The following is a 57,671-nucleotide window of genomic DNA, read 5'->3' on the forward strand; positions in this document are numbered from 1 at the left end:
GAGTTTGAAACGTTCTACACTAAGAACATTCTGCTTAACGAAGGCATTCGTGCTTGGATGGCTCCTACGGACCAACCTCACGAAAACTACATCTTCCCTGAAGAAGTTCTGCCTCGCGGTAACGCACTTTAAAAAAATCTGGATTTGGATTTCAGATTAATTTAATTTTTTTAAACTAATCTGAAATCCAAATCCCTATTCCCTGGCGCAGGTGCGGTACTCCCGTGCCCTACTAGGGGAACAAAAAAACCCAAAATCCAAAATCTAAAATCGTTGGAGGTTCTACCGGGTGGTAACGCTCTCTAATTCCTACGCAAGCGGTCGCGACCAAGAATCCTCCGGGTTCGCTTGGTGGTCTGGCAACGCTCGTTTAATCAATCTCTCAGGCAAACTGCTGGGCGCACACGTCGCTCACTCTGGTTTGATCGTGTTCTGGGCCGGTGCAATGACTTTGTTTGAAGTCGCTCACTTTATCCCAGAAAAGCCCATGTACGAACAGGGCTTAATCTTGATGCCCCACATCGCTACTTTGGGTTGGGGCGTCGGCCCCGGCGGTGAAGTTACGGATATCTTCCCGTTCTTCGTAGTCGGCGTTCTTCACTTGATTTCATCTGCTGTTCTCGGTTTGGGCGGCATTTATCACGCCGTTCGCGGCCCGGAAGTTCTCGAAGAATACTCTTCGTTCTTCGGCTACGACTGGAAAGATAAGAACCAGATGACCAATATCATCGGCTACCACCTGATTCTGTTGGGATGCGGCGCTCTGCTGCTGGTAGCTAAGGCCATGTTCTTCGGCGGTGTCTATGACACTTGGGCTCCCGGCGGCGGTGACGTGCGTATTATCACGAACCCCACTCTGAACCCGGCTGTGATTTTTGGTTACTTGGTTCGGTCTCCTTTTGGTGGCGAAGGCTGGATTGTCAGCGTCAACAACATGGAAGACATCATTGGCGGTCACATCTGGCTTGGCCTGATTTGTATCGCTGGCGGTGTTTGGCACATTTTGACCAAGCCTTTCGGCTGGGCTCGCCGCGCCTTAATCTGGTCTGGCGAAGCTTACCTGTCTTACAGCTTGGGCGCTTTGTCCCTGATGGGCTTCATCGCTTGCTGCTTTGTCTGGTTCAACAACACTGCTTACCCCAGCGAATTCTACGGCCCGACGGGCCCGGAAGCTTCTCAAGCGCAAGCTTTGACCTTCCTGATCCGCGACCAACGCTTGGGTGCTAACGTCGGTTCTGCACAAGGCCCCACCGGTCTGGGTAAATACCTGATGCGCTCTCCTACTGGCGAAATCATTTTCGGTGGTGAAACGATGCGTTTCTGGGATTTCCAAGGCCCTTGGTTGGAACCCTTGCGTGGTACTAATGGTTTGGACTTGAACAAAATCAAGAATGACATTCAGCCTTGGCAAGCTCGCCGCGCGGCTGAGTACATGACTCACGCTCCTTTGGGTTCTTTGAACTCTGTGGGCGGTGTGGCGACTGAAGTTAACTCGTTTAACTTCACTTCTCCTCGTTCTTGGCTGTCCTGTTTCCACTTTGTGATGGGTTTCTTCTTCTTGGTCGGCCACTTGTGGCACGCTGGTCGCGCTCGCGCGGCTGTCGCTGGCTTTGAGAAGGGTATCGATCGCGAAAATGAACCAGTGCTGTCTATGCCTAATTTGGACTAATCGAGCGAATTTATTTCTGATTTGATTGTCTAATCGAAAAAAGCTCCTGCTTAACGGCGGGAGCTTTTTTTTGCTCCAATATCTGGAAAAAGCTGCGGATTGTCGATCGACTGTTCTCCGATCCCGCTAGCAGCAGATACAATCCTAGACGTACAAACCCGGTTTCTGAGTCAACATTTTGAATTACAATACTGTTTCTTTCAGTAAGCTCGTTCCTGAGCGAGCTTTTGCATCCTGGACTGAGATATTTCGGTGCGACCTTCATCGGTGGCGGTGAATGACTCTGCAAGTCTTGAAACTTGACAATTTTAATCCGTTGGGGTAAAGAGCTTGCAAGGCAGGCTCTACAAAGTTTATATTTAAAGTACCAAAGTTTTAATCCCACACAATGGAAAGTTGCAATGGAAAGTTGCAATTTTAAGGCAGATCGCTACAGGTGCAAAACTAATCGACGATCGCCATCAGGATATTTATATTTTATTAAATGGCTGTGCTTGCCGAATTTTTTAACAAGCACAAAACTTTTGGGCCACTTATGGTTATTGCTAGGAAAGCAAAAGATTAATAATGGACTCATTAAATATCGAAAATGTCAAGGTGAGGTTTGATCGAGCAAATTTGCTCGATCGCATCGTCCACCGCATTCGCCGCTCTCTAGAACTGCCCGAAATTCTGAGCGCAACAGCAGCGGAAGTTCAATCCTTCTTGGGAACAGACAGAGTAAAAATATACAAGTTTCATAGCGACGGCAGCGGTGAAGTGATTGCCGAATCAATTAACGACAACCGCTTGCCATCCCTATTGGGACTGCATTTTCCAGCAGAGGATATTCCCCCTCACGCCCGCGAACTGTTCGCGCAAGTACAGGTGCGATCGATCGTCGATATAGATTCCGGGCAGCTAGGTCAAAGCCCGCGCCTCGACGCGGTTTCCGGCCAACTGCTGCCCGACGAAATGCGCTTTCGTGCGATCGACCCCTGCCACGCTGAATACTTGACTGCACTCGGCGTCAAGGCTTGCTTGGTAGTACCAATTTTTCACGGCGAAGAATTCTGGGGGTTGTTGGTATCTCACCACTCCGAGTCCCGGAGTGTGGCAGAAAACGAACTCCAAGGCGTTCAGATGGTGGCAGATCAGCTCGGCGTCGCCATAGCCCAATCAACCCTCCTCGCCCGAGCGAGGGCGAAAGCTCAACGGGAAGCGGCAGTCAACCGCGTCGCCGCAGCCCTTCACTTCCAGCCGGCGATGGAACTCCAAACAGCTTTGGCAGAATCTGTAGCTGCACTAGACGCAGCCGGCGGCAGGCTGTGCATTTTCGCCACGCCATTCATTTCCGACAGCAGCAAGGTTACGAATCTACTTCCCTATTCGGATAACTCGAATCGGGAACTCACAGTCTACACTTGCGGCTCAGGGCCGAAGATGGGAATTTCCGCAAAATACGCGCAGGTTGAGCAATACAGCGTGTGGCACGAATATTTTAAATCCGGCGATCAACAGGTTTGGGCAATTCCCGACTTGTACCAAATTAGCAGTTTGAGAAGCCTGCAACCTGCATTTCGATCGACCAAAATTCGCAGCATTTTAATCGTACCGCTCAGAACCCGCCAGCAAATATTCGGTTACTTGACCATTTTTCGAGAAGAATTTGACACCGAAACTCTCTGGGCTAGACAGTTTGATAGCGACGGGCGGCTCGCCCAATCTCGGATATCTTTTGAAGCGTGGAAACAGTCAAAAACTGCCCAAATTCGCGAATGGAAAACAGAAGAAATTGAATTGCTCCAAATTTTTGGCAGCCACTTTTCTAATGCTATTAACCACTACCAACTCGATCAACAAATAGAGGAACTTAACACAAATTTAGAAAATCAAGTTCAAAAGCGCACCGCTCAACTACAGCAGTTGACCCAACAGCAGCGAGTGCTGTTTGAAGTGGTGGCAAAAATGCGGCAATCCCTCGACTTGAACAAGATTTTTAGCACGATGTCCCAGGAAGTGCGGCGGGCTTTAAATGCCGATCGAGTGGCGGTTTACCGCTTCGATCCCGCATCGGAATTTAACGACGGCGAATTCGTTGCCGAAGATGTTTTGCCAGATTTTGTGTCAACAATGGCAGTCAAAGTGTACGATCGCTGCTTTGGAGAAAACTACGCCAGCCTCTACTCTCAGGGACGAGTTCATGCAATGTCGGACATTAGACAGGCCGGACTGCAAGATTGCTATGAGCAACTATTAGAGCAATTTCAGGTCAAAGCTACTTTAGTTGCACCGGTGATGAAAGGCAAAGACCTTTGGGGGTTGCTGTGCGTACACCAGTGTTCGGCTCCCCGCAACTGGGAATCTTCCGAAATTAAATTTGCTACCCAAATTTCCGCTCAGCTCAGCATCGCCTTAGAACAAGCAGATCTGCTCGCTCAAACTCAGCAGCAAGCAGTTGAGTTGCAGCGGGCAGCAGAGCAGGAGCGAATACTGTTTGAGGTAGTTGCTAAGATTCGACAATCTCTCGATTTAGATACAATTTTTCGCACGACAACTACAGAACTGCGGCGGATTTTAAAGGCAGATAGAGTTGGCATTTATCGCTTCGATACGGACTCAAAGTTTAATGAAGGCTACTTTATTACCGAAGATGTTTTGCCAGGTTTTTGTTCGGCAATGGATGTGAAAATTAGCGATCATTGTTTTGGCGAAAACTATGCAAATAAATACAGCCAGGGACGCATTCAAGTGTTGCCCGATATCGAAAGTGCGGGACTCTCAGACTGCCACGCTGCTATTTTAGCTCAATTTCAAATTAGATCTCAGGTGATTATGCCGCTGATGAATGGCAGCGAGCTTTGGGGCTTGCTGTGCGTGCACCAGTGCGACGGTTCGCGCAATTGGAAAACTTCGGAAATCCAGTTTGCTACGCAAGTCGGAGCTCAGTTGAGCGTAGCATTAGAACAAGCAGATTTGCTCGCTAAAACGCGGCAGCAAACGATCGATTTGCAGGAAGTCGCCGAGCAACAGCGGATAATGTTTGAAGTGGTGGCAAAGATTCGAGAATCTCTCGATATCCACGCAATTTTTAAGACTGCAACCCAAGAAGTTTGTCAGTTTATGCAAGTCGATAGAATTGCTGTCTATCGCTTTAATCCTGATTGGGGTGGCCAATATGTGGCAGAGTTTGTGAAAGATGGCTGGATAAAATTGGTAGGGGAAGGTATCAGTACGGTTTGGCAAGATACTTATTTGCAGGAAAACCGAGGCGGCAGGTATGTCAATAATGAAACTCTAGCCGTTGACGATATCTATAAAGCTTGCCACTCGCAGTGTGTGGTCGGTATTTTAGAGCAATTTCAGGTAAAGGCTTATGCGATCGCGCCGATTTTTGTAGGACAAGAACTTTGGGGTTTGCTGACAGCGTATCAACATTCTGGAGTCCGCAGTTGGGAAAGTTCAGAAGTTAACTTTTTAGCTCAGATTGCCAATCAATTAGGCGTAGCTATCCAACAAGCCGATTTGCTGGCTCAAACCAGACGCCAAGCAGAACAAATCGCTCAAAGTTTAAAGGATTTGCAGCACACTCAAGCTCAATTGATTCAAACTGAAAAAATGTCTGGTTTGGGGCAACTGGTAGCCGGGATTGCTCACGAAATTAACAATCCGGTTAATTTTATTTATGGCAATCTCGATCACGCTACTGAATATACTGCTAGCTTACTGAGTTTGCTGGAACTTTACCAGCAGCAATATCCCGATTCTAGTCCTGAAATAGACAAATTGAGTGAAGATATTGACTTGGAGTTTCTGCTAGAAGATTTGCCAAAATTGCTATTGTCAATGAAGGTGGGAGCCGATCGCATCCGGCAAATAGTTTTGTCTTTGAGGAATTTCTCTCGTCTTGACGAAAGTCAAATGAAGGCCGTTGACATTCACGAAGGGATTGACAGCACGCTGTTAATTTTACAGCACCGACTGAAATCTAATGCTGACAGTGCCAACATTGTGCTAGTGAAAGAATACGGCATTTTGCCTCTGGTTGAGTGTTATGCTGGACAGTTGAATCAGGTGTTTATGAATGTCATCGGGAATGCGATCGATGCTTTGGAATCGCACAAGTTGCTCGCTGACCCATCTGTGGCTCCTCAAATTAAAATCTCTACTTCTGTCGGTCAACTTAATGGCAATCTTCCTAGCGCGGTGATTCGGATTTCTGACAACGGCACGGGAATTTCGGAATCTATGAGAAAACGCATATTTGACCCTTTTTTCACCACTAAGTCGGTGGGGAAAGGTACAGGATTGGGACTGTCAATTAGTTACCAAATTGTGGTAGAAAAACACGGCGGCGTTTTAAAATGCAATTCGGAATTGGGGAAGGGTACTGAGTTTGTGATCGAGATTCCGCTTCGGCAGCAGTCATTAGTCATGAGTCATTAGTCATTCTTGTAAAATTTAGCCAACAGTCAACAGTCAACAATCACGGACGCTGCAACCATAATTGATATAATTAATCTGCGTTAATCTGTGTTAGTCTGCCCTCATCTGCGGTTAAAAAAAGAGAATGTATTAACCGCAGATGACAAGGGATTGACGCTGATTCACCCAGATGCAGAGAAGAGATATATGAATAATTCCGATGCTAAAAGATTTGGAATCAGGCTTGATCGTGCGTATGCGATCGCATAGCCACCTTGTGGCATCGCCTGTGACAGTTGCCTAAGTCCTGATGCAAAAAAATGCCTATTTAATAGACTTTCATAAATTAGTTTCGCTCTTTTGTAGTTCTTGTTGGAGAGTATTCTTGACACGATCGTACTCACCCTCGATTTGAGCCAATAGGGTTGAGGCTCGATCGAGTTCACCAGAGGTACTCATGACTTCTAACCTGCCACAAAGCTGGGCCAGAGGAGCCGCGCTTAGGTTCGCACTACTGCCTTTGAGGGTATGAGCCGCTCGGTTTAGGGTTTGAGTATCCGCTTGGGCGATCGCAAATTTCATAGCTTGTAGCAACTTTAGAGCTTCCTCCAAGTAGCAGTTCGCCAGCAAGCTCAAAATCTTGGTTGAATCTTGATCGATGCTGCTACAGAAGGCTTGCAGTTCTGTGAGGTTAACCGCTGGTACATCAATTTCTGGCTGGTTGCTATCTGATTCATCTTTTTGGGCCTGCTGCTGTTCCTGGTTGGGTGGACACTGACTCAGCGCTTGGATGAGAGCCTCTACTCGAATTGGTTTACTGATATAGTCATTCATGCCAGCATCCAGACAAAGCTCGCGATCGCCCTCCATGGCATTCGCCGTCATGGCAATAATTCGGGGACGAGCATGAGCCGGCCACTCCTCACCAATACGACGGGTGGCTTCTAGCCCATCCATCTCTGGCATTTGTACATCCATCAGCACTACATCATAAGGCTGGCGATGCAGGGCTTCCAAGACTTCTAATCCATTGGCAGCAACATCGGCCCGGTATCCCAAACGCTCTAACAGCAGCAGTGCCACCTTCTGATTCACCAGATGATCCTCTGCTAACAGAATTCGCAGCGGAAGTCTCTGAGCCAATTTAATATCATCCTGAACAGAGCTAGGGGGCCGCTGTTGAACTTTTGTCGGTTGAGCTTGTAGTGCCTGAGTCAGCACTTCATAAAGCTGGGATTGTTTAATGGGTTTGCTTAAACAAGCCACAAAGTGGGTCGAGAGTGCTGAAGAACTCCCTTCTGGTTTGCCCATTGAAGTCAGCATCACCAGTGGTAAACGGTGGCACTTAGGAAGCTGATGGATTTCTGAGGCGAGTGTCAAGCCGTCCATCTTGGGCATTTGCATATCTAAAATAGCGACATCAAACGTTTCTCCACTCTGAAGCCAGTTGAGCGCTTCCACAGCCGATTGGGCTGCGCGAATCTCCATCCCCCAAGTCTGGGCTTGCAACGTCAGAATTTGTCGGTTAGTGGGCTGGTCATCCACGATTAATAAACGCTTGCTAGATAGTTCTGGTAGCATTTCAATCGGTTCCGCTAACTCAGTAGCAACAGCGGGTGCGACTATCGTGAAGTAGAAGGTAGAACCCATTGTGATTCGAGGAGCCTGAGCGGCTTGCCATTTGGGTGAAGGGGTTCCTCCGACGTGGCCTCGGCTCTCAACCCACATCATGCCGTTCATCGTTTCACTAAGTCGCTTACTAATCGCCAGACCTAAACCACTCCCTCCATACTGCCGAGTCGTCGAAGCATCTACTTGACTAAAAGACTTGAACAGTCGATCGAGGCGGTTGGCTGGAATGCCAATCCCTGTGTCTTGAATGGCAAACTCGATTTCATACAAGCTTTCTGACAAGTTCTCAGGCTCAGAAATCGTTTTGTCAGAATCAACTAGAGAGGCTTGCACCGAAATGGTAACTTCCCCAGTTTCGGTAAACTTAATCGCATTGTTGAGCAAGTTAACTAGAATCTGACGGAGACGGGTGACATCACCCAAAATGAACTTAGGAGTTTGAGGGTAAATAAGGTAGCCCAACTCAATCTCTTTCTCATCTGCTTTAACTGCAAGTTGGTCGATCGCACCTTCTATGCAATCTCTCAAGCTCAAGGGATACATTTCTAGCTCTAGCTTGCCCGACTCAATTTTGGAGAAGTCAAGGATGTCGTTGATGATGCTCAGGAGGGTATCGCCACTATTGCGAATCATCTCGATAAAGTCTCGCTGTTGAGCCTTGAGTTCTGTATCGAGCAGTAGTCCCGTCATACCAATAACCGCATTCATGGGAGTGCGAATTTCATGGCTCATCATCGCCAGAAACTCACTTTTGGCTCGGTTCGCAGCTTCTGCTTCTCGTCTAGTTTGCTCCAGGGCAAAGTTTTTCAGAGTTAATTCTTCTCGTTGTCGAGTTTCTTGCTCTAGTAATTTGGCTTGAGCTAGGGCAATTCCTACTTGAGCCGCGACGGATTCTAGCAACTCGATTTGATCGGCAGTCCAATGACGGTAGCGATCGCACTGGTACAGACAAATGGCACCATTCGGTTCTCCTTGGTAAGAGGTTCGCACTGCTAATGTCGATCTCAATTTGAGGCGGGTAAAAATTGAATCTGCACAGGTGAGCAATGAATCGCAATAGACATCCGGGGAGGCGATAGCTTCATCTTGAGCCATCAACTGTTTTGCATAAGCAGGACTCGCCACCAGAATGTCATACTCGCCACTAGGGGCCGATCCCACTGCTAGATACTCTGTAACTACAGGAAACTGAGGCTGCGGATTGTCCTGGTATGTGCTAATTAAGCAGCGACTGACCCCAAAAGTTTGCCCAATCTCAATAGCAGCCGTTTCAAATATCTGCTGAGCATTGAGGCTTTGACGAATTTCTTGGGTAATTTGCTTCAGCAGTAGGGCTTTTTGCAACTGTCGTTGTAGTGCTTCTTCTGCCTGCTTGCGATCGGTAATATCCTTCATGAAGCAGTGATACCCTACAAAAACATTTTGCTCGTTATAAGCAGAAACCATCACCACTTGTTTATAGAAGCTAGAGCCATTTTTTCTCATCCCCCTAGCTTCTACTTCGACTCTGCCGTCTCTCAACATCTGCTGATAAGCAGTTACCATCTTCTCAACATCTTCAGGATGAACAGTTCTTTGCCATTCCATCCCTAGCATTTCGTCAGGCTGATATCCGGTGATGGCAGCATAAGTAACATTGACAGAGATATAGCGTCCTTGAGTATCCAGCCGAGAAATGCCTGCCACGGCATTTTCTAGCGCCGCACTCATTTGTTGTAGTTCTGCTTCGGCTCGTTTGCGATCGGTAATTTCAATGAGGATGCAACCCACTGCTATAGGCTGGTCTGCATCCTTGAAAATGGGAAAGTGAGAAGCGAGCCAGTAGCGGTTGGCACCGGTTTGACTGGGTACTTCTGGGCTCCTTTCCAAGTTGATTGAAGGTTGTCCAGTGGCTAACACCTGTTGTAACAGGACATTCACATCAGGAGCAAATTCCCCCAAAATATCCTCGGTTGTCTTGCCTAAGTGAGCCTCCACAGAGTGGCCATAAATTTCAGCTAATGCCTCATTGATTTGTAAAAATCGAAACTGCCGATCGTGGATACACAGCCCCACCCCTGCTAGGGAAGCTCCTTTAAAGAAAGCATTCAATAATTGCTCTCTGGCTTGAATTTCCTGCTCTAACTGTTTGCGGTTGGTAATATCGCTGTGAGAACCAGTCATACGCACAACTCTACCCGCTGCATCCGAAAGTGCTTGCCCTCGAGCCAAAATCCATTTGTAGCTCCCATCCTTGCAAAGCACTTGATGTTCTGTAATATAAAAGGGAGTTTTGCGCTGAAAGTGATCTTGAATGGCTTGCATCACCCATTCGATATCGTCGGGATGAACTCGCTTACTCCATTCATCAAAGTGATTCGGGATTTCATGCTCCTGGTAGCCCAACATCTCTTTCCAGCGAGCCGAGAAGAATACTTCATTGGTGTTGACGTTCCAATCCCATACCCCATCATTACTACCACGTAGGGCGAGTTGCCACCGCTCTTCACTGGCTTGCAGAGCGACTTCTGACTGATGCCGTTCAATTTCACTACCAATCCACTGAGCCATCAGCTTCAGCAATTCCACATGGGCAGATTTAAAGCTGTCTGCACGCGGAGATTTACTAGAAAAGCTGAGGGTACTGTAGACTTTGCCTGCAACTAAAACTCGTGTTCCCATATAAGCTTCTATGCCAAGGGCAAGATAGGCAGGATGGTAACGCCATTTGGACGTGCCTATATGTTCGATGGTTAGGGGTTCATTTGTGTCTAAAGCTTCACAGCACAAAGTTTGGTTAATATCAAAGACATCACCTGGTTTCAGGACTTGATCGGGCGATCGCACAGCCATCACCTCATAACGGTTATCTTGCACACGAGCCAAGATGCCACATTCAAGCCGAAATATCTGACATCCCATCTCAATCAACGCTTGGGTGCGCTGCTCAAAATTGAGATTTTGGGTAGCAGTGACTTCATATAAAGCTCGTATTGCCGCCTCTCTTGTTCTTAGTTCAGCTTCGGCTTGTTTACGTCTCTTAATTTCAGCTTTCAGAGAGCGATTGATTTTGGATAATCTTTGCGTTCGTTCTTGAACCCGCTGTTCTAAAGTAGCGTTGACGTGTTTAATCTCGCTAAATTTTTGATTGAGTGCGATCGCCATCAATTGAAAATTGCTAGCAAGCTCATTGATTTCCGTAACAGAGGTATGTTTCCATTCAAATGTTTCTTCTGAAAGCTTGTTGGGTAAGTCAGTAGTCGCCAGAGCTAAAAAGGATAACGGCTTGACCAGTCGTTCGCTAACCACCGTTGCAAACAAAAATGCCAACATTGTGATGACGAGAAGAATAATCAGATCTATCTTGTAGCGATTTTGTAAATTTTCTATATAGGGAGCTGCTGGAATTTCTAAGCGTAATCTCCATGTAAGGTCTGGGGTAATCGTAAATTCCTGTATATATAAAGAGTTTTTCCAACGGATCATCGGATAGTTGCCCTTGCTAGGAACCCACTGCTGCAAGGTTCCCTCTAAGGTGCGAGTGCTGCCGTGCTTTGACTCTTGAACACTGGTCAACAGCTTTTGGTCGGATTGATTACTCGCAATAACTTGGTTGTTTTGATCGAGCAATGTAATGCGTAGTTGCTGATTGTTTTGCTGAAAAATGTATAGAGCTTGGATCTGGCTCAATGCTAATGAAGCGTGGATCAGGCCAAGGAAATGACCTTGAATTTGCAGGGGAACATTCAACCCTACATGAGGTTCGTCAATTAATAAATCGTTGTGGATAGGAGTCATCCAAGGTCTCAACCGCTCTTGAGCCAGGGTAATTAGAGATTTATGTTCGGTGCTTTGTTCAATCAACTGCCGACGTGTTTGATTTAAAGGAGGAGAAGCCGCTAAAACTGTTCCAGATGAATCGCTCACATAAATTTTGTCGAAATCGGGAAACCACTGCTCGAGCAGGCTAATGTCTTGTTGCAGTTGATCGGATGATTGAATCGCTTGATTAGCAGGAGTGGCGGCTTCAGTAATGACCGATTTTTCCGCTAATGTGTTCAACGCTAAAAGATGTCGCTGATGCCATCTAGATAGACCGCTACTGAGATTTCTCCCCTTTGTTTGTAACTCAGTTTGCACAGTCGTCTGAATTTGAGCGACCAAGTATCTACCATCAATAACTAATAGGATAAGTCCTGGAATAAAGACAAAAGCAACCAACAAATGAAAAATAGTTTGTTTTAATGAGAGGGTCTGGAAATGCTTTGAATGCCTAACCCACAGATGACTCGGCGCATAAGAAATGATTAAGCTGGCCACTAAGGCATTAAAAATGCCGTTGACTGCTTGTTTGCACATCACTAGCAGGACTTGAGCCGCCTCCATGTGCAGCATTTGACCGTAGAAAAGCCAAACGAGAGGCATTCCAATTAAGAACCAGTAAATCCCATCCAATAAAAGGAGGTTCGGATGTTTACGCTTGCAAAGAAACCCTACAAATAGAGCCTCAATTACCAAGATAATTATGGCGTATGGATGATTCCAAAGGACATAAGTATAGCTGCCTGCTATTAGACTGGCCAAACTTCCCCAGCCCCAGCCGAAGTAGTAAGTAATAATCAGTATTGCAATACTGCCAAAGAGGAAATCAACCCCAAAGAAAAGAGATAAACTGAAATAGTTGCCCAGAAAAGCCGCACCAGTGAGAAGGGCGATCGCACCGAACCATCTTTGATCACGCACTGAGCTAGCTCCTCCCATAAACTTCTAGAATCGCTACTTGCTGAATATAAACTGATTTTGATAAAAAATCGTTGTAGAGACACTCTCGTGCTATTTCTGACAGTTTCAATGAAGGTCGCACAACCGATTATTTAGGCTTTAATACTCAAATCAAGGCTTACTCATGCAGGACTTGATATTTCGCTAAACTTTTAATAAATAATTATTCCCAATTACGAGAGGCATAGTTTTTACCTTATGATTTAACGGGTGAATTTATTAACTGTATGAATCTTGGTACAAAAAGTATTACGACCTTGGTCTTTAGCTTCATAAAGTGCTGCATCGGCAGCAGTAATTAAATTTTCTGGTCGGCTGTCTTGGGTAGGAAGCACACTGGTAATACCGAAGCTGAGCGTAATGTAATGATGTGGAGAACTCTTATGGACTATTGCTAAAGCTTGGATGCCAGCCTGCATTTGCTTAACGATTTGGACAGCTCCCTCAAGCTCTGTGTCGGATAAAATCACTACAAATTCTTCACCTCCATAACGTGCTACTAAATCTCCCGCTCGATTAATACTGCGATTGAGAGTTGTGGCAACTTTCTGTAAACATACATCCCCTGCTTGGTGTCCATAAGTATCGTTGTAAGGCTTGAAGAAATCGATATCACACAAAATTAGTGACAAAGGAGTTTGCTGCCGGGTCATGCGTCGCCACTCCTCCTCTAGCTGTTGGTCAAACTGACGGCGATTGGCAATCTGAGTCAAACCGTCAATTGACGCTAAATATTTTAATTGTCGATTGGCGGCTTCTAGCTGCTTGTAAAGTATGGTTTGTTGCTGTTGCAAGTGGAATTGCTGAATCAACCGTCGCACTCTCTGTCGCAGAACAGCCCAGTGAATCGGCTTAGTGATATAGTCAGCCGCTCCCGCTGCAAACGCTCGATCGACAGATTCTTTGTCTTCCAAGCTAGTAATCATCAAAATAGGTGGGCGATCGCTCTCAGACACTTCAGATAATTTTTGACAACAAGCAAAACCATCCATAGTAGGCATCACTGCATCTAGCAGGATGAGGTCGGGATGTAGTTCCTCATAAGCTGCTAGCCCTGTCAACCCATCACTAGCTTCCGCCACTCGGTATTGTTCCTTCTGTAAATACAGTCGAAGTTGCAAACGCATCAAGGCATCGTCATCCACAATCAGAATTAGAGAGGACGATTCCGTAGATGGGGTAGTCAAAATGGTTGACTCTTCTAATGATTGATACATACGTCATGGTGTATCTTAAGCTCTGGAAACATTCTAGCCTAGCATATTTTGAGCTGGGAATGGAAAATGAAAACTTTGTAAATATCTCAGAAATGATACACAAGCTGAGCTTCCGCAGCAAAATCCGACGCAGCGTCAGGTTTCTTTAACTAACGACCACAGTCTGCTTAAAATTTATCCCTTTTTTTCGGAGATATAAAGTCTGGTAACTCGCGCTAATTTTTGTAGGTATCTAATTATTTTTGGGTACGTTAAACAGTTTTTACAACGCCGAGCGAGCTTTGACGAATGAGCACCTGTTACGCCTCGCACGATCGCTCGTTCTCCCGCGCTCGCCCCTGGGATACTCTGCTATATTTATTGATAACATTTGGTATATAGCAATCCTCCCATCATTTGTGAATTTCTTACTCCCTCCCCTTACTAAGGGGAGGGTTGGGGTGGGGTAAAAAAAATACGATTCCTGCAAGAATTGCTATATTAGGAATAATATTTAGGGAAATATTAAACTCAAAGTTCCTCAACTTTATTATAGCTTGAGCAATGGGAGTTAGTAGGACTTCAAGCCAGTCAAGAACGAGTTATGGTGGGTTGATGAGCGACTCACGGATTATCCGAGGATTGACCAGTGCTAAGAAACTGTTTAGAAGGGTTAAGGGTTATCTATTAGTAAGTGCTGACGCTCAATCGGCTCATTTTTTTGCAGATGAGTCGACTCAGTTTCAAACGAATAAAGTAAATAACCAATCGCGGTTAATTGCAACAGATAAATATCAACCGCTTCCTGAGTGGGAGAAGGTTCGGAATTGACAAAGTACGCTCAATTACTTTTTAATAGTGATTATTTGAGAGGAGATTTATTATGGTTTAATTAAACTTTGGTTAGAAGGGTCTGATATTTTTGAGAGGCGAGGAGGAGGGGGCAATTTAATCTATTATATGAATAATTTTCGGATTTTTTTTAAGTAAGAGAGTCGTTATAGATTTGGTTGCTGCCTAGCTTTATACTGTCGCCCCAGTGACAAAAGATGGTTCATACCAAGTCCGGCTTTAATACCCGCTTTTATTCTAGAGTCGGTGAAGACGGACAAAAGTGTGTGTAGGAGCGGTTTCAACCGCCGAGTCTCATTAAGGGGGTTTCTAACGCGGACTTGATATCAGTAATGATTTGGCTCACTAGGGTGCTAGGATGCACACGGAGCAACTCCTAGCTGCAAATCGGCTTTGCTGAGGGCTGCTGCAAACGGGAACTCGATCGCACCGAGCGCTCCTGAACATGATAGATTCAATAATCAGACAGACTTTTGTCAAAGTAAAGAACTGAGCGCTTACAGTCGATCGACCGATACGCCATGCCAGATTCCGAATTCTCAGATGATTTAAAATGGACGCCTGAAGCCAAGGCTAAGCTAAAAAATATTCCCTATTTTGTTCGGGGACAAGCTCGTGCCCGCATCGAGCAGTTGGCCCGCGAAGCCGAAACCGAAGTCGTCACCGTTGACTTAGTTGAGCAAGCTCGCATCGAGTTTGGACAATGAAGGATCGAAATGTACGCTAAAGCTTTAGACTATTAATTGCGTTGTAAGGACAAGGACTTAAAGAAATAGTGCGCAAAATAGTTATAGCTGGCAACTGGAAAATGTACAAAACTAGGGCAGAATCCCTAGAGTTTCTTCAAGGATTCATGTCCTGTCTGACGGAAACCCCAGAGGAACGGGAAGTCGTGCTTTGCGTTCCCTTCACTTCCTTGGCTGTCCTCTCGAAAAATTTGCATGGCAGCCGGATTAGACTCGGTGCTCAGAATGTTCACTGGCAAGAGTCGGGAGCTTTTACTGGGGAAATTTCCGGGCCAATGCTGAGTGAACTTGGTGTCCGTTATGTCATCATCGGCCACAGCGAGCGACGCCAATATTTTGGGGAAACTGACGAAACGGTGAATTTGCGGCTGAAAGCTGCTCAGAAATACGATTTAATTCCGATTCTGTGCGTTGGGGAAACCAAGCAGCAGCGAGATGCAGGCGAAACAGAAGCTCACATTTTTTCTCAGTTGGCAAAAGATTTGGTTGATGTTGACCAAAATAAGTTGGTAATTGCTTACGAGCCGATTTGGGCGATCGGCACTGGCGATACTTGCGAAACGAAGGAAGCTAACCGAGTTATTGGTTTGATTCGCAGTAAATTGACTAATCCTGGCGCGCCAATTCAGTACGGCGGCTCTGTTAAACCGGAGAATATTGATGAAGTTATGGCGATGCCTGAGATTGACGGGGTTTTGGTAGGCGGGGCTAGTTTGGAAGCTGCGAGTTTCTCGCGCATTGTCAATTATCAGTAATAGGTAATTGCTAATAGGTAATTGCTAAGTGGTAAGTGGAACAAGGGCAGCGGGAATTAAACAGCTATCGCCTACAATTGTGATGTGCCGTTGAGTGTTTCTCCGATCGGGAGAATTGACCTATGATTGCGAGCGTTAAACCAAAACCCACCTTAGAGGAGTTCCTAAAACTTCCTGAAACTGAACCAGCCTCAGAATTTCTTGACGGAGAAATCATTCAGAAACCCATGCCACAAGGTGAGCACAGCGTCCTTCAAGGTGAACTCTGCAAGACGATCGATCAAGTAACAAAAACTCAGAAAATTGCCCGTGCTTTTCCAGAGTTATACTGCACATTTGGTGGCGCATCAATCGTGCCAGATGTAGCAGTATTCCGATGGGAAAGAATTCCTTTTTTGCCCTCTGGTAGAATTGCTAACCGCTTTGAAATTAATCCAGACTGGTCGATTAAAATTCTCTTCCCAAGTCAAAATCAAACAAAAGTGCTGAGTAAATTACTTCACTGTTCGCGACACGGAACTGAGTTGGGGTGGTTATTATACCCAGAAGAAGAGAGTATTTTGGCAGTATTTCCAGGACAAAAAGTAGAACTGTATAAAGGTGCAGCTCTGTTGCCAATCATTGATAAAATTGAATTAGAATTGACAGTTGATACTGTTTTTAGCTGGTTAAGTTTTGGTTGAATTAACAATGGCGCTTCTGCTTGATTCTTTAGTCTCTTAGAGAGAGACTCCGTTTAACAAGAATCAATTTCAATCGCCGAGTGATGAGGTGATATGATAAATAACAAAAAAATTACAATTAGAAATAAAGTTTTCGAGTGGGGAAAACGCACTTATTTAATGGGCGTTTTAAATGTTACCCCTGACAGTTTTAGCGACGGCGGAGATTTCTTTACCCTAGAATCTGCTTTAGTGCAAGCGGAAAATATGGTAAAATCGGGGGTAGATATTATTGATATTGGTGGTCAATCTACTCGGCCCGGTGCAGCGGAAATATCCTCTTCAGAGGAGATCGATCGCGTTATACCTCTCGTACAGATACTGCGGCAAAAAGCGGAGAGTTTTGGCTCAGTTCCTATTTCGGTCGATACTACCAGAGCGCAGGTTGCGAAAGCTGCGGTTGAGGCGGGAGCTGATATCATCAATGATATTTCGGGAGCAACTTTTGACTCAGAAATGCTGTCAACCGTTGCTAAGTTAAAAGTGCCAATAATTTTGATGCACATTCGGGGAACTCCCCAGACGATGCAACAACTGACAGATTATCGGGATTTAATTGGGGAAATTCGGGACTTTTTCGAGAGTCGAATTGCGGCGACAGTTGCTGCGGGGATTGACAAATCTCAAATTATTCTAGACCCCGGTATTGGCTTTGCTAAGAATTACAGTCAAAACTTAGAAATTCTGCGCGAGTTGCCCAAATTCCGTGTTTTAAACTGTCCAATTTTAGTCGGAGTATCGCGAAAAAGCTTCATCGGTCACATTTTGAATCAGCCAGAAGCGAAACAAAGAGTTTGGGGGACAGCGGCGGCTTGTACAGGTGCGATCGCAAATTCGGCAGATATATTGCGCGTTCACGATGTCAGAGAAATGCGTGATGTCTCTCAGGTAGCCGACGCCATCTTCCGATATCAGTCTTGAGAAGTTTGAGTATCGATAACTTTCATTTCCCCGCCGCCATCTCCCGGAGAGATATCAGGGATAGACTCCATCAAATTGTTGAGGGCCTCTGACATATTTCTCGGATCCATAAACAGAATTTTGGCATTGTCGCTTTCGCCCAATTTTTGTTGAGCGTCTAAGTATTTTTCGGTTACTAAGTAATTCAAAACTTGCGTGCTATTGGGATGGGAGTCTAAAGCTTCAACTAAGAGCCTCATGTACTCCTTAGTGCCGATCGCCTTATTGACCATTGCTTGCCACTCGCTCTTCGTGGCGCGCTCCAATTCCATAGCTTCTTGCACCCTTTTAGGAGGTGTAATGCTTTGAATTTCTACGCGAATTACTTTGACGCCCCAAGTTTCTGTAGCTTCGTCCAACTTTTTGAGTAACTTTTTATTCATGTCATCTCGGGAACCCAAGATGTCTTGCATGGGCAATCGACCAATTTCAGCGCGAAACGTCGTTAAAACTAAGTTGGCGATCGCATTTTCAATTTGATCGATTCCATAATAAGCTTTCTGTAAATTCACAACCCGCCAATACACAACGGCATCGACTTCGAGAGCCACATTATCTCCCGTGATTGCTGACTGAGGTTTAATGTCTAAAACTCTTTCACGGCTTGTGTCCACGCAGACGACTTTTTCAACCAGGGGACTGATAAAGTGGAATCCTGGCTTGAGGGTGCGCTTGTATTGACCCAAACGTTCCACTAAAGCTTCGTCGCCACCGCTGACTATTTTGACGCTTGAGTTAACCGCGTAGCCGAGGATGAGCGCAAAGAGCATGGTAAGAATAGACTGCCCCATTTCTATTTTCCTGCTAAGGTTGACTGAGAATCGATCGGAATTCTACTCTAATTTAACTCAAACTCGGTCACACAGTGCTAAAATATCTCGACTGTTAATAACTAACTATTTCATCGGGTGGGCCCCATCGGCTCCGACTCTTACGGCGCTAGTGAAACCCAGGATATCAACAACACGTTTCCACAAAAGACATGAAAAACGATCGAGAGTTTCGCTTGTTCAAACCCTTGAGGTGGATCGCCCCAAGCATTTTGGTGGGTGCAGGAATCTGGAATGCAGCAGCGGCCGAACCGGCACAAGCTGAGCCAATCGCCCTGCAACTCTCGCAAAACTTGCAGTCGCAGAACTTGCAGACCCCGCGCCGAGGCCCTGCTGTTCGGGAAGTTATGTCCTACGAAATGAAGGGAGACGAACTCAGGATTTGCAAGCAGGAAGGCAACTCCGAGAAAAAGTGCCAAGTTGTAGGTAAAGGCTACACGGTGGGCTTGAGAACTGCCAACGACCTTTACGGTCAAGGAAATGCTGTCAATGCCGAAGCTTTGTACCGGCAACTAATGGCTCGCTATCCCAAACAAGCGGATGCTTATTACAAGTTGGGAAGTATGCTGTCGGGGCAAGGTAAAATGAGCGATGCGATCGCTCTATTCCAAAAAGCAATTGAAGTCAACCCGCAGCACGCCAAAGCTCACAACGATTTAGGCGTGGCGATGGCAAGTCAGGGGCAGTTGCCCGAGGCAATTGTTCAGTGGAGACAAGCCGTTAAAATTAACGATCGATATCCCGATGCTTTAAACAATTTAGGAGTCGGTTTGTACCAGCAAGGAGACAAGGAAAATCAAGCGGAGGCGGTAGCCAGCCTCAAAAAAGCTAAGGAGTTATTTATCAAGCAAGGTAGAACTCAAGCGGCTAACAGGGTCGATAAAATTTTGGAGGAAATTAATTCGCAGTCGAGCGACTCCTAAACTCAAGCGCCGATCGCACATTGAAAGAAAAAACATCTTTAGCGATCGGCGTTAATCAGGCTTTAGCAGCGGTTAAACAACCCCAACAACGAGCATTTAAAGCATTTCCTTCAAAACTTGTATAATCAAATCCCCATCCACCCGATCGCTCACAGCGGCCTCACCCAAGCGCACCGGCAGCACAAACCGCACCTTGCCATCCTGCACCTTCTTATCCAGTTGCAAAGTATGCAAAATTTCCTCAACATCCACACCCGCCGGCAATTTGGCAGGTAAACCCGCTTTTTCAAGCAAAGCAGACTGGCGGCGATCGCACTCTTGATCCCACATTCCCAACTCCACAGCCAACCGGCTTGACGCAGCCATGCCGATGGCCACTCCTTCCCCGTGATTGATCACCTTGTAACCGGTCAAACTTTCCACAGCATGACCGATAGTGTGTCCGTAATTCAAAATCGCCCGCAAACCCGATTCCTTCTCGTCTTTGCTGACCACCTCAGCCTTAGCTTGGCAAGACCTACTCAAAATTTCAGCCAACAAATCCGCCTTCACATAGCGCATTTGATCCAAACGCTTGCACTTCTCCAACTTCCCAAAAAGTTCAGCATCCCAAATCACCCCGTACTTGATAACTTCCGCCATCGCCGAACGAAACTCCCTTGCCGGCAGAGTTTTGAGTACATCCGGGTCAATTAACACCAAACGTGGCTGGTGAAAAGCCCCGATTAAATTCTTCCCTAAAGGATGATTTACCCCCGTTTTGCCACCAATAGAAGCATCAACCATCGCCAGCAGCGAAGTCGGAACCTGCACGACATTAATTCCCCGCAGCCAAGTCGCGGCAGCAAAACCCGTCATATCGCCCACAACCCCGCCGCCCAAAGCCACCATTGTCGAGGAACGTTCTAAACGGTTTTCCAAAGCCGCACCGTAAATCTTCTGTACCGAATTTAAAGTTTTGTACTGTTCTCCCGGTGGTAAAATGCAGCTACCGACTTCCAGACCGGCTGATTCGAGGGCTGCGGTTACTCTTTCGCCGTACTGCCGAAAAATCGACTGATTCGACACCAGCAGCACTTTTTTGCCCAAACTTAGATCGCCCATCAGACTGCCGAGTTCGTCTAAACCGCCCGATCGCACGCAAACATTGTAAGATTGTGGCCCCAAGTCAACTTTAATTATGGATTGCATATTTATCTAATTTAGATATTAGATTTTAGATTATAGTTCTTATATGTCTTTTTATTGATTGTTTTGGAGAAATTGCCATGACTCTTAGCGGAGCAATAACTTATTTTGGGCTTTTTGGTGGCATGATCGGCTTGGCGACAGTCCTGATGTTTGGTCTGCGGGCTGTCAAACTCATCTAATTTGCTAATTTAGATGTCTCAACCAGAGGATTTAATCTCTGGCAAAAGTATCCGTTCGACAAAGTATTTGCGCCAAAAATCTCTAGGTTTATCTGTAGATTGAGGGCGCAAATGCTTTGACTAATATAACTTTAGGCTATAATTGATTAATTTGATATTTGAATTATTGACAATTGCATGACCAATACTAATGAATCGAACCCCGAAGATACCTCTTGGCACGCAGCAACAGATCCAGAAAAGTGTTTGGAAATGGAACGAAAGTATGGATGGAAGTTGCTGCGAATTAAGAGAGTCGGAGGAGATATTTTAAAAGTCAATTGTATCTTTAAAGGAGAAACTCGCTTTCCTAACTATTTAGAAAATGAGGATGAAGATTAATTATGCGGAAATATATCATTTTTAAGGCTCAATCGATGTCAGCAGAAGGCTGGGAAAATAGAATGTTGGCTCACACTGGAGCAACAACTGATATTCTCTGCGAGTATTATGATTCCTCTGACGAACCCCTACCTCAACCAGGGAATCGTCCCTACGAGTTTTACCGAATTGAAGAGTTCGACGATCCGCAATTCCCCGATAGCGATACTCATTATCGAGTCGGAGATTGGGAAGTTGTCAGGGTGGAACAATACCCCACTGAGGCACCAGGAAGCAACTACGATTTGATTGCTGTATGTTATTGTCAGTACGCACCTAAACCTAGTCCGCTGATGCCAGTCCCAAGTGTTCGTATTTCGATCGACTCGTTTGGAGGAGATGAGGCAGCTTATCAGCAATATCTTGAGAATAACGCTAAATCAGAGGTTTATTCACCTTGAGGATGAAGGAGCGATCGCACTTGTTGTAAAACACGATCGCTCCTAATTAATTACACGATTCGTTCTAATTGAGTAGATCGAACTTCTGGCAATTTCTCAGCCCCTGTCGTATCAAAAACGATCGCGTGTTTAGCCGTCGGCAACAACCGCTGTAAAATCTGTATGTATCCCTCCGCATCGCCCCGGCGGTGGAACCGAGCAACCACCAATCGCTGCATATTTGGTAATTGCCGCACGATACACCAGGGATGAGTGTTTAATTTGGGCTTGGATGTTGGTATCATAGGGTAATCCTTCCCCACGTTCGTGGGGTGTGGTAGAAAAAGCGATCGCCCTTAAGTTTTCGAGGCTAGGAGGGCGATCGTTTTCAGTGTACATAGATATCATATGTTGCATACGCATCAATGTCAAGTTAAAACATGGGATACGTTAGACTGCGGATTCGAGAACTAGCTGAGCAAAAGGGTTGGACACTAAAGCAAGTTGCCGATCGATCCGGAGTTAATTACAACACTGTCAGAAGCTACGTTCAGCGCGATGCTTTGAATACAGCCGATCTTTCTGCTGTCTACAAAATTGCCCGCGCCTTCGACGTGACAATGGAAGATTTGGTCGAGATTTTGGAAGATTGAGGGCGCACCAATGGGGCGAGTTCGACTAAAGATTCGAGAGTTGGCAGAAGAAAAGGGCTGGACGCTGCAAGACGTGGCAGATCGCTCAGGGGTTAATTACAACACGGTTAAAGGGTACGCTAGACGCGATGATGGGATGAGTATGGTCGATCTGAGTGCCGTTCAGAAGATCGCCCTTGCTTTTGATGTCATGATTGAAGATTTGGTCGAGTTTTTGGAAGAGTAAGGGCGATCGCGCTAATGGGATATGTTAGATTACGGATTCGAGAACTAGCTGAGCAAAAGGGTTGGACGTTCAAAGAAGTTGCCGATCGCTCAGGAGTCAACTACAACACAGTAAAAAGCTACGGGAGGCGCGATGCTTTGAATACAGTCGATCTTTCTGCTGTCTACAAAATTGCCCGCGCCTTCGACGTGACAATGGAAGATTTGGTTGAGATTGTGGAAGATTGAGGGCGCACCAATGGGGCGAGTTCGACTAAAGATTCTAGCGCTGGTAGAAGAAAAGGGCGATCTCGCTAATGGGATACGTTGATTAATGTCGTACCTATCGCCGCCTTTTCTTTACTTGTTCGTAAAGCATATAACTAGCTTCTATAGCCGATCGCCCGCTTTCCCCTAAAATAATTTTTACTAGATCCCCAATCTAAAATCGAAAATCTAAAATCTAAAATCGAAATGACTCATTCCACCGATATCGTCACCCTCGCCCGCTGGATGGCGGCCGACTTCAGCAACCAAGCCCAAGCCTTTGAAAACCCGCCCTTCTTCGCCCACATCCGCGTCTGCATGAGGCCTTTGCCGGTCGAAGTTCTGGATGGCCTCAGCTTGTACCTAGAACAAGCCTACGATATTGAACTGAATGTACCGTATCGAGTCCGAGTTTTGAAATTAGTCCCGGTGGGCGATCGAATCGACATCGAAAATTATGCCATAGAAAACGAAGAACAATTCTACGGCGCGGCCCGCGACCCGCAACGGCTGCAAGAAATCAAAAAAGCACAACTGACTCTACTTCCTGGCTGCACGTTTATTACGCAGTGGACGGGCAACAGCTTCAAAGGGTCTGTCGAACCCGGAAAAGGCTGCATGGTCGTCAGAAAGGGCAAAAAAACCTATCTAGACAGCGAATTCGAGATTGACCAAGACAAGTTTATTAGCCACGATCGCGGACGTGACCCCGAAACCGATGCCCACGTCTGGGGAGCCCTTGCCGGCCCTTTTGAATTCACCCGCCGGGCCAGTTTCGCCGACGAAATTCCGGTTTAATCCAAAAAAAACAGAGTCCCTCCTGGGCGAACACGCTTGATTAAAGGTTCAGAATGCACCAATACCTGGTACATTAACCCAGTATTGGCAAGCAAGATTCACCGTTGATTTATGAAAGTCCTGGTTATTGGTGGCGATGGCTATTGCGGTTGGGCAACCGCACTCTACCTTTCTAACAAAGGTTACGAAGTTGGCATCCTCGACAGCTTCGTGCGGCGGCACTGGGATCTGGAACTGTGCAGCGACACCCTCACTCCCATCGCACCGATTCAGCAACGACTCCAGCGATGGCAAGATTTAACGGGCAAGTCGATCGACTTGTTCGTCGGTGACATCACCAACTACGATTTTCTCAGCAAAAGCATGAGAAAATTTGCACCAGAGGCTGTAGTCCATTTCGGCGAACAGCGTTCGGCACCTTTCTCAATGATCGATCGCGAACACGCAGTCCTCACTCAAGTCAATAACGTCGTCGGGACACTCAACCTGCTGTACGCCATCCGCGAAGACTTCCCCGACTGTCACCTAGTGAAATTGGGGACAATGGGCGAATACGGCACGCCGAATATTGACATTGAAGAAGGCTACATTACGATCGAACACAACGGTCGCAAGGATACACTACCCTATCCCAAACAACCGGGCAGTTTCTACCACCTGTCAAAAGTCCACGACTCCCACAACATCCATTTTGCTTGCAAAATCTGGGGTTTAAGGGCCACCGACTTAAATCAGGGCGTAGTCTACGGCGTGCTCACAGATGAAACCGGCATGGACGAACTGTTGATCAACCGTTTGGACTACGACGGAGTATTCGGGACAGCGTTGAACAGATTTTGCATCCAAGCTGCGATCGGTCATCCTTTGACCGTTTACGGCACGGGCGGACAAACCCGCAGCTTCTTAGACATTCGGGATACCGTGCGGTGCGTGGAATTGGCGATCGCCAACCCTGCCGAAGCCGGACAATTCCGCGTCTTCAACCAATTCACCGAACAATTCAGCGTCGGCGATTTAGCCTCCTTGGTGCAAAAAGCAGGCATGGCGATGGGGTTAAAAGTAGAAATCAACAACATCGAAAATCCCAGAGTCGAGAAAGAAGAACATTATTTCAATGCCAAAAACACCAACTTGCTAGACCTCGGTTTGCAACCGCACTATCTCTCAGATTCCCTGCTCGATTCTCTGCTGAATTTTGCTACAAAATATCAGCACCGGGTCGATAAAAACCAGATTTTGCCGAAGGTTTCTTGGAAGTAGGTTCTGGTATCTACCTGCGGGGTAAGAGATTTTTAACGAACCGCGAAGGCGCGAAGGGCGCGAAGTAAGAGAAAAGAAGGGAAGAGAGGAGAAATGTTTGCAACTTCTGAATGGGTTTCGCTGTAGATTACTTTTTTCATATCTATCTTTTTTATCTTTTGCTCTGTGTTCTCTGCGTCCTCTGCGCTTAGTTAAAAAATTGCCTAAGGTTTTTACTGCTGGCTTTTTGGGAATAAAGCCGTGAAAAGTCGAATTCTCATTCTGTTGCTTTTGGTGGTTCTGCCTGGATGTACAGCGAGTGCAGTTTGTAATGATTATTTAATATCGGAAGGGGCTGCATTAACGGCGAGTTATCAAAATTAGCGCCGAGTTAGCGAAGCCCCATCTACCACTGAAACAGAAATATCCATTGTCAGAACAGCAGAGGAAATTCACAGAATTAATTGCTTTGCCGAAGGTGGGGGATTGCTTTTAGGTGGGATAATTTTATCAATTGGCATTTAGGGAATTTGCTTGCATATTACCCCAAAAACCTCTCCCTCGGAATTAGTGGCAGTGAAACAGAAAGAAGAAGCGTTGAACAGCAGCCGATCGCACGCAATGACTTACTCCCCGCGAGACAGTGTATCCTGTCATCGACCCTGACTTCTTCCAGAGGCTAGGATTATCATCGGTTTCCTAAACAATTTATTATGAGAATCGCTCTTTTCACTGAAACTTTCCTGCCGAAAATAGACGGCATTGTCACCAGACTGATTCACACCGTCGATCATTTGCAGCGCGCGGGCGAACAAGTTCTGATATTTTCTCCAGATTACGGGATTAAAGAATACAAAGGCGCCCGGGTTTACGGTGTGGAGGGTTTGCCTTTGCCGATGTACCCGGAACTGAAAATGGCACTTCCTTCTCCGGCTGTCGGTCGCCAATTAGAGCAGTTTAAACCGGATATTATTCACGTTGTCAATCCCGCTATTTTGGGATTGGGGGGTATATATTACGGCAAAAAGTTCAACATTCCGATTTTGGCTTCTTACCACACGCATTTGCCGAAATATTTGCACCATTACGGTTTTGGAGTCCTCGAACCTTTATTGTGGGAATTGCTCAAAGGAGCGCACAACCAAGCAGAAGTGAATCTGTGTACTTCTACAGCAATGGTGGAGGAATTGAGAACCCACGGCATTGAGCGAGTAGATTTGTGGCAGCGGGGCGTAGATACTGAAATGTTTGTCCCGGAATTGGCAAGTCGAGAAATGCGATCGCGCCTTTCTGAAAATAACCCAGACAGTCCCCTGCTGCTGTACGTCGGCCGCCTCGGTGCAGAAAAAGAAATCGAACGCATCAAACCAGTCCTCGCAGCGATTCCCGACGCCCGCCTCGCCCTAGTGGGAGACGGCCCGCATCGGCAAACCCTTGAACAATATTTTGCCGGTACCCCCACTAATTTTGTCGGCTACCTCAAGGGGCAAGAACTCGCAACAGCTTACGCATCCGCCGACGCCTTCATTTTTCCCTCCCGCACCGAAACCCTAGGCTTAGTGCTCCTAGAAGCAATGGCTGCGGGGACGCCCGTAGTGGCGGCGCGCAGTGGCGGAATTCCTGATATCGTCACCGACGGTGTTAACGGATATTTATTTGACCCCGCCGACGAAGAAGGAGCACTAGCCGCCACCAAGCGTCTGTTTGCCAATCCCGAAGAACGGGAAACCTTGCGCCATAACGCTCGCCGAGAAGCCGAACGCTGGGGTTGGGCCGCCGCCGCTGCACAACTGCAGCGCTACTATCAATCAGTGGTATTTGCCGAGTCCATGCCCAGAGCGGCCTAAATGTCAGGAGCTCTAGCACCTCTAAACATCACCGCCAGCTTAGCTTCGCTGTTCGATCGTCAGTTGGTAGTGAGGAGGGATGTCCTCAAAGATTGATCAAACTTTTTTGCTGCATAAATTACCGTCGCTATCCTGCTGTTGCGTTTACCATTAAACTATGAGTAGCTCTGTAGGAATGCCTTGCGCGCTGCTTTCATAGCGCCCTTTACCTGACCGGATACGGTCGCCGAGTGCGCTAAAACAGTCACACCGCGCGCTGCAGTCGAGCACAGAGCGTCAAATCTACCTTGCACTCTTGATCGAACGAAAGTCTGGGAGCTACTTTTCCGGCGGATACGGTTCCGAACTCAAGTTCAGCTTTAATTGACGAACCCTCATCAGTATCCAGGTTGTAAAAAAGATCGATCGAGCATACATAACAAGCAAACTGAAGTTGCGTGCGCCACTTTTGAACTCACGATTCATCAAAGCGACAAGCGAGTGCCGATGCGCTTGCAAACAAATTCAAGAGTTTGCACCGCCGGCGAATCTCGCGCAGATCGACCTGCGGTCAGTCTACCCCTCTGAGCAAGCAGTTAATCATGACATTCTCCAATACTGGTAGCGTTCTGGCTACACTGACTCAAGTCAATTTTATGGGGGCATTGACCTCCCGTGTTAAGAGCCTGCCAGTTCCTGAATTAGTGTGCCTGCTGGACTTTATCACGGCTGAATTTCAGCAATTTATCCGGGCGATGGACCTGATTAACAATGAAGCACTCGAAACTCTCTTAGAGCAACTGTTAGATGCCTTCACTGTTAAAATTGGTCAGATTCTGCAAGCAGACCGGACAACAATTTTTTTGGTTGACTCCAACAAAAATCAACTGTGGCACAAAACAGTTGATCCACTTACGGGCGAGGATGTAGAAGTACGCTTGCCGATGGATGCAGGCATTTTAGGCTACGTAGCAACAACCGGAAAATCGATCAATGTCACCGAAGCTCGATCGCACGAGCATTTTAATTCCGAAGTAGACGAACCACCGGGCTATCAGATCGAGACCATGCTCTGTATGCCGATTTTTAGCAGCAAGAGCCAACACGAACCCGTAGCGGTGGTCAGACTCTTAAATAAAGCTGGCAATGTTTCCTTTAGCGAGGAAGACGAACAGCAGTTCCAGGCTTTTGCAGATTCGATCGGGATTATTCTCGAAAGCTGTCAGTCTTTCTACGTCGTCGCCCGCAACCAGCGAGGGGTTGCCGCACTGCTGAGAGCGACCACGACTTTGGGTCAAAGTCTTGACTTGGAAACAACTTTGCGCTCTGTCATGGATCAAGCTCGCGACTTGATGCAAGCCGATCGCAGCACGCTATTTTTATTAAATCGGGAAACTAACGAACTCTGGACAAAAGTCGCCAAGGCCGACGGCAAAACGATGGTAGATCTCCGCATTCCTGCTAATAAGGGAATTGCTGGCTACGTGGCTTCGACGGGTCAACCTCTAAATATTACAGATGCTTACGACGATCCCCGCTTTGACCCCTCTACTGACAGGCAAACGGGATACCGCACTCGGACTGTCTTGTGTATGCCGGTGCATAACGCTAAAGGTGAGCTGATCGGGGTGACTCAGCTAATTAATAAGAACCAAGGTACTTTCACCCCTTCCGACGAAGAGTTTTTGCGAGCGTTTAATTCCCAAGCGGGAATGGCGTTGCAAAATTCTCAACTGTTTCAGAACGTGATGGTCGAAAAGCAGTATCAGAAAGATATGCTGCAAAGTCTTTCTGATGCAGTGATTTCCACGGATTTGAAGGGGCGAGTTGTGACGATCAACGAAGCAGCCCTAGAATTGTTGGGGTGTCCGGTAAATCAACCTAAAAGCAAACAAAATCCCCAGAGTTGGGAAGATAAACTTGTGAATCGCTATGTTTGGGAAGTTTTGCCGATCGACAATTTGCAATTTCGACTAGAAGACAGTCTCAAAAATGCTGCCAGACATTACGTTCCCGAACAAAGTTTAACTTTGGGATTGTTGGTGGAAAAAACGCTAAATTCCCAACAAAAAGAAAAAGAAGAAGAAGAAGAAGAAGAAAGTTATATTTTGGCCGTGCCCGATCGCACAGATCCGAATTTATATTACGCTTGGGGCGAAAACCGCGCGTGGACTGAGGAAGTAGCGCTGGCAGAGTTAGCTAATGCCCAATCTCTATTTGCGCTGCGAAATTCGGCCCTGTATCACCCTTATTGTCCGCTGCCCATCCCCGCCTCTCGAATTAAAGTAATTGAACGTAGTTTGAATTTGACTGTCAACCCGCTGATCAATCCAGAGGGCGGCGTGCGCGGCGGTTTAGTGGTACTCGAAGACATCAGCCGCGAAAAGCGGATGAAAAATACGATGTACCGCTACCTGACTCCTGGGGTCGTAGATAAAGTGATGGCCTTGGGTGAAGGCGCCCTGATGGTGGGCGAACGCAAAGAAGTGACTATTTTATTTTCCGACATTCGCGGCTACACCACGCTGACCGAAAATTTGGGAGCGTCCCATGTGGTATCCCTGCTGAACGAATATTTTGAGACGATGGTGGAGGCCGTTTTCCACTACGAAGGCACTTTAGACAAGTTTATTGGCGATGCTTTAATGGCGGTGTTCGGCGCGCCCCTGCCGCTGAATCCCCCGGAAAGCCACGGTTGGATGGCGGTTCAGTCGGCTTTAGATATGCGCCGCCGTTTGAAAGAGTTTAATGATTCTCGCCCCGGTGCAGAGCCGTTTCGCTTCGGAATTGGGATTAGTTCCGGAGAGGTGGTTTCGGGAAATATTGGTTCTCAAAAGCGAATGGATTACACGGTAATCGGGGATGCGGTGAATTTGAGTTCGCGATTGGAACAGCTTACAAAGGAGTACGGATGCGATATAATTTTGAGCGAATTTACATACAGTTTATGCCGCGAAGGGATTTGGGTGCGAGAGTTAGACAAGGTGCGGGTTAAGGGTACAAATCAGCCAGTGGGCATTTACGAGTTGTTGCAAAATAGTTCTGAACCCATCGACGGGGAAACCCTTCGGTTTTTGGAACTTTACAGTAACGGTAGGGAGGCTTATATTGCTAGAAATTTTCACAAAGCTATTAATTGTTTTGAAGCGGCTTTAGCGATGCGACCGAACGATCGACCTGTGGAAGTTCACCTCGACCGCTCCTTAAGCTATTTGGAAGTACCCCCGCCCGATGATTGGGACGGCGTGCATACGATGACAACCAAGTAGTAGATTATATTACATCCGAGGGCTCAAAAGTAAAAAGATTTGATAAAGTTGTGAGATCTTCCTTATGACAGAGTTAACAAGTGTAAAAATATGAAAACATAAATCGAATGCCATATTAAAGTTTAGTATTTATTTCCAGGCTAGCAATTAAATGACTTATTTATCTGTTCCGAATGCCACAAAAGCCGATCGCATTCTGGTGGTAGACGACGCACCAGATAATGTTTTGTTGGTACAAACAATCCTAGAAGAAGAAGGTTACGAAATTAGCACGGCAGAAAACGGCTTTTCTGCCTTGAGTCAAATTGACAAGTCAGCCCCGGATTTGGTACTGCTAGACGTGATGATGCCGGGAATGGATGGTTACGAAGTCACTAAACGAATCCGACAAAATAAGGAATTGCCCTTTATCCCGATTTTGCTGATCACGGCTCACGACAGTGCGAGCGTAGTCCAGGGATTGGACATGGGAGCAGACGATTTCATCCGCAAACCAGTCGAAATGGATGAACTGCTGGCGAGGGTAAGATCGCTCCTGCGACTAAAACACAGCGTAGACGAGCGCAATTCGATCGCCCTCCAGCGCGAAGATTTTGTCTCCCGACTCGCTCACGACTTGCGAACACCCCTCGTAGCAGCCGATCGAATGCTAACTTTAATGCAGCAGGGAGCTTTGGGAGAAATTTCCCTTCCCATGCGCGACGCTTTCGGGACGATGGTTCGCAGCAACAAAAACCTGATCGCGATGGTAAATATGTTGCTGGAAGTATACCGCTACGAAGCAGGCCGCAAATCCCTAAGTTTTGCTCCCGTGGACTTGCGCCAGCTCATTAATGAAGTAGCTGAAGAACTAGCTCCCCTAGCCGATGCTAAAAGTTTGTCGGTGAATTTAGACTTGACAGAAAGTGCAGAAAGTGCACCGATTGCGAAGTATCCGGGCGATCGTCTGGAACTGCACCGCTTGCTGACAAATTTAATCGGAAATGCGATTAAATTCACCGACAGCGGCTCAATAAATGTCAGCTTAAAAGCTGCCAATTCACCTGCTTATACTAGCTTCAAAAACCAACCGCTGGCATGGGTAATCATAGAAATCCAAGACACCGGCGCAGGCATTTCTCCCACCGAAAAAGCAAAGTTATTTGAAAGGTTTGGGCCCGGAACTCACAAGAAATCCGGTACAGGTTTGGGATTACACCTCTGCCGCCAAATAGTCGAAGCTCACCGCGGCACGATCGAAGTAAAATCAGATTTGGGCAAAGGCAGTTTGTTTACTATTCGCTTGCCTTGTTAGAGCGGTATAAATAACTCTAACTTTCGGTGGCGCAGGACGCACCTTACCACTGATAATTAACTCTCATTGTAAGGTGCGAAGTCCGCACTACTCGAATTATGGTTAACTTACCCGATGTCATATAATTACTTGGCAACCGAATTTATGGCAATATGTCTAACTGTCCAGTGTGCGGTGCTGAATACATAGAAGAAAAAGCAGAGTTTTGCTCAATCTGCGGCTGGGATTTGACTCCCTACCCGCAGCGTGCTAAACCTTCCAAAAGTTATTTAAAAAAAGAAAAAGTTAGATTGCAGTGGGCAAAACAAATGTGGGAATTGACCCGCAATCAACAACATTGGTCAGCTAAATTTGATGAGTTGCAGAGCGAATTTCAGGAAGGTGCGATCGCCCGCACATACATTCAATCTCAGTTAGAATGGGTTCTGTACCGCCTCGAACAACTGAACCCCGAATTGATTGTCAGCACTCTACTGCGACTCGAAGACAAAATCGGCGCCATACCTGACTCACCTCCGGCTATCTCCGAAGTGGGGATGGACTACCGACAACTGACAAAGCTATTAGAAACCGGAAAATGGCGCAAAGCTGATGAACACACTTGGGAAATCTTGCTGCAAATCGCTGTCAGAGAAGACGAAGGCTGGCTGAGTGCAGCCGATATTGACAGTTTTCCTGCTACAGACCTTCGCACGATCGACCAACTTTGGCAACAATACAGCAGCGGGCGGTTCGGGTTGAGCGTGCAGCAGCAGATTTGGGAAAGTACCGAGGCAAATTATACTGAATTTTGCGATCGAGTCGGCTGGCGAGTCAAGGAAAATTGGAAATATTACAGCGAGCTCTCCTTCAACGAAAATGCTCCCCCCGGACATCTTCCCGTCACCGCATGGAGACAGCGCGCCTGTTACGGTGCGGGTAAACTCACCGCAGCAGAAAACTTGGCCCGCATCGCTGCGAAACTTGCAACTGGCGATCGCTAATCATCCAAAATAAAAAATTCAAAATCGACATTAACTGCTATAATCAAAACGGTTTAGCAACTGGGGCTGTGGCTCAGATGGATAGAGCAAGCGCCTCCTGAAGAATCGGGCACCCTGCGAGGAAACTCTAGGAGTGAATGTGGTCAAATTTGGTGAAACCTAAAGAGTTCATGGGTTCCTATGGCTCTAAGGCAATACCAAGCCAAGCCTGAGTTCATGGCGATTAAACGACCGCCTATATTGAAATCAGGAAGGTTTAGAGACTAGACGGTCACCACCTAAAGGCTGCAAGCCTATGGTGAAGGTATAGTCCAGAGAGTGGGGAAACTCACACAAATCTGAAGCGCTAGGTCGCCGGTTCGAACCCGGCCAGTCCCGTTAAAAATCAAGAAAAATTAAAAGCAGGAGGGGTAAGCCTAAGTTTTGCCCCTCTTTTTTGCATATCCGCTCAGGAATTGGCCCACAGACGAATACTTGCTGGAAGACGAGGACTTATTCAGCAAGCCCTATAGAGTCCCTCTCAAATCTAAAATCTAAAATCCCCGGTTTAAGCCCCCAACATAAGCGTAGAGTCAATCTAAAATCTAAAATCTAAAATCTAAAATCTATGATCCCCAGACCCAGTTTTAATTTTTAATTTTTAATTCCTGTTAGTGGGCTATACGTGCGGTATTTTTTGTTATGGTTCCTTTGTCAGTTACATAAAATTTTTATAGGTTTAGATGTGGTTAAGAATCCATTCAAACACGCGGCGTTACAAGCGTTTGAACACTTCACGCAGTTTTTGGTTCCTAGTAGGGCTTTTGATGGCGTGCTGGTTTGGCTATCAGCAGGTTAAGAGCGAATTTCAGAAACCCCAAGCTGTGTTAGTTCTAGGTGGGGCTACGGAGCGAGAGCTGTTTGCCGCCAAATTTGCTCGATCGCATCCTGAATTGCCGATTTGGGTGTCCTCTGGGAGCAATCCAGAGTTCGCAGAATGGGTGTTTTCCGAAGCGGGAATTGAGTCCGATCGCCTGCACTTAGACTACAGAGCAGTGGATACGGTAACAAATTTTACCACCCTGGTAGATGAATTGAAAGCTCAAGGGATTGAGAGCGTGTATCTGATCACTTCTGACGATCATATGCGGCGAGCTCAGATTATCGGCGAAATCGTGCTTGGCAGTCGAGGCATTAGCTTTAAGCCTGTGGCAGTTCCGTCTGGGCGAACCCCCGAACCGGTGGAAAAAGCTGTTCGCGACGGCGCTAGGGCTATTCTGTGGCTGACAACCGGTTATACAGGTGCTAACTTCAGCCAAGCCAGAATTGAATAAACCAAGGAAAGCATTGAGCAAGTGTTAATTTTTTGCCATTTTCTCTGGTTTTAAAACTTGTTTTCTATAACTATTTAATGAACTGGGAAGATGCTGATGATAAATGCGTAAGAGAAGAGAACAGAAGAGAAGGAGTAGTTTAAAATTAGTAGATGAACTTCAAAAGCTAAAGTTAATGACCGACCAAATTCTGTCGCAAGTTCTGGATAAAATTTTGAGTGACACCAAAACGCCCGATGCTGTTTTTTCGGCTTTGGTGCCGGCTTTAGGCGAGGTGTTAAATTGCGAGCGCGTCTTTCTCTACCTCCGCAGTCCTGAAACCCAAATTGGCCGAGTACCTTACTGCTGGCGTCGCAACTCAAACTATCCCGAGGTTTGGGACGCGGAATGGAAAAAAGAACCAGAATCTTTAGGGGAAGAAGACCCTTTGTTTGCAGCAGCTTTGCGAACTGAACCGTCGATTTTTGTTGAGGATGTTGAAACAGCAAATCCTGAAGTAGTCAACAAAAATTTTGAGGCAAAAGAGTTCGGACATCGAGCTTTGATTCACGCTCACCTTTGTGCTGACGGCTTATTGTGGGGGGTTTTGCAGCCTTGTATGTTCGATCGCCCCAGAGTGTGGAGTGAGTTCGACCGCCAAGTTATCGCAGCAGTTACAGAAAAAATTTCGCCTTTAGCTGTCGCTTATGTCACCGCCTCAGCATCAAAAGATGAGCCATAAAAATCATTAATTGACTTGTAGGGAGGGGGTGGGCAATGAATGAATGTAAACTTAAGACTAAAACCCGGTCTCGATCTGGGTTTTAGCCGAATCTCAATCCCCTTTCCGGCAGACGAAAGACCATTTCCGGTTCCCCCCTTTTTTAGTTAGGGGGGATCGATGCGCTAATTTTCACAGAAAATTCGGGTACTAAATTCGAGCTAAGAGTTATCACCCATGGTGGGGTGTGCATCGCCCTACAGATAGAGTTTGGTACACAATTCTTGTTTAAAAAACGCCCCAATTTTGAATGCCCCGACTGCTGAAAATCCCTTGAGCCCGACTAATATCATCCTCAGCGCCATCTACTACCACCAAATAATCGCCGGCGTGCAGGCGATCGGTGTAAATTCTAGCTGTTTCTTCGGGAATTCCCAAGTCAGTCAAAGCCTTCACCACTCCACCGAAAGCCGCCGCCGAGACGCCAGTGCTTGCTACGCTAGCCACCAGTGCGGCGCCCAAAGTCCCCGCTGCAATCATCGGCCCGATTCCGGGAATAGCTAAACTTCCGAGACCCACTAGCACGGTGGCTAAAGCACTATTTGTCAGAGTGTCTGCTACCACTCCTGCTCCTGTGTCTAGATTTTTATCGCCCACCTGAGCGATCGTTTGAGTATCGCCTACAGACTCGCCTGCATCCCTAGCAACAACCGAAACTTTATCCATTGGAAACCCGGAAGATTTCAATTCTGTCAGAGCTTGCTCAGCCTCTTCGCGGTTAGAAAACAATCCCAACGCGCGGGTTTGATTGCTTGTTACCATATCTTTCTTCTTATCTCCTCTCAAATTAAACTCACATTCAAGCCTAATTATTGCGCTTGTTTTCAATCACTTATATTGATATTTTTCGATGTTTATCTTCAGCATTCATCTATCTGTAGATATAACCTGAAAAACAGCAACAAAAGTTATAAAATCAGCGACCCAAATCGTGCATGGCATTAATCTCGATCGCACATCTTTGAGTCAGCGCTTCCAACTCCTCGCGATCCGAAGAACCGGGCGCTTCAATTAGCTTGCCAATTCGCACCGTCAGCGGCACCGGACGCGGCACTGCCGAACCTTTCGACGCGATCGCGTGAGTTCCCCACAAACTAACAGGTAACAGCGGCGCTTTAGCCTTAGCAGCTATCAGCGCAGCACCTAATTTCGGTTCAGTAATTCTGCCGTCTGGCGTGCGAGTTCCTTGCAAAAATACACCCGTCGCCCATCCATTGTCCAAAGAGTTGATAGCCGATCGAATAGCACTGCGATCGGCACTTTCCCGTTTCACTGGATAAGCACCGTAAAGCGTAATTGCCTGCTTCAAAATAGGAACTTTAAATAACTCTTCCTTCGCCATAAATGCGACCGGCCGCCTCATGCAATTCGACAAAATCGGCGGGTCAAAATCGCTGGCGTGATTGCTGACTACCACCAGCGGCCCTTCTGTGGGAACATTTTCGGCACCGTAGATGCGGCCCCGAAAGTACAGGTGCAGCATCGGGCTGACAATTGACCATTTGAATAAATAGTAGAGAAGTAAACTTTCGACTGGTTCGCGACTTTTGCTCACAGAAAAACCTATTTACCGTAAATTGCATTGAATATCAGCCTATCAGCTCAGCTATAAAAAATTAACAATATTGTTTAAGTTTTTAGGGCGGGCAATGCCAGCCCGCTGTTGAGTGCGATTGACGGAGTTGCGTCATTCTAGGCGAAGGCGCGCGACAATAAACCAGATTTATTGGCTCTTGCTTTATAAAAGAATCCGATCGAGCGATGGCCCGATCCCAAGATTTCGAGCGTTTGAGGGTCTTCTTCACCCGCGCGAGACAGGGCTGGGCGGGCAAGGCCCAACAAACTTGATGTGTCCGCACGCGAGACAGGGCTGGCATTGCCCGCCCTAGAACCCACATTCCGCACCCGTACAACAGAGTAAGCCCTACAGAGTCTAAGAGAGGGCGCATACTGTGTATATCCGTTCAGAACGAGAAGACAGTGCGGAGTGTACCTGTGAAAATTGTGCCATTAGCATCTTGATTGCCAGGATGGGTAATGACCTGAAGCACAGGCGTAAGGCGGATCTTGTCATTGAGAGACAACGAATAGAATACTTCAAAATTAGTTTGCGTGGCGCTGCCTAAATCGCCTTCAATAAAAGGTTGGCTTGCGGCAATCCCTATCACATTTCCCTCTCCTAGAAAGTCGCGCACAGAAACTCCAGCCATCCAGTAGTGGGGATTCAGATCGCCAAAGGCAGTATCGGCGTAGCTTCCGTAACCGTAGCGCCCAAAAAGACCAATTCGGTCGGCTATGGTCAGTTCAACGTTAGCGCCAAAGACATCAAAGCGATTGCCATAGAAGGTTCCGCCGCTGTATTGCAAACGCAGCGCCAAGTCTGAAGAGGGGGAATATTCTGCTTCAAGGATGCCTTGATAGGTATCGCCAAAAAGCCCGCGATCGCCTTTAACAGTGGGATAAAGCAATCGGGTGAAAAGAGTTCCTCCGATGATTGTTCCTTCACGACTGGGATTAGCCGCCGCCGCCGCAGCATACACCGCTCGAATGGAAAAGTTTCCCTGTCCAGGATTCCAGTCAATTGATGCACATGCACTGGGTCCGTTAATCGGAATGAGAATGTAATTGTTGACGAGTGCCTGCGTACTGAAATCTACAGCGCTTGAGTTTGCGTAGCTATTGCGATCGATGTAATCTGTTGCTATAAATTCAGGTCCAATAGAGACTTCTAAATCTTCTCGGGGTGAAAAACTATAGTAAATGCGATCGATGCCAATTTCTCCATCTCGTGCTGGCTTGGCTGAAAAATCAAGAACGCTACCAAAATTAGGTTCTAGAACACCCGTGACGTTATCATTAATTCCATTACTCCCAGTACCCAATGCAATTCTCAACAAATCTGTACCTGTAAAGCTAGTGCTCAAGTTTAACGACACTCGGTAGAGAAAAGTTGTATTTAGATCGTCACGAGTGATTTCTTCACCCGTAGGACTCACAATTGAGTCACCTTCATATCCTCCTGCGTTCGCGGCAAAGATGACTTGACCTGTTAGTCGGGTTGTCGTAGAAAAGTAATTTGATTCTAACTCAGTTGTGCGAGATTCTAATCCATCTACGCGATTGCGTAGGGTTGCTAATTCAGTTGCAAATTCTTCCTGAAGACGCTGCACCGTTGTTAAATCCTCATTTGATATAGACGATTCAGTTCCTTGCGTGATGAACAGATTGATTTGTTCAAGTGCGGCATTGAGTGCTGCTGCAAACTCATAGCGGGTCATGGTTCGATCGCCCTGAAACGTCGAATCTGGGTAGCCTGCGATCGCGCCATAGCGCTCGACCAACGATTGCAGCGCTTGAAACGCCCAGTCTGTGGGATCAACATCAGCCAGTTGATTTACCGAAGTTACTTGTCCTTCTAAATTTGAGTCTGATTCTTGAGGAATACTTTCAAGAGTTGTTTGAGCGATCCCAGTTGCAGGAGAAAATGTTGGGATATCCTCTCTTGCTTGCTTCTCCTCAAAAGTTACAGATTCAACAGTTTTGCCTAGAACAGGGGTTGAATGATTGAGGATGGCGAAGCTCAGAAGGCTTAAGCAGCCCATGAGATGAAAGTTTGTAAAGTAATATCGCGAGATCATTTTCAATGCTCCAACAACAGATTTTTAAAGGGAGTAACGTTTACGTCTGATTAACAGAGCCGTAAAAGCGATAGTTAACAACAACAATCCAGCAGCAAAAACTCCATGCCACCGCAAGAAGTTCGAGAAGTGTTAGGGGTTTCCATCAGTCGGATAATTTGCTGTAGCTGGGCTGCCAAGTTGCAACCACTTGGTGAATGGCAATGCTCGCAGCCCCGATCGAGTATTGGCGTTCATCAGCCCCCATCGCCAAATTTTCTGCATGGATAAAGGAGACATCCGTTATGCCAATAAAGTCAAATATTGCCTGCAAGTAGGGTTCTTGAAAATCGAGCGGTTCCCCCGCATAACTTCCGCCCCGCGTTGTAATCACCAACGCTTTTTTATCTTTCAACAATCCTTCGTAGCCATCTGCACCTACAATAAACGTCCGCCTCACCCGCACAACTTAATCGATGTATGCCTTGAAGTTTGCAGGTACGCTGTAGTTGTACATAGGAACACCGAAGACAAAGATATCTGCTGCCAGCAGTTCATTAATCAACTCATCCGAAATCATCAGGGCAGCTTCCAACGATCGCGTGAGTCGATCGTCCGGGCTGAATGCTGCGGCAATCCAGGCTTCGTCGATCGGTGGAACTGGGTGTCGTCCCAAATCGCGATATGTAATCGCATCTTCTGGATGCAACTGTTTCCACAGGTCAACGAATTGCTTTGTCAAAGCACGGGAAATAGAGCGATCGCCTCTTGGACTTGAGTCCAAATGCAAAATGTGTGCCATTTTAAGAATCCCCATTTTATTTGCTGATACAGTCCGTTTCAACTTGCTGCTGAGGGTTTGTTAAGGTGATTAGACCAATCGTTTCTCTTGCTTGAATCTTTGGTAGACAGCAATCAGTAAGGCATTACCGATCGCCAAAATGGCTCCAAACCCGACGAGGGTATTGACAACACCAAAGCGATCAGAGAAGAAGCCAATTAGAACTACGGGAATGCCGTAGCCTAAATAGGCGCAGACAAAATATCCAGAAGTGACTCTCGCAGCTTGAGCGCCACCCAACCGCACCACATCAGCCAATCCACCCAGGTAGGTGAACCCGTAGCACGCAGTTCCCGCGATCGCCACCCCAGCCAACACCAAACTCAAGCTACCGAGCCACGCTCCGCAGGTGAAGGTGAGATAGCCCAAGACAAGCAATACAGCGCCAATTTGCAGCGATCGTCGCGCTTCCAACCGCCGAGCAACGGGTTGAAACAGAACCCCCGCGATTACGATGATGAATAACATCGGCCCCGACCAGTTCGGCAATCCGTATTGCGCTAATTGGGCAGGTAAAATGATACCGACGATGCCAGCCAGCGACCACGCCAAGGCGATCGCCAGCCCAGCCCAAATAGCCCCCGGTGGAAAGCTAGGCAACCGAATCAATGTTCCTGAAGTAGTGGGCTGTTCAGGGATGCCGATCGTTAAACCAATACAGCCCAGAATTAGAATGAAGACGACCCAATAGCTGAATGGAACCAGTGAATTACTGTACGACAGCACAGCATTCGTAAACAGAACACCGCTGGAGAATCCCAAAGAGGTAGTTAAGCTGACGTAAACGGCAACCTGGGTAGCGTTTTGTGGCATCAGTGTTGAGAGGTATGCCATTACGGTTCCAGTAATTAAGCCAACGGCAATTCCTTGCAGAACTCGTGTGACAAACAACGTGTAGATATTTGGTTGAGCGATCGTCAAAAACGTTGCGACACAAGCAAATAGCAAACTCGCTAGAATCACGGTTTTGCGTCCAATTCGATCAGAGGCTCCACCCAGCAGAATCAGCGTGGGTAGTAACCCTGCAACGTAAGTTGAGAAGGCGATCGCGGAGATACCGCTGCCAAAACCTGCCATCTTTGCATAGGTGCCATACAGTGGAATTTGCAAGTTCGCTGCATGGGTGATGAGAAAAATGGCTACTGCCACAATCAGTACCGATCGTTTCATTGTTCATTCCCTGGTTATTCCTAGGGTGGAAGTCAGTAAAATAAAGCAGCCAATAGCGATCGTAAATTTCAGCGCTCAGGCTCCTGAATGACAGGTTAAATTCATCAAAAAAGACTGAGCTTTGCATCAGCAACTCAACAGTTGCAGCAAAATTTGAATCGATCGCTTGCTGATGAGAAATTTGGCAACTGTATCGCTGCAATTGTTTGTAATTTCTCAATAACAATCTTTATAAACTAACTTTATAGGCTGGAATCAACGCTGTCTTGCACGTTCTTTCGATTTTGGACACATTCTTACTGACTTTTGAGAAATGCTTTAGGGGTGACTCCGACCAGTCGTTTGAAGTGACGACTGAGATGGCTTTGATGGGTAAAGCCAAGATTGAATGCAACTTCTGCGATCGTCAGTTCCCCTTGCAACAGCAAGTTCTTGGCACGTTCTATCCTGCACTGGATCACATATTGATGGGGGGCAAGTCCAGTTGACTGTTTGAATAAACTTGAAAAATAGCTCGGACTCATCTGCACAATTGCCGCGAGTTCCGAAAGGGCTAAGTCTTGGTCAAGATGCTGATGAATATAGTCAATTATTTGCCGCAGTCTTCTCTTTGGTAATACGTTTATCTCTGTTTGAGAGACAGGCTTTTGGGCCCAATAGTGCCGCCATAAATGAGTCATGAGGGCAGCCGTCAGCGAGTCCACATAGAGACGACTGCCAACTGAGCTAAACTCAAGTTCTGACTTAAGTGCAACCCCAATACTGTGAATCAGCGGATCGGGCTTGCTGAAGTTGGGAATAAATTCAACATCCGCGACATCGGTTAGATCGAAGGTATGACGCACAAACGTACTTGGCTCAAAACTTAGGGTAATGAATTCATACTCTGTGTTCCAATAAGCTGAATTGAGTACATCAGCCGGAACAACCGTCACATCTCCATAACTAAACTGCTTAGTTTGGAAGCGATGCTCGATCATCTCCTCGACCAACGGAGGCGAAGGGCTGCGATCGTGGATGATAATGCGATGCTGCTTAGAATAATTCTCAGCAAGTTTATGGGGTTGATGTCGGTGATATTGAAGTTGAATCCCGTCCCATCCCGATCGATCGCTAGAAAGCAGCGGTGGTTCAGGATAAAGCTTCAGAACATTGTCCTTCTGAGCAAAGTCAACAACCAAGATATCTGAGGCTACCATTGCTTGCTTTACTGCTATACAAAACTTGGCTAAACTTATTTTTCAAGAAAAAGCTTTAGAATAATCATATACATCCAGGTTGACTTTGTAAAGCTTTTTCTTTAACTTGTTTGCTATGAAGACCAATAAGCCAGCAGAATCAACCAGCGTTCGGACTCGGCGGGCGCTCGTCCAATTGCTCAAACAAGAGGGCCCGACGGATGCGGGAACCCTTGCCTCCCACTTCAATATCACGGCGATGGCGGTGCGGCAGCATCTCTATGCTTTGCAGAAAGAAGGATTAGTCACTTACCAGGAAGAATCTCGTCGAGTGGGTCGTCCTGCTAAACTGTGGCAACTTACACCCGCCGCCGATCGCTTCTTCCCCGATCGCTATGCCGAGTTAACGCTGGGTTTAATTAACTCCATGAAAGTGGCATTCGGTGAGGCAGGAATCGCTCGGCTGCTGGAGGTCAGAACTCGCGAACAGATTCAGACATATCAGGCGATCGTGCCTGATAACGCTTCACTTCAGCAGCGGCTAGAAGCGTTAGCACAGCAGCGAACCGAGGAAGGCTACATGGCAGAAGTTGTAGCTCAAACCGATGGCACTTTTCTACTGTCCGAAAAGCATTGTCCCATTTGTGCGGTGGCGACTACCTGTACAGGCTTGTGTCGGATGGAGTTAGAAATTTTTCAAGCTGCGTTGGGTGAAGATGTGATGATCGAGCGCATTGAACATATTTTGGCGGGCGATCTGCGCTGCGTTTATCGGGTGGCTCTGGTAACAGCTTCAACTCAAACAGGACTAAAGCCTGCGCGTCACACTTAAATCAATAAGTCCTAAGTAATTAAGCGATTTTGAGGTTGGTTGTTGAGATCAAAGCGCCCAAGCGCAACTACAAACCTTGAAAGCCACAAAAAAATCAAGTCCGCGCAGGCGGACACAAGCTTGTGTAGCGCAGATTTCAAGAGACTATTGGTTGATCAACAAGGGGTTTCACCACTCACCCCTAAAAATGGTGGTTCTTGACTAAATTTTTAATTGACCATATAGCTGTTAACTACCAATAGCTAACGCAAATGCTGCGTTCCAGAGGGGATGGGTAACACCCCCCGCTAATTCGCCAACAGTCTCTTTCTATCTGGCGCTAATTTTTGCAAAGGGTCAATTTCCGGCTAGCATCGCTTTTTGTCCATCAGGCGAAGTTGCATAACCCAAGAAATCCTTAACTGCTTGGCTAGGAGGGTTTTTGTAGGCGTAGTACAACTGCCGCTTGTAAGGATAGTTACCAGCATCAGGCGTCGCACCGTTGACGGGAACAACGCGCACCGTTTTCTGATTTACTACTTGAGCGAAAGTCGCATAGCCAATACCGTTATTGCCTAAAGCTTGCAACAGGGGAGTTGTCGCATCTCGATCGAGCGTGGTAATATTTGGCGCAGTCCCAAACTCCCCACCTCCGAGCACTTGTTCTTTAAACGTTTGGTGAGTGCCGCTAACTGCCGGTCGATTTATCACTTTAATCGGGCCTGCCGGGCCACCGACTTTCGACCAGTCTTGAGCAGTTCCCTTGAAGATATCTTGAACTTGAGCCGAGGTTAAACCTCCTGTGAAGGGGTTGTTCGCGCCAACTACAAGGGCGATCGTATCTAGGGCAACAGGCACCGCTGCTAAACCCTGACCTTGTTCTTGAGCCGTCAAAGGTCGCGATACCGCTGCAATATCGGCTGTTCCCGCCACCAAATCTTGAATTCCCTTTGCAGAACCATTTGCTTTGGTATCGACTGTCGTGCCGGAAAACTTGCCTTGAAAGCCGTTCTTGAGGTTCTGATTGATTGTCACCATGCTGGTAGAACCGTCAATTCTCACGGCCGTGCCCGCAGGTACGGAAGCTGGAAGCGCAAAAGAAGTAGCTGCAACAGGCGAAGCACCGCCGACTACTGGCGCTACTGGAGGCAGATTGGAACTGCCACCTGCGGAGGGTGTGGCACTGGGTGTATTATTAGCATCCTGTGCTGCTGGTTTGTTGAGAAAAAAGAACCAACCGCCACCGGCGAGCAACAGAAATAACAGAATAAAAACTATGGGGGGAGGCCCGCTCTTAGCCATAAAATTCTCCTTAGCTGGGAAGTTCTTTGTTGTTGGAGTCGTCTAACATTTGCAGCCTGCGATTAACTTCATCGTCTAAGGTCATATTTTCTAATTCTGCCTGAAGTCTTTCTTGGGGATTCTCAGATATTTCTGCTAAAGCTTGCTGTTCGAGGTGGTGGTTGTGGACGGCGTTTTTGGCTTGCTCAAATTGCGATCGAGCTGAATCGATACTGAGGTCGTTGTTGACTTGGGATATGGCTCGGAGGGCTTCGTTAATCTCGGCCATATCTTTCATATTTTGCATATCGGTTTTGTAGGCTTCCAGCTTCATCCGTTCTCGATTTAGCTTATCTTTGGAAGCGTTCACAAACTGTTCGGCTTGTTTTACTTGGGATTCATACTGCGGCAGAATTTGTTCTATCTGAATTACTTTCGACATTGCCAAGCGGGCTGCTTCTTCGTTGCCGTTGCGCTGGGCTGTGATGGCTTGGCGCTCTACGGTTTGCATTTCCCTAACTTTTTCTTCATATTTCGTTTTGGCGCGCTGGTAGGCTGCAACTTGGGTAGAGACTGCTGCTGCCAATTTTTGTACGGATTCTTGCATCGATCGCAGCGACTCTTCGGCTACCGCCACCGCCACCGGGCCGCCGGATTCTACGGGCAGTCCCCACATCCAGTTCCAGGCACCTACTATGGTTCTGCCTGCCTTGTCGCCCATCAACCAGTAAAGAACTTTTTTCATATAAACACCAGATAAGCTTGGTTTTTACGCCTAGTTTACATCAGGATTTGTCGATCGCCCCCAAGAGTCGATCGATATCTACATTTTTGATAAAAATTTTCTAAATGCCTGAATCGTCTATCCCCAAGTTGCACAACAGGCAATATTCGGATTTGCCTGTTGTGCTATTTGTTTTTCGGCAATCTTCGGGCCAATTAACTCTAAATTTTATAACCTGCCGTTTAATAACAGGCTAAAAATAGATTAAGCGGGTAAATCTGCAAAACTGCTAACATTTACCAGCGCTAAATCTGGAGTTGTCCGTTTGATCAAACCTGTGAGAACTTTGCCGGGGCCAATTTCCACTACGCGATCGATTCCTTGTTGCGGCAGTTGCAGGGAAATTTCTCGCCACCGCACGCCTTTAGTCATCTGCTGAGTCAACCGCTGCTTTAAAGTGGCTGCGCTGGTAGTGGCTGACGGTTCTGCGTTCGAGAGCACCAGCATTTTCGCATCGGAAAACCTTGCAGACTTTAAAGCTAGTTGAAACTCTGCCGCCACCCCGGCCATCAGGGGAGAGTGAAACGCACCGGAAACATTCAATTTAACCGCGCGTTTGACTTTGATTTTGGCAAGCAAATCTTCTACTGCTGCGGGCGTTCCAGAAATCACGACTTGTGCTTCGCTGTTGTCGTTTGCCAGCACTACGTCTCGGCTGTATTGAATTTGCAATTCTAGTTCCTGCCTGTCGAACCCGATCAAAGCCACCATTTGCCCGCCGGAGGCAGTGTCCATGAGTTCGGCGCGCCGTTTGACTAAGCGCAAGCCGGTTTCAAAGTCAAAGACGCCTGCTGCGTAGAGAGCAACGTATTCTCCTAAACTGTGACCGGCAACCACTGCTGGTCGATCGCTTTTTTCTCGCATTAAGTCGGTCAAAATACTTTCTACTACGAACAAGCAAGGCTGGGTGTAGAGAGTCCGAGATAGTTTTGCTTCTTCTTTTTGGCAAACTTCCGCGACAGACCAACCTAAAATTTCTTTAGCGAGCTCAAATTTGGCTTTGGCTGTTGGCAAGTTTAATAAGTCTGCACCCATCCCGATCGCCTGGGAACCTTGTCCGGGAAATACCCATGCTGTTTTAGTCATTTTTCCGGTAATCTGCTAATTGGTGGTTGCTAATTGGTGATTGCAAAAATTCTTTCTTTCCCGCTTCTAAGTTCGCTCGCTGGTATCCGCTATCTTTCGGTTAACGAACTATCTACTCGCGACTCACAATTATAACATAATAATTGCGCTTTTTACGAGGTTTATATTTTTTTTGCTACTTTAATCTGATTAATAGCCGTAACAAAATTTTCCACCTTTAAGCCAGGAAAAGTCGATCGAAGAATAGAGGATTTTTAATCTCAGGGCGCGCTTGTCAAGAACTCCTGTCCTCCGGGGGTGCAGCCGTACACCTTACCCTGTGTGTATAGCGTGTTAAAGGATTTGTATTTATCAAGGGTCGAAATCCCGACCATCACCTGGGCAAGTTTACAGTCGGGAAATATCACCTTCCCCATTGAAAAATAGTCGCCCCCCAAGTTAAACCTGCACCGAAACCAGCCGCAGCAATAGTATCGCCCGCTTTAACTTTACCCAGACGCACGGCTTCGTCTAAGGCAAGGGGAATTGAAGCCGCTGAGGTATTGCCGTAATTCGCCAAATTGCTGATTACTTTTTCGGGGGGAATCTTTAGCCTTTGGGCAACTGCATCCAGAATCCGCTGATTGGCTTGGTGCAACAGCAGCCAGTCAATTTCAGCAACGTTGATATTTGCCCGAAACATAGCTTTTTCTATGACTTCCGGCACTTTTTTCACGGCAAAACGATAGATTTCTTGACCATTCATTGTGATGGGATGAAATCCACCCACTGCGACGCTAACGCCCTCAATTAATTCTTTTGACTCGGCTTTGTAGGCCAAATTGAGAGACGAATTTTGCGTGCCGTCGCTGCGAATTTCAAATCCTAAAAAGCGATCAACTTCTGAAGCTTGCAAGACCACCGCACCTGCACCGTCTCCAAATAGAATGCAAGTACCGCGATCCGACCAATTCACCCACCGAGATAAAATATCGGCTCCGATTAGCAAAACATTTTGATACACCCCTGTCCGAATGAACTGCGAGGCTGTAACTAAACCAAAAATAAAGCCCGAACAAGCTGCTGTCAAATCAAAAGCCACAGCTTTTGTCGCGCCCAACTGATATTGAATTTTACTGGCCGTGCCAAACAAATCGTCAGGACTGGAAGTCGCCAAAATAATTAAATCGATATCTGTCGGTGAAATTTCTGCCATTGCGATCGCCTGAAGCGATGCCTCGGACGCTAAATCGCACAAAGAAGTGCGATCGTCCGCCAGCCTGCGGGAGCGAATGCCCGTCCGCGCCCCAATCCACTCGTCAGAAGTTTCTACAATCTGACTCAAACCGTTATTATCCAGCGAAACCTGCGGTGTACAAGAACCGCTACCCGTGACGGCAATGCCGAACCCTGATTGCTGCAACATTCCTCTCCATTTATGAGCGATCAATCTAGAAATTAAAAATTAAAAACTACCAATTAAAATTATTTTTTAAACGGCTGAAATTACTTTTTTGTGAAGCAAAACAGTTGGTTTAAGCTGACATTTTTAATTTTACATTTTTAATTTTTAATTCCTACTTACTGCCTCTAATTCACAGCTTCTTGTTCCAGAGCGCTTTGGTTATTGGACGATCGAATTCGCTCCAGCACTTGGTTGTCAACAGCCTCCTTCGCCAAACGAATGGCATTGAAAATTGAAGCAGCTTGAGACGAACCGTGGCTGATAATGCAAACTCCAGCAACGCCCAACAGCAAACCGCCGCCGTGTTCAACGTGGTCTACCCGCTGCTTGAATCCTTGCAAGCTTTTTTGCAGCATAGGGTCGTTAATTTGATGTTGGAGTCCTTTGACCAACTCTTCCTTAAGCACCTGGACTACGACTTCGCCCACCGCTTCGGCAAACTTCAACAACACGTTGCCGACAAACCCGTCGCAGACAATCACGTCCAACTTCCCCGACAGCACGTCGCGGCCTTCGGCATTGCCCACAAAAGGAATGTTCGGGTTGTCCACCAATAACTGGTGAGTTCGCACGGCTGCATCGTTGCCTTTAGAAGGTTCTTCGCCAATGTTGAGCAGGCCGATTTTAGGTTCGGCGACGCCCAGCACGCACTGGCTGTAAATAGTTCCCATAAGAGCGAACTGCTCCAAAAATTTGGGGCGGCAGTCCACATTAGCGCCGACATCGAGAATGAGTACAGAGCTGCCCGCTACCATTGTCGGCAAAACCGCACCGATCGCAGGGCGATCGATTCCGGGGAGCCGGCCCAACCTGAGCAGGGCAGCAGCCATTGCCGCGCCGGAGTGACCGGCGGACACCACAGCATCAGCTTGCTGCTGCTTTACCAAGTTCATCGCTACGTTAATCGAAGCGTTGGGCTTGCGTTTGAGGGCACTCAAAGGTTCTTCGTGCATTTCCACCGCTCCTTCAGAAGGAACGATTTCTAGCTGACCTGTAGAGACGCGGCCGATCGCGTCTTGTTGCCGGAGCGAGTCTTCTATTTGCTGCGGGTCGCCCACGAGCAAAATCTCTACGCCTAATTCTTCTTGTGCCTTAAGCGCTCCAGCTACAACTTCGGCGGGGGCATGATCCCCACCCATAGCGTCTATCGCAATTCTTGCGCGTGTCGATCCCATTGACCAATGTTTGAGAAACACTAAAAATTCTACCAGGAAGTCAGGAGCGTGAATCCACAAGTCTCAATAAAGAACTAAAATCCGCTCGCTAGGGCGATCGGACAATCCTTATTTCCGACTACTCTGATAGAACTTGTTTTGTCACTACTTTACTATTTTTGACGGCATATTGAAAAAATCAATGAAATAGTTTACATGACCGCAAGCACTTTAGTCCGGGAACCCCGGATTCATCCGTGGAGCGAGAAAAAAGCTCCCCATCCTCATCACTTGCCCCCGGATTTATCAGTGGGAGCGCTTTCTTCAATCTGAAATCTCAAATCTCAAATCTCAAATCGATTGACTTTAGGAGTAAAAAATGCTGGATTTATTTAGCTCAGGGATGATGTCTCTGTGGCTGGACATGGCTGGGGTAGGCACTGCTGCGCCTAATGCTGCGTCAGTGCTGGCTTGGCGGGGAGGGATACCCGGGTTAGTAATGGCCGAAGATTTGGCTTTTGGGAGAATAAATGCGGCAAATCCAGACTTGCCCGCCGAAGCGACGGTGCGGGAATATTTAAAAGATTTGAAAGATAAGAACTTGATTGATGGGAATCAGGGAATTTGGGTGCAAGCGGGAATGATGCCGCTGGTAAGTCAGCACGGCAAGACGCTGATGCCTGGGGCTTCGCTGACTAAGATTGCGACTTCTCTGGCGTCGCTGGAGACTTGGGGCCCGGATTATCAGTTTGAAACGCGGTTCCGGGGAACCGGGCCGATTAGGAATGGTGTGTTGCAGGGGGATTTGGTGGTCAGCGGCGGGGGCGATCCGCTGTTTGTGTGGGAGGAGGCGATCGCCGTTGGCAATGCTCTCAATCAAATGGGTATCAATCGTGTGGCGGGGAATTTGGTGGTGACAGGAAATTTCCGCATGAATTATCAGTCCGATCCTTTGGTGGTGGGGGAGATACTGCGGCAAGCTCTTGAGGGTAGCAATTGGCCTGCGGACGTGGTGGCAATGTATTCTAAGATGGCTCCGGGAACTAGAAAGCCGCAAGTAACGGTGGCCGGCAGCGTCATTGCTGAGAAATTTGTGACTTCGGGGCGTTTGCTGCTGAAGCGCCGATCGCTCCCTTTAGCCGAAATTCTTAAGCAGATGAACGTCCACAGCGATAATGAGATGGCTCAGATGCTGGCAGACGATTTGGGGGGGGCCAAGATAGTCCAGCAGCAAGCGACTTGGGCTGCGGGGGTGCCGGAGGAGGAAGTTCAATTAGTTAACGGTTCGGGATTGGGAGTGGAAAATCGGATGTCTCCGAGGGCGGCTTGTGGGATGATGCAGGCGATCGCCCGCAACCTTCAGACTACTGGGCTGACGATTGCTGACTTGTTTCCGGTGTCCGGGCGCGATAAAGGAACTTTGGAATACCGACACATTCCGCGCTCGGCTGTGGTGAAAACTGGTACTTTGGACACGGTGATTGCTTTGGCTGGAGCCATACCCACGCGCGATCGGGGTTTAGTGTGGTTTGCAATTATTAATCGCGGCAGCGATTGGGACTCTTTGAGAGCACAGCAAGATATATTTTTGCAAAAATTGGTGCAGCAGTGGGGAACAGCATCGATTTTGCCAGTAGCAATTACACCGCACATTGACGGCGCCAGACCTGCCTTGGGGGCAGCAAATCGTAGCGATATTTTGGTCGGAGGTTAAGAAATAGGGGTTGAGTTGGGGTTCGCACAAAGACGACCGACATAATAGCTTAGAATTGAAACACGACTATTCTGCAAGAAGATGATCAAACTGCGATTGAAGAGATACGGGAAAAAACGCGAGACAAGCTACCGGATTGTAGCGATGAACAGTTCTACCCGCCGCGACGGCCGTCCCCTAGAAGAGCTCGGCTATTACAACCCCAGAAATAATGAAACCAGGCTGGATGTTCCAGCGATTGTCAAGCGCCTGCAAGACGGCGCTCAGCCAACTGACACCGTGCGTGACATCCTCAGAAAAGCCCATGTATTTGAACAAGTCGGAGCCGGAGCCAACGTTGAATCCAGCACAGCAACAGTCAGCTAGTCCCAACTATGCTGGACTGGTTAAGTTTTTAATTGGGCCTTTTTTAGAGACCCCAGGCTCTTTGCGGGTTGATTGCGAACTGCACCCGCGCCAATCGCGGGTCTGGGTTAGGCTCGCTTTTGAAGATCCCGACAAAGGCCGGGTTTACGGTAGGGGCGGACGCAATATTCAGGCAATTAGAACTACGCTCGAAGCGGTGGCGCAGACGGCGGGTCAGTCCCTCTACTTAGATATATACGATGGTGAAGCAGGCGATCGTGGATCTGGCCCGCCCAGGGGCGATCGCGATCGCCCAGATCGGCCGGATCGCGATCGCCCGGATCGCGATCGCCCAGATCGTGGCTCGCGGGAGCCGCGAGGCGACTTCCGACCCCGGACGCCACCTCCGTCGCCGAGTCCCTTAGCTAGCAGAACTCCGAGAGAACAACCTCGCCGTACTAACACACCTACGTTTAGAACGAGCCGAAATACTCCCGGTTATTAACTAACTGCAGAGCCAAGAAAGAATTTTAGATTTTAGATTGCCTGTTGTAGAGTTTGTATTAAAAGCCCCGTTTGGTTTGAAATTGCCGGTTTTGCGATCGGAAACAAATGTAAAATTTTAAATTTCAAACCAAAGGGGGCATCAGGTTAATCTAAAATCTAAAATTTCAAATCTAAAATCTAAAATTGCCTGACTTAATAGGAGGGAGATTTGATTTGTGCTTCCAGCACCAAACTCATTTGGGAGCTACATCTAAAAGACGCCTTAGATACTAGGTCAAACCTAGTAACGGGCGTCTTTTTGTTCGCAAATAGTGAGTCGTTTAACGCTTAGTTGTTAACTTTTAATTGCTTATTTGGAGGAGCTTATGTTGGCATGAATGAAAAACTAACAATAGAGTTACCGAGCACTCAAAGCGCAATGTCGCTGGCCGGTAATCAAGAAGAAAACCTGAAAATGATCTCTAAGCAAACCGGTGCTACCCTGGTAATGCGAGGGCAAGACCTGCTGATTTCTGGCACAAAAAGTCAAGTAGAATTGTGTCATAAATTAGTGCGCTCGCTCTCCGACTATTGGAAATCCGGCAAAAATATTACCGGAGTTGAAATCCAGACGGCGCGCCAAGCTTTGGATACCAACCGCCAAGGCGATTTACAAGACTTACAGCGAGACGTGCTCGCCAGAACCCGCCGCGGCGAAGAAATTAGAGCCAAAACCTTCAAGCAGCGGCAATACGTCCAAGCAGTACGCACGCACGACCTGACATTTTGCATTGGCCCTGCTGGTACTGGAAAAACATTTCTAGCAGCTATTTTCGCCGTGCAAGCGCTGTTGAGCAAGCAGTACGAACGGCTGATTTTAACCAGGCCAGCCGTGGAAGCTGGCGAAAAATTAGGGTTTTTGCCGGGAGATTTGCAGCAAAAAGTCGATCCATATTTGCGCCCGCTTTACGACGCCCTGCAAGAAATGATCGACCCTGAAAAAATGGCCGATTTAATGGAAAGAGGCTTGATCGAAGTAGCTCCTTTAGCTTATATGCGGGGGCGCACTCTCAGCAATGCTTTCGTCATTTTGGACGAAGCTCAAAATACGACGCCGGCTCAGATGAAAATGGTGTTGACTCGTCTGGGCTTTCGATCGAGAATGGTAGTAACGGGCGATATCACTCAAACAGATTTGCCGCCAAACCAACAGTCGGGATTGTCAGTCGCCCAAAACATTCTACGTAACGTTGAGGGCATTGCTTTCTGTGAATTTTCTCAAGCGGATGTGGTGCGACATCCTCTAGTGCAGCGGATTGTCGCTGCTTACGAACTGCACGAAACATGAAGGAAGAGGAAAGAAGGAAGAAGGAAGGCTTTAGTTATCTATGAGAGAAGGAAGAAGGAAAAATTATCTTTTTTTTATCTAATTCCTTTTCCTACTTCCTAACTCCCATTTGATTCTTATCGATTTAATCCAAAATCCACAATCTACAATCCAAAATTGATATGACTGCGACTCTGAAAGAATTCTTAGAAGCTTGCGAACAATTGGGAACGCTGCGTTTAATCGTGACTAGCAGCGCGGCGGTGCTGGAAGTGCGCGGTTCAATTCACAAGCTGTTTTATGCGGAGTTGCCGAAGGGTAAGTATGCCAATATGCACGCCGAAATATTTGAGTTTCACCTGAATATGGACAAAATAAAACAGGTGAAGTTTGAAACTGGTGAGGCAAAAAGAGGAAATTTCACTACTTATGCAATCCGTTTTCTGGACGAACAAAATGAGGCTGCTTTGAGCGCGTTTTTGCAGTGGGGAAAGCCGGGGGAATACGAACTAGGACAGGTGGAAAATTGGCACGAATTGAAGGAAAAATACGGGGAGGTTTGGGAACCGGCACCTGTTGAGGCGCTTTAAAAAATAGGCTTGTCCACCTTTGAATTGCATATTGGGGGCGGGTTGATGCCCAACCCCTACTCCCCTCAAGCAGAACATTTATTTTTGTGCAACAGGCATCTTGCCTGTTTATGAAAATGGTATAAAATAGGATGTTTAACTGATTTGTTGTCTAATTTTTGAATTAATGAACCGCAGAGGGCGCAGAGAACGCCAAGAAGAGAGAAAGAAGAGAAAGAGAAATATCAGGTTAGTTGTTTGAATGTAATTGGGTATGAAGGTAATTTGGGGTTTTTGTCTAGTTTTGGCGGTACTGCTGTGGGGTGGCGTTGCGAGAGGGGGGGTTTTGGGCGATCGCATATCAAGTTTTCCCAATTGGGAAAGCAAGCCTCCTATCGCTGTAGCTAAGGGAGATTTGGTATATCCGGACTGGATGGCGGGGAATTGGAATGTTGCGAGCACTTTGGTAGATTTAGCCGCTCCTTTAGCGCCAAATATTGTCACGCCAGGGTTTGAAAACAACCGCCAGTATTTGCAGCAGCCGGTATTATTTAAAGTACGATTTCAACCTGAAAAAAATCTTGGTTTTATTTATAAAAATACATCTAAAAAAGCTACAAAGATTGTAGCCGATCGCACTTTTAACGGTTTGAATATTGCCAAGGCTTATTTAGGCGATCGTGGCGTACTTTCGGTGAAAGTCGATCCGACCAATCCCAACCGCCAAATTACTGTTTTGAAAGGGGAACGCCAATTAATTTCGATTGTTACCAGTCGGGGAACTGAGACGCCGAATCCTGGCGAGTTTGTGTCTACAGAGATTTCTCAGCAAATTTTTCGGGGAGAGTCTGATATTTATTTAAATGAGGTGGAAACAACAACGGCTTATCAAGTTTTTGGAGGCGGGAAAAATGGCGATTTTGCGAGTAAAAGAATTGAGGCCGATCAGGTGACAGCGATTTATTTGTCGCCGCAAGACCCGGATTATTTTGCTGCTGGGGGGCATCCTGTAGCGTTGTACCGATATCGGTTGGAGTTGGTGCGGGCATAATTAAGTTGTCATCTCGATCTACCTAGCAACGATCGACTTTGTTCGGCCCTGTCTCTCCTTACATCAGCTTTGCTAATAACCCTCATCAGTTTAACTGTCGCTATGTTGGGAGTTGCTGGTGTCTTCGGTGGTTCTTTGTTCTCCGCCATGCACGGTTCTTTGGTAACATCTTCCTTGTGACAGTGACGAGTGGTGGAATTGATACGCGGGAAATCTATCGTCGGGTGGGTGTGCAGGAGGTTTGGTTTTGGGAGGATGGTGTAATTTCGGTTTATTGTTTGCGTCCAACGGGATATGAGTTGGTGAGTAAGAGTGAACTGTTGCCGGAGTTGGATTTGCGATCGATCGAGTTCTATTCGCGTATGGCAGACCAATATGATGCTGTGAATGCTTTTATGCGATCGATGTAGAATAGAAAAGAGTAATTCGGTGGCTTAATTGCGTTGCGATCGGGTGAAATTACCCCTAGCTTATATAAGATTTAACTTGCACTGAATATATGCTTTGAATACGGGATTGAGAAGAAACATCGATCGCGTTCCTACTAACACTTTTTCCACTAAGCCGCGTCGCGCTAAAGATTGTATGGCTTGCCAAAATTCTGGTTGGGATAATTCACTATCAGTAGCTTTTCGGGAAATATCTACAGTTTCATTTTTAGTGGCTAACCAGTATAACGCCTTTTTTTCTGAGTCTGATAAACGCTCTAGGTGAGATTCTAAGATGGGTTGTAAGTCACCTAAGAATAAATCATTTACATCGGATAAAAACAGGGAAACGCTACCATCAAATAACTCCCAAATAGTTGCAGCAATGATATTTAGCCAGGAAGGATGACCTTGATAAAGGGCGATCAAGTCTGACCATTTTTCCTCATCGACTAATCCTTTTTGTTGGAAAATTTCTGCGGCTTCTTCTCCTAAACCTTTGAGGTGTAAGCTTCGCGTGGAGAGGTTTTCGGCTTCTAAATTCGCGATTTCTTTGGGTTTTTCCCAACTGAGGAGGATTAAACAACTCTGATGAGAGGATGTGGCAATTTGTTTAAAAAATTTGCCATAGTCTTCATAGCCTGCTAAATATTGACCTGCTAATTGACTGCTACTAAAAATATTCTGTACGTCATCAAGAATTACTAGACAGCGAGAAGATCGGAAATAATCGATGATTGTGGGTAATGGGGGTTGTTGCGATCGCCCAAAAAATTGCTTGAGTTCGGTTTGGAGGGTTGAAAGTGCCGGAGTGTTGGTGAGGCTTAACCAAATAATATAATCAAATTCGGTTTGAATTTGTTCGATGAGTTTGAGGGCGATCGCGCTTTTGCCAATTCCGCTTAAGCCGTAGACGGTAATCAAGCGGGTGTGGGCTTGTAAAATCCATTGTTTGAGGGTGGAGAGTTCTGAAGTGCGATCGTAAAAGTAAGGGAGTTCGGGTGCGTCTGTTAAATCGATTATGGGCGATCGATCTTGATTTTGGGGAGATTCAGGGGGAAAGGGCGAGCGAGTTTTTGTATCTTCATTAGTTTGTACAAATTCATTACAAATATTAATATTGCCTTTTACACATTGAACAAAATTAGAAACTTGAGAAATACTATATTTTTTTTCTACTTTAGAACGAAAATTAAATTTATTAAGGTCTTCTCCTAATTCCTCACGCAACTTTTCCCATAACTTAGCCGCTTCTTTTTTAACGTGAGATTCACTACACTTAAACTCTTTAGCTATTTGAGGATATTTTTGCCTTTGCCAAACACCCGTCAGTATTGCTTCCTGTAGGGGTGTAAGATGTTCTCCGGTTTTATTAAAAATCGAATTATTCGCCCATTGTACAACATCTTCAACATTCATGGGTCAGCGTTGAGTGAGGTTGATTGTACTATATCCTACTAAATCCTACTTTGTCAAGTAAATTTTACCAAATTATACTAAATTGGTTCAGGATGGTTATAAAAATTGGATGCTAAATCCGACCGTTTTGAGTTGTCATATTTGATCGAAAGTATTGCGAAATAAAATCATATAATCTGCTATAATAATTCTATCTATAGTTTTCCTCATATCTATATAGTGTGCGTAATTTCTGTAAATAGAAGCTCTAACGATCATGGAAGTTATCACAAAATTTTACCAACCTTGGCTTGAGAAATGGCGCAACCATCGCTTTCAAGCTATTCTGTTAATATGTTTCTTCCTTTGGACACCGCTCCTAGTTGTGGAAACTTTGCAGGTTCAAAATTCCTGTCATCCCATGATTGATTGGTCTAAGGAGTTACCACCAGAATGCCAATTTAAACAACCTAAGCAGCTCAAAGTTGTTAATAAACCTGTGATTACCGAGACCAAAGTTTCCCCTCCGGCGAAGAAACCTGATTGGGTTCAGAAGCCATCGGAAAAAACTCCTCCTCCAGGGGAGGAGCAACCCAACAAACCGATTCAGGAATCATTAAAAGAAATTGAAGAATCTGCCAAACAGCATCCCGATATTACGGGAGCAACTATTGGAATTGTTTTTGCCACTGGTGCAGCTATCGCTAATGCACCCTTAGTTGTTACTGTAGGAATTGGCATTGCTCTGTGGTTAGCTATCAGAACAGCTCTTTCTCTTTAGAAAGCTAAATCAAAGTCTTGTCTAACTTACTCACCATACCTTTAAGCAGCAATTTACTGAAAATGGAACCTGTTTCTAATCAATCTCAACAATCTTCCAACCTAGCGCATAGTCCCTTAAATAGTGAGTCGCAAGTTGTTCCTTCTGGCACTGAGCAAATTCAGCAAAATTCAAACAGCCCAGAACCCCCATCGTTCTCTTTAAGCTTTTTAGGCTCGCAAATTTCAGTCGGTAAATGGGCTGTGCTGGGAATTGTAGTAGTTGCTACTGCGTGTACATTTTTTCTCTTAACTAAAGGAAGCGAATTTTGCTTTTTCAGCACTTGTACTACGACCGATTCTACGGCATCTATTGCTATTAATTTTTGGGGAACTTTAGGAGGTGCAGCAACTCTAATAATCCTCACAAACGTGCTTGGTGTCCCGCTCATTCCTGCTGTTGCTGTGGCAATGGGAATTTGGTTCTTGATGCAAATTTCACTTCATTAGTTTTTGACATTTTAAATCACTTGCATAATATGAATCTCGTCGAACTCGCTCAGGTTTCTAAATCATTCTATAAAGGGTTTGGCGTTTCTCAAGTCCTTAAAAATATCAATCTAACTGTAAAGCAAAACGATTTCATTGTTTTGCGCGGTGAAAATGGCTCTGGTAAGTCTACATTACTTAATCTAATTATAGGAGTCTTAAAACCTAGTAGTGGGCAGATTAAACTTATGGGACTTCCCCCAGATAACTCTTCTTCTAAAATTGGTTTGGGGGTAGTTTTGCAGGACACTCAAGTTCCCCGAAAAGTCAAAGTCAAAGAATTAGTTAATCTCTTGCGAAGCTATTACCCCAACCCTCTTTCCAGCGAAGATATCCTGAATAAAGTTAGTCTCGCACACAAGGAAGATGCTTGGGCGACTGATTTATCTGGGGGGCAAAAGCAGCGACTTTACTTTGCCCTAGCTTTGGCAGGAAATCCTCAACTTCTCATCCTTGACGAGCCAACGAGGAACTTAGACGATAAAGGCTATGAAGAATTCTGGAAGCAAATAAAACTCTGTCGCCAACAGGGAATCACTATTTTGATGGTGACCAACAATAAATCGGACTGGGAAGAGCTAGGTACTTTAGCTACTCGGTACGTCACCCTGCACAATCTCTCCGAATCTCCCCAAAAAAGCCAATTAGTTGAAGATTTTCCGATTCCTAAATCAGAAGAAAAGTTAGATGCTGTTGCCGTTCATGATCCCGTCTTCAATCAATCAGAGCCTTTAAATCCAAACATTTTAGTAATTATCCGAAACCAGTTTGTGTTTGAAACACGACAATTTCTTCGGACTCCTCTGTTTCTCCTTGCAACTCTCAGCTTAGTAGGTTTTGTACCCCTATTGAATAAAGTTCCAGGTATGACAGGAAATTCTGCAATAGAACCTATTATTTATATCTCGGGAATTATTTTTTTTACAATTGTTATCGATCGCCTCGGCAAACGAATTGCTGTTGAGCGCTCTGAAAGATGGCTGAAATTGTTGAGGACGACACCTTTACCCCCAGTCGCATACATAGTAGCAAAGATAGCGACAGCCCTCCTACTTTGTATCGTCAGCCTCTTACTAATTTTTGGGCTGGCAATCTGGCAACTGAAAATATCAGCCGATCCTAGTTCCTGGTTAGTTCTCTTCCTCTGCCTACTTCTGGGTATTGTCCCTTTCGCAATTCTTGGTCTGGCACTGGGATATTTGATCGACCCCAGGAGTGCTGATTCTATCCTCAGCTTATCGTTAATTGTTGTTCCCCTAACCTGCGGAGCATATCCAATTTCTGAATCAAAAATTGTACAAAATTTGATGGTACTATCGCCGTTTTACCACTATCGAGAGTTAGTTTTTTGGGCAGCAAAATTGAATTACGATAATCAGATATTTCTACACTTGCTATGGCTAATTTGGAGTTGCGGCGTATTTGGATTAATTGCTACTTGGTCATATCAGAG

Annotated in this window: 48 protein-coding genes and 2 pseudogenes (1 of these 50 running past the window's edge); 33 read left to right on the forward strand and 17 right to left on the reverse strand. The window is 46.5% G+C overall.

All coding sequences use genetic code 11. The features are described from left to right. The 3 genes and pseudogenes from QUA70_RS16285 to QUA70_RS16295 form a co-directional block, all read left to right on the forward strand. A pseudogene (locus QUA70_RS16285) lies at positions 1–132 on the forward strand (photosystem II D2 protein (photosystem q(a) protein)); the annotation flags it as partial. A 157-nt stretch (positions 133–289) separates the two neighbouring features. After that, a complete protein-coding gene (gene psbC / locus QUA70_RS16290) occupies positions 290–1,669 on the forward strand; it encodes a photosystem II reaction center protein CP43 (RefSeq protein WP_333333173.1) in 1,380 nt (459 codons plus the stop codon). A gap of 567 nt (positions 1,670–2,236) precedes the next feature. Further along, positions 2,237–6,094 carry a GAF domain-containing protein gene (locus QUA70_RS16295; RefSeq protein WP_333348534.1) on the forward strand — a complete coding sequence of 1,286 codons (3,858 nt, stop codon included), beginning with the start codon at positions 2,237–2,239 and terminating at the stop codon, positions 6,092–6,094. Between the two features lie 318 nt (positions 6,095–6,412). Here QUA70_RS16295 and QUA70_RS16300 read toward each other — a convergent pair whose 3' ends face one another. Both QUA70_RS16300 and QUA70_RS16305 read right to left on the reverse strand, forming a co-directional pair. After that, positions 6,413–12,427: a response regulator gene (locus tag QUA70_RS16300; RefSeq protein WP_333348536.1), complete on the reverse strand. Its 6,015-nt coding sequence runs from the start codon at positions 12,425–12,427 to the stop codon at positions 6,413–6,415. Positions 12,428–12,669: 242 nt separating this feature from the next. Next, a complete protein-coding gene (locus QUA70_RS16305; RefSeq protein WP_333348538.1) occupies positions 12,670–13,683 on the reverse strand; it encodes a PleD family two-component system response regulator in 1,014 nt (337 codons plus the stop codon). Positions 13,684–15,035: 1,352 nt separating this feature from the next. Here QUA70_RS16305 and QUA70_RS16310 point away from each other — a divergent pair. From QUA70_RS16310 to folP, 4 genes are all read left to right on the forward strand, one after another. Next, positions 15,036–15,221: a PCP reductase family protein gene (locus tag QUA70_RS16310; RefSeq protein WP_333348540.1), complete on the forward strand. Its 186-nt coding sequence runs from the start codon at positions 15,036–15,038 to the stop codon at positions 15,219–15,221. Positions 15,222–15,289: 68 nt separating this feature from the next. After that, on the forward strand, positions 15,290–16,015 hold the full coding sequence (gene tpiA, locus QUA70_RS16315) for a triose-phosphate isomerase (protein ID WP_333348542.1): 726 nt from the start codon (positions 15,290–15,292) through the stop codon (positions 16,013–16,015). Between the two features lie 122 nt (positions 16,016–16,137). After that, a complete protein-coding gene (locus QUA70_RS16320; RefSeq protein WP_333348544.1) occupies positions 16,138–16,698 on the forward strand; it encodes a Uma2 family endonuclease in 561 nt (186 codons plus the stop codon). A 93-nt stretch (positions 16,699–16,791) separates the two neighbouring features. Then, complete coding sequence (folP, locus tag QUA70_RS16325; RefSeq protein WP_333348546.1) at positions 16,792–17,658, forward strand: dihydropteroate synthase; 867 nt, start codon at positions 16,792–16,794, stop codon at positions 17,656–17,658. Here the strand turns inward: folP and QUA70_RS16330 are convergent. Beyond that, entirely contained in the window at positions 17,649–18,488 is an 840-nt protein-coding gene (locus tag QUA70_RS16330; protein ID WP_333333158.1) for a stomatin-like protein, read from the reverse strand. The two genes, folP and QUA70_RS16330, sit on opposite strands and share 10 nt — an antisense overlap. A 191-nt stretch (positions 18,489–18,679) precedes the next feature. Between QUA70_RS16330 and QUA70_RS16335 the strand changes: the two genes are divergently transcribed. Then, positions 18,680–19,450, forward strand: coding sequence for a tetratricopeptide repeat protein (locus tag QUA70_RS16335; RefSeq protein WP_333348548.1), 771 nt, complete (start codon positions 18,680–18,682; stop codon positions 19,448–19,450). A 96-nt stretch (positions 19,451–19,546) separates the two neighbouring features. Here QUA70_RS16335 and aroB read toward each other — a convergent pair whose 3' ends face one another. After that, positions 19,547–20,641 (reverse strand): 3-dehydroquinate synthase, encoded by a 1,095-nt coding sequence (aroB, locus tag QUA70_RS16340; protein ID WP_333348550.1) that lies wholly within the window; start codon positions 20,639–20,641, stop codon positions 19,547–19,549. A gap of 77 nt (positions 20,642–20,718) precedes the next feature. Here aroB and petL point away from each other — a divergent pair, with 77 nt between their 5' ends. The 3 genes from petL (at position 20,719) to QUA70_RS16355 (ending at position 21,641) form a co-directional block, all read left to right on the forward strand. Then, complete coding sequence (gene petL, locus QUA70_RS16345) at positions 20,719–20,820, forward strand: cytochrome b6-f complex subunit PetL (RefSeq protein WP_333102550.1); 102 nt, start codon at positions 20,719–20,721, stop codon at positions 20,818–20,820. Positions 20,821–20,997: 177 nt separating this feature from the next. After that, complete coding sequence (locus QUA70_RS16350; RefSeq protein WP_333348552.1) at positions 20,998–21,201, forward strand: hypothetical protein; 204 nt, start codon at positions 20,998–21,000, stop codon at positions 21,199–21,201. A gap of 2 nt (positions 21,202–21,203) precedes the next feature. Continuing rightward, positions 21,204–21,641 carry a hypothetical protein gene (locus tag QUA70_RS16355; protein ID WP_333348554.1) on the forward strand — a complete coding sequence of 146 codons (438 nt, stop codon included), beginning with the start codon at positions 21,204–21,206 and terminating at the stop codon, positions 21,639–21,641. 50 nt (positions 21,642–21,691) lie between these two features. Here QUA70_RS16355 and QUA70_RS16360 read toward each other — a convergent pair whose 3' ends face one another. Next, positions 21,692–21,925, reverse strand: coding sequence for a hypothetical protein (locus QUA70_RS16360; protein ID WP_333348556.1), 234 nt, complete (start codon positions 21,923–21,925; stop codon positions 21,692–21,694). Between the two features lie 135 nt (positions 21,926–22,060). On the opposite strand from QUA70_RS16360, the gene QUA70_RS16365 reads away from it, so the two are divergent. From QUA70_RS16365 to QUA70_RS16415, 11 genes are all read left to right on the forward strand, one after another. Next, positions 22,061–22,273 carry a helix-turn-helix transcriptional regulator gene (locus tag QUA70_RS16365; RefSeq protein ID WP_333139222.1) on the forward strand — a complete coding sequence of 71 codons (213 nt, stop codon included), beginning with the start codon at positions 22,061–22,063 and terminating at the stop codon, positions 22,271–22,273. Between the two features lie 10 nt (positions 22,274–22,283). Beyond that, positions 22,284–22,499: a helix-turn-helix transcriptional regulator gene (locus QUA70_RS16370; RefSeq protein ID WP_333339991.1), complete on the forward strand. Its 216-nt coding sequence runs from the start codon at positions 22,284–22,286 to the stop codon at positions 22,497–22,499. 14 nt (positions 22,500–22,513) lie between these two features. After that, on the forward strand, positions 22,514–22,726 hold the full coding sequence (locus QUA70_RS16375) for a helix-turn-helix transcriptional regulator (protein WP_333348558.1): 213 nt from the start codon (positions 22,514–22,516) through the stop codon (positions 22,724–22,726). Between the two features lie 225 nt (positions 22,727–22,951). Next, entirely contained in the window at positions 22,952–23,542 is a 591-nt protein-coding gene (locus QUA70_RS16380) for a chromophore lyase CpcT/CpeT (protein ID WP_333348560.1), read from the forward strand. A gap of 111 nt (positions 23,543–23,653) precedes the next feature. Continuing rightward, positions 23,654–24,802 (forward strand): NAD-dependent epimerase/dehydratase family protein, encoded by a 1,149-nt coding sequence (locus QUA70_RS16385; RefSeq protein WP_333333147.1) that lies wholly within the window; start codon positions 23,654–23,656, stop codon positions 24,800–24,802. A 692-nt stretch (positions 24,803–25,494) separates the two neighbouring features. Continuing rightward, positions 25,495–26,628: a glycosyltransferase gene (locus QUA70_RS16390; protein ID WP_333333145.1), complete on the forward strand. Its 1,134-nt coding sequence runs from the start codon at positions 25,495–25,497 to the stop codon at positions 26,626–26,628. A 581-nt stretch (positions 26,629–27,209) separates the two neighbouring features. Continuing rightward, a complete protein-coding gene (locus tag QUA70_RS16395) occupies positions 27,210–29,876 on the forward strand; it encodes a GAF domain-containing protein (RefSeq protein WP_333348562.1) in 2,667 nt (888 codons plus the stop codon). Positions 29,877–30,027: 151 nt separating this feature from the next. Then, entirely contained in the window at positions 30,028–31,170 is a 1,143-nt protein-coding gene (locus tag QUA70_RS16400) for a hybrid sensor histidine kinase/response regulator (protein ID WP_333333141.1), read from the forward strand. A gap of 152 nt (positions 31,171–31,322) precedes the next feature. Continuing rightward, positions 31,323–32,153 carry a GUN4 domain-containing protein gene (locus QUA70_RS16405; RefSeq protein WP_333348564.1) on the forward strand — a complete coding sequence of 277 codons (831 nt, stop codon included), beginning with the start codon at positions 31,323–31,325 and terminating at the stop codon, positions 32,151–32,153. Positions 32,154–32,875: 722 nt separating this feature from the next. Next, positions 32,876–33,466 (forward strand): YdcF family protein, encoded by a 591-nt coding sequence (locus QUA70_RS16410; RefSeq protein WP_333333138.1) that lies wholly within the window; start codon positions 32,876–32,878, stop codon positions 33,464–33,466. Positions 33,467–33,641: 175 nt separating this feature from the next. Further along, on the forward strand, positions 33,642–34,187 hold the full coding sequence (locus tag QUA70_RS16415; RefSeq protein ID WP_333348566.1) for a GAF domain-containing protein: 546 nt from the start codon (positions 33,642–33,644) through the stop codon (positions 34,185–34,187). Positions 34,188–34,454: 267 nt separating this feature from the next. Here QUA70_RS16415 and QUA70_RS16420 read toward each other — a convergent pair whose 3' ends face one another. The 6 genes and pseudogenes from QUA70_RS16420 to QUA70_RS16445 all read right to left on the reverse strand — a co-directional run bounded on the left by QUA70_RS16420 (position 34,455) and on the right by QUA70_RS16445 (position 41,053). After that, entirely contained in the window at positions 34,455–34,988 is a 534-nt protein-coding gene (locus QUA70_RS16420) for a hypothetical protein (protein WP_333333135.1), read from the reverse strand. Positions 34,989–35,142: 154 nt separating this feature from the next. Further along, the gene (locus tag QUA70_RS16425; RefSeq protein WP_333333133.1) at positions 35,143–35,781 is read right to left on the reverse strand and encodes a lysophospholipid acyltransferase family protein; all 639 of its coding nucleotides are present in this window, start codon (positions 35,779–35,781) and stop codon (positions 35,143–35,145) included. 409 nt (positions 35,782–36,190) lie between these two features. Next, complete coding sequence (locus tag QUA70_RS16430; protein ID WP_333333131.1) at positions 36,191–37,828, reverse strand: iron uptake porin; 1,638 nt, start codon at positions 37,826–37,828, stop codon at positions 36,191–36,193. 181 nt (positions 37,829–38,009) lie between these two features. After that, positions 38,010–38,660: pseudogene (locus QUA70_RS16435) on the reverse strand (FMN-dependent NADH-azoreductase). Positions 38,661–38,714: 54 nt separating this feature from the next. After that, complete coding sequence (locus tag QUA70_RS16440; protein ID WP_333348570.1) at positions 38,715–39,854, reverse strand: MFS transporter; 1,140 nt, start codon at positions 39,852–39,854, stop codon at positions 38,715–38,717. A gap of 296 nt (positions 39,855–40,150) precedes the next feature. Further along, positions 40,151–41,053 carry an AraC family transcriptional regulator gene (locus tag QUA70_RS16445; protein WP_333348572.1) on the reverse strand — a complete coding sequence of 301 codons (903 nt, stop codon included), beginning with the start codon at positions 41,051–41,053 and terminating at the stop codon, positions 40,151–40,153. Between the two features lie 115 nt (positions 41,054–41,168). Between QUA70_RS16445 and QUA70_RS16450 the strand changes: the two genes are divergently transcribed. Then, entirely contained in the window at positions 41,169–41,864 is a 696-nt protein-coding gene (locus QUA70_RS16450; RefSeq protein WP_333348574.1) for a metalloregulator ArsR/SmtB family transcription factor, read from the forward strand. A gap of 336 nt (positions 41,865–42,200) precedes the next feature. Here the strand turns inward: QUA70_RS16450 and QUA70_RS16455 are convergent, their stop codons facing one another. The 5 genes from QUA70_RS16455 to plsX form a co-directional block, all read right to left on the reverse strand. After that, complete coding sequence (locus QUA70_RS16455) at positions 42,201–43,145, reverse strand: phosphate ABC transporter substrate-binding protein (RefSeq protein WP_333333123.1); 945 nt, start codon at positions 43,143–43,145, stop codon at positions 42,201–42,203. Between the two features lie 10 nt (positions 43,146–43,155). Beyond that, entirely contained in the window at positions 43,156–43,869 is a 714-nt protein-coding gene (locus QUA70_RS16460; protein WP_333333121.1) for a PspA/IM30 family protein, read from the reverse strand. A gap of 243 nt (positions 43,870–44,112) precedes the next feature. Then, positions 44,113–44,994, reverse strand: a complete 882-nt coding sequence (gene fabD, locus QUA70_RS16465) for an ACP S-malonyltransferase (RefSeq protein WP_333333119.1) — start codon at positions 44,992–44,994, stop codon at positions 44,113–44,115. 403 nt (positions 44,995–45,397) lie between these two features. Beyond that, the gene (locus QUA70_RS16470) at positions 45,398–46,399 is read right to left on the reverse strand and encodes a beta-ketoacyl-ACP synthase III (RefSeq protein WP_333348576.1); all 1,002 of its coding nucleotides are present in this window, start codon (positions 46,397–46,399) and stop codon (positions 45,398–45,400) included. 164 nt (positions 46,400–46,563) lie between these two features. Next, positions 46,564–47,613, reverse strand: coding sequence for a phosphate acyltransferase PlsX (plsX, locus tag QUA70_RS16475; protein ID WP_333348578.1), 1,050 nt, complete (start codon positions 47,611–47,613; stop codon positions 46,564–46,566). Positions 47,614–47,971: 358 nt separating this feature from the next. Here plsX and QUA70_RS16480 point away from each other — a divergent pair, with 358 nt between their 5' ends. The 7 genes from QUA70_RS16480 to QUA70_RS16510 all read left to right on the forward strand — a co-directional run bounded on the left by QUA70_RS16480 (position 47,972) and on the right by QUA70_RS16510 (position 53,494). Then, on the forward strand, positions 47,972–49,306 hold the full coding sequence (locus QUA70_RS16480) for a D-alanyl-D-alanine carboxypeptidase (RefSeq protein WP_333348580.1): 1,335 nt from the start codon (positions 47,972–47,974) through the stop codon (positions 49,304–49,306). Positions 49,307–49,387: 81 nt separating this feature from the next. Continuing rightward, the gene (gene rpsP, locus QUA70_RS16485) at positions 49,388–49,672 is read left to right on the forward strand and encodes a 30S ribosomal protein S16 (RefSeq protein WP_333085027.1); all 285 of its coding nucleotides are present in this window, start codon (positions 49,388–49,390) and stop codon (positions 49,670–49,672) included. After that, positions 49,644–50,156 carry a KH domain-containing protein gene (locus tag QUA70_RS16490; protein ID WP_333348596.1) on the forward strand — a complete coding sequence of 171 codons (513 nt, stop codon included), beginning with the start codon at positions 49,644–49,646 and terminating at the stop codon, positions 50,154–50,156. Before rpsP ends, QUA70_RS16490 begins: the two co-directional genes overlap by 29 nt. A 375-nt stretch (positions 50,157–50,531) precedes the next feature. Beyond that, complete coding sequence (locus QUA70_RS16495; protein ID WP_333348582.1) at positions 50,532–51,485, forward strand: PhoH family protein; 954 nt, start codon at positions 50,532–50,534, stop codon at positions 51,483–51,485. Between the two features lie 161 nt (positions 51,486–51,646). Next, positions 51,647–52,054 (forward strand): ChuX/HutX family heme-like substrate-binding protein, encoded by a 408-nt coding sequence (locus QUA70_RS16500; RefSeq protein WP_333333106.1) that lies wholly within the window; start codon positions 51,647–51,649, stop codon positions 52,052–52,054. A gap of 253 nt (positions 52,055–52,307) precedes the next feature. Further along, on the forward strand, positions 52,308–53,084 hold the full coding sequence (locus tag QUA70_RS16505; protein ID WP_333333104.1) for a DUF6816 family protein: 777 nt from the start codon (positions 52,308–52,310) through the stop codon (positions 53,082–53,084). A 176-nt stretch (positions 53,085–53,260) separates the two neighbouring features. After that, positions 53,261–53,494, forward strand: coding sequence for a hypothetical protein (locus tag QUA70_RS16510; protein ID WP_333333102.1), 234 nt, complete (start codon positions 53,261–53,263; stop codon positions 53,492–53,494). A gap of 60 nt (positions 53,495–53,554) precedes the next feature. Here the strand turns inward: QUA70_RS16510 and QUA70_RS16515 are convergent, their stop codons facing one another. Next, on the reverse strand, positions 53,555–54,931 hold the full coding sequence (locus tag QUA70_RS16515; protein WP_333333099.1) for an ATP-binding protein: 1,377 nt from the start codon (positions 54,929–54,931) through the stop codon (positions 53,555–53,557). Positions 54,932–55,187: 256 nt separating this feature from the next. Here QUA70_RS16515 and QUA70_RS16520 point away from each other — a divergent pair, with 256 nt between their 5' ends. The 3 genes from QUA70_RS16520 to QUA70_RS16530 form a co-directional block, all read left to right on the forward strand. Beyond that, positions 55,188–55,691 (forward strand): hypothetical protein, encoded by a 504-nt coding sequence (locus QUA70_RS16520; protein ID WP_333333097.1) that lies wholly within the window; start codon positions 55,188–55,190, stop codon positions 55,689–55,691. 62 nt (positions 55,692–55,753) lie between these two features. Continuing rightward, positions 55,754–56,179, forward strand: a complete 426-nt coding sequence (locus QUA70_RS16525; protein ID WP_333348584.1) for a hypothetical protein — start codon at positions 55,754–55,756, stop codon at positions 56,177–56,179. A gap of 29 nt (positions 56,180–56,208) precedes the next feature. Next, positions 56,209–57,671, forward strand: the 5' portion of a protein-coding gene (locus tag QUA70_RS16530; RefSeq protein ID WP_333348586.1) for an ATP-binding cassette domain-containing protein. It continues 19 nt past the right edge of the window; 1,463 of the gene's 1,482 nt are visible here — the first part of the coding sequence; it begins with the start codon at positions 56,209–56,211; the stop codon falls past the right edge of the window.

This window comes from Microcoleus sp. LAD1_D5 (genome assembly GCF_036702115.1).
In the GTDB taxonomy this organism is placed as follows: domain Bacteria; phylum Cyanobacteriota; class Cyanobacteriia; order Cyanobacteriales; family Microcoleaceae; genus Microcoleus.

Coding starts and splice junctions, on each gene's coding strand:
- QUA70_RS16295 (WP_333348534.1), top strand. CDS start 2,237: ATGGACTCATTAAATATCGAAAATGTCAAGGTGAGGTTTGATCGAGCA.
- QUA70_RS16305 (WP_333348538.1), bottom strand. CDS start 13,683: ATGTATCAATCATTAGAAGAGTCAACCATTTTGACTACCCCATCTACG.
- QUA70_RS16310 (WP_333348540.1), top strand. CDS start 15,036: ATGCCAGATTCCGAATTCTCAGATGATTTAAAATGGACGCCTGAAGCC.
- QUA70_RS16320 (WP_333348544.1), top strand. CDS start 16,138: ATGATTGCGAGCGTTAAACCAAAACCCACCTTAGAGGAGTTCCTAAAA.
- folP (WP_333348546.1), top strand. CDS start 16,792: ATGATAAATAACAAAAAAATTACAATTAGAAATAAAGTTTTCGAGTGG.
- QUA70_RS16330 (WP_333333158.1), bottom strand. CDS start 18,488: ATGGGGCAGTCTATTCTTACCATGCTCTTTGCGCTCATCCTCGGCTAC.
- QUA70_RS16335 (WP_333348548.1), top strand. CDS start 18,680: ATGAAAAACGATCGAGAGTTTCGCTTGTTCAAACCCTTGAGGTGGATC.
- aroB (WP_333348550.1), bottom strand. CDS start 20,641: ATGCAATCCATAATTAAAGTTGACTTGGGGCCACAATCTTACAATGTT.
- petL (WP_333102550.1), top strand. CDS start 20,719: ATGACTCTTAGCGGAGCAATAACTTATTTTGGGCTTTTTGGTGGCATG.
- QUA70_RS16350 (WP_333348552.1), top strand. CDS start 20,998: ATGACCAATACTAATGAATCGAACCCCGAAGATACCTCTTGGCACGCA.
- QUA70_RS16355 (WP_333348554.1), top strand. CDS start 21,204: ATGCGGAAATATATCATTTTTAAGGCTCAATCGATGTCAGCAGAAGGC.
- QUA70_RS16360 (WP_333348556.1), bottom strand. CDS start 21,925: ATGATACCAACATCCAAGCCCAAATTAAACACTCATCCCTGGTGTATC.
- QUA70_RS16365 (WP_333139222.1), top strand. CDS start 22,061: ATGGGATACGTTAGACTGCGGATTCGAGAACTAGCTGAGCAAAAGGGT.
- QUA70_RS16370 (WP_333339991.1), top strand. CDS start 22,284: ATGGGGCGAGTTCGACTAAAGATTCGAGAGTTGGCAGAAGAAAAGGGC.
- QUA70_RS16375 (WP_333348558.1), top strand. CDS start 22,514: ATGGGATATGTTAGATTACGGATTCGAGAACTAGCTGAGCAAAAGGGT.
- QUA70_RS16380 (WP_333348560.1), top strand. CDS start 22,952: ATGACTCATTCCACCGATATCGTCACCCTCGCCCGCTGGATGGCGGCC.
- QUA70_RS16385 (WP_333333147.1), top strand. CDS start 23,654: ATGAAAGTCCTGGTTATTGGTGGCGATGGCTATTGCGGTTGGGCAACC.
- QUA70_RS16390 (WP_333333145.1), top strand. CDS start 25,495: ATGAGAATCGCTCTTTTCACTGAAACTTTCCTGCCGAAAATAGACGGC.
- QUA70_RS16395 (WP_333348562.1), top strand. CDS start 27,210: ATGACATTCTCCAATACTGGTAGCGTTCTGGCTACACTGACTCAAGTC.
- QUA70_RS16400 (WP_333333141.1), top strand. CDS start 30,028: ATGACTTATTTATCTGTTCCGAATGCCACAAAAGCCGATCGCATTCTG.
- QUA70_RS16405 (WP_333348564.1), top strand. CDS start 31,323: ATGTCTAACTGTCCAGTGTGCGGTGCTGAATACATAGAAGAAAAAGCA.
- QUA70_RS16410 (WP_333333138.1), top strand. CDS start 32,876: ATGTGGTTAAGAATCCATTCAAACACGCGGCGTTACAAGCGTTTGAAC.
- QUA70_RS16415 (WP_333348566.1), top strand. CDS start 33,642: ATGACCGACCAAATTCTGTCGCAAGTTCTGGATAAAATTTTGAGTGAC.
- QUA70_RS16420 (WP_333333135.1), bottom strand. CDS start 34,988: ATGGTAACAAGCAATCAAACCCGCGCGTTGGGATTGTTTTCTAACCGC.
- QUA70_RS16430 (WP_333333131.1), bottom strand. CDS start 37,828: ATGGGCTGCTTAAGCCTTCTGAGCTTCGCCATCCTCAATCATTCAACC.
- QUA70_RS16440 (WP_333348570.1), bottom strand. CDS start 39,854: ATGAAACGATCGGTACTGATTGTGGCAGTAGCCATTTTTCTCATCACC.
- QUA70_RS16445 (WP_333348572.1), bottom strand. CDS start 41,053: ATGGTAGCCTCAGATATCTTGGTTGTTGACTTTGCTCAGAAGGACAAT.
- QUA70_RS16450 (WP_333348574.1), top strand. CDS start 41,169: ATGAAGACCAATAAGCCAGCAGAATCAACCAGCGTTCGGACTCGGCGG.
- QUA70_RS16455 (WP_333333123.1), bottom strand. CDS start 43,145: ATGGCTAAGAGCGGGCCTCCCCCCATAGTTTTTATTCTGTTATTTCTG.
- QUA70_RS16460 (WP_333333121.1), bottom strand. CDS start 43,869: ATGAAAAAAGTTCTTTACTGGTTGATGGGCGACAAGGCAGGCAGAACC.
- fabD (WP_333333119.1), bottom strand. CDS start 44,994: ATGACTAAAACAGCATGGGTATTTCCCGGACAAGGTTCCCAGGCGATC.
- QUA70_RS16470 (WP_333348576.1), bottom strand. CDS start 46,399: ATGTTGCAGCAATCAGGGTTCGGCATTGCCGTCACGGGTAGCGGTTCT.
- plsX (WP_333348578.1), bottom strand. CDS start 47,613: ATGGGATCGACACGCGCAAGAATTGCGATAGACGCTATGGGTGGGGAT.
- QUA70_RS16480 (WP_333348580.1), top strand. CDS start 47,972: ATGCTGGATTTATTTAGCTCAGGGATGATGTCTCTGTGGCTGGACATG.
- rpsP (WP_333085027.1), top strand. CDS start 49,388: ATGATCAAACTGCGATTGAAGAGATACGGGAAAAAACGCGAGACAAGC.
- QUA70_RS16495 (WP_333348582.1), top strand. CDS start 50,532: ATGAATGAAAAACTAACAATAGAGTTACCGAGCACTCAAAGCGCAATG.
- QUA70_RS16500 (WP_333333106.1), top strand. CDS start 51,647: ATGACTGCGACTCTGAAAGAATTCTTAGAAGCTTGCGAACAATTGGGA.
- QUA70_RS16505 (WP_333333104.1), top strand. CDS start 52,308: ATGAAGGTAATTTGGGGTTTTTGTCTAGTTTTGGCGGTACTGCTGTGG.
- QUA70_RS16515 (WP_333333099.1), bottom strand. CDS start 54,931: ATGAATGTTGAAGATGTTGTACAATGGGCGAATAATTCGATTTTTAAT.
- QUA70_RS16520 (WP_333333097.1), top strand. CDS start 55,188: ATGGAAGTTATCACAAAATTTTACCAACCTTGGCTTGAGAAATGGCGC.
- QUA70_RS16525 (WP_333348584.1), top strand. CDS start 55,754: ATGGAACCTGTTTCTAATCAATCTCAACAATCTTCCAACCTAGCGCAT.